The organism is Neobacillus cucumis (genome assembly GCF_016908975.1).
GTDB classification, from domain to species: domain Bacteria; phylum Bacillota; class Bacilli; order Bacillales; family Cytobacillaceae; genus Neobacillus; species Neobacillus cucumis.
This window is the reverse complement of the sequence record NZ_JAFBEX010000002.1, coordinates 1-57,671: the sequence shown is the minus strand read 5'-3', so window position 1 is coordinate 57,671 and position 57,671 is coordinate 1. Positions and strand designations below refer to the sequence as shown.

60 protein-coding genes, 2 tRNA genes, 2 rRNA genes and 3 riboswitches (1 of these 67 running past the window's edge) are annotated in these 57,671 nt (G+C 37.2%); of the genes, 16 read left to right on the top strand and 48 right to left on the bottom strand.

The window, feature by feature from the left end:
• Positions 1-460, bottom strand: partial view of a GNAT family N-acetyltransferase gene (locus JOC76_RS02395; RefSeq protein WP_205175804.1) — the 5' portion only. It extends 98 nt beyond the left edge of the window; the window shows 460 of its 558 coding nt (coding positions 1-460); it begins with the start codon at positions 458-460; its stop codon lies beyond the left edge, outside the window.
• A 154-nt stretch (positions 461-614) separates the two neighbouring features.
• Here JOC76_RS02395 and JOC76_RS02390 point away from each other — a divergent pair, with 154 nt between their 5' ends.
• Both JOC76_RS02390 and JOC76_RS02385 read left to right on the top strand, forming a co-directional pair.
• Positions 615-809, top strand: coding sequence for a hypothetical protein (locus tag JOC76_RS02390; protein ID WP_205175802.1), 195 nt, complete (start codon positions 615-617; stop codon positions 807-809).
• Positions 809-1,012, top strand: coding sequence for a YwbE family protein (locus JOC76_RS02385; RefSeq protein WP_205175801.1), 204 nt, complete (start codon positions 809-811; stop codon positions 1,010-1,012). Before JOC76_RS02390 ends, JOC76_RS02385 begins: the two co-directional genes overlap by 1 nt.
• Before the next feature lie 84 nt (positions 1,013-1,096).
• Here the strand turns inward: JOC76_RS02385 and JOC76_RS02380 are convergent, their stop codons facing one another.
• The 6 genes from JOC76_RS02380 to JOC76_RS02355 all read right to left on the bottom strand — a co-directional run bounded on the left by JOC76_RS02380 (position 1,097) and on the right by JOC76_RS02355 (position 6,066).
• On the bottom strand, positions 1,097-1,417 hold the full coding sequence (locus JOC76_RS02380) for a BC1872 family protein (RefSeq protein ID WP_205175800.1): 321 nt from the start codon (positions 1,415-1,417) through the stop codon (positions 1,097-1,099).
• Positions 1,418-1,616: 199 nt separating this feature from the next.
• Positions 1,617-1,997 (bottom strand): RidA family protein, encoded by a 381-nt coding sequence (locus JOC76_RS02375; protein WP_205175799.1) that lies wholly within the window; start codon positions 1,995-1,997, stop codon positions 1,617-1,619.
• Between the two features lie 29 nt (positions 1,998-2,026).
• Positions 2,027-2,734 (bottom strand): 4-carboxy-4-hydroxy-2-oxoadipate aldolase/oxaloacetate decarboxylase, encoded by a 708-nt coding sequence (locus JOC76_RS02370; RefSeq protein ID WP_205175798.1) that lies wholly within the window; start codon positions 2,732-2,734, stop codon positions 2,027-2,029.
• Positions 2,734-3,465: a PIG-L deacetylase family protein gene (locus tag JOC76_RS02365; RefSeq protein ID WP_205175797.1), complete on the bottom strand. Its 732-nt coding sequence runs from the start codon at positions 3,463-3,465 to the stop codon at positions 2,734-2,736. Before JOC76_RS02365 ends, JOC76_RS02370 begins: the two co-directional genes overlap by 1 nt.
• A gap of 173 nt (positions 3,466-3,638) precedes the next feature.
• On the bottom strand, positions 3,639-4,601 hold the full coding sequence (locus JOC76_RS02360) for a VOC family protein (protein ID WP_205175796.1): 963 nt from the start codon (positions 4,599-4,601) through the stop codon (positions 3,639-3,641).
• Between the two features lie 109 nt (positions 4,602-4,710).
• The gene (locus JOC76_RS02355; protein ID WP_205175795.1) at positions 4,711-6,066 is read right to left on the bottom strand and encodes an MFS transporter; all 1,356 of its coding nucleotides are present in this window, start codon (positions 6,064-6,066) and stop codon (positions 4,711-4,713) included.
• Positions 6,067-6,397: 331 nt separating this feature from the next.
• Here JOC76_RS02355 and JOC76_RS02350 point away from each other — a divergent pair, with 331 nt between their 5' ends.
• Both JOC76_RS02350 and JOC76_RS02345 read left to right on the top strand, forming a co-directional pair.
• Positions 6,398-7,039 (top strand): GntR family transcriptional regulator, encoded by a 642-nt coding sequence (locus JOC76_RS02350; protein ID WP_205175793.1) that lies wholly within the window; start codon positions 6,398-6,400, stop codon positions 7,037-7,039.
• A 145-nt stretch (positions 7,040-7,184) separates the two neighbouring features.
• A complete protein-coding gene (locus JOC76_RS02345) occupies positions 7,185-8,336 on the top strand; it encodes an MFS transporter (RefSeq protein ID WP_205175792.1) in 1,152 nt (383 codons plus the stop codon).
• A gap of 183 nt (positions 8,337-8,519) precedes the next feature.
• Here the strand turns inward: JOC76_RS02345 and JOC76_RS02340 are convergent, their stop codons facing one another.
• From JOC76_RS02340 to metE, 10 genes are all read right to left on the bottom strand, one after another.
• Positions 8,520-8,795 carry a cupin domain-containing protein gene (locus JOC76_RS02340; protein ID WP_205175791.1) on the bottom strand — a complete coding sequence of 92 codons (276 nt, stop codon included), beginning with the start codon at positions 8,793-8,795 and terminating at the stop codon, positions 8,520-8,522.
• Positions 8,796-9,004: 209 nt separating this feature from the next.
• Entirely contained in the window at positions 9,005-9,940 is a 936-nt protein-coding gene (gene hprK / locus JOC76_RS02335; protein WP_239557503.1) for an HPr(Ser) kinase/phosphatase, read from the bottom strand.
• Positions 9,941-10,582: 642 nt separating this feature from the next.
• Entirely contained in the window at positions 10,583-12,748 is a 2,166-nt protein-coding gene (locus JOC76_RS02330) for a transglycosylase domain-containing protein (RefSeq protein ID WP_205175790.1), read from the bottom strand.
• A 66-nt stretch (positions 12,749-12,814) separates the two neighbouring features.
• The gene (locus JOC76_RS02325) at positions 12,815-13,051 is read right to left on the bottom strand and encodes a hypothetical protein (RefSeq protein ID WP_205175789.1); all 237 of its coding nucleotides are present in this window, start codon (positions 13,049-13,051) and stop codon (positions 12,815-12,817) included.
• Between the two features lie 192 nt (positions 13,052-13,243).
• Positions 13,244-13,612, bottom strand: a complete 369-nt coding sequence (gene crcB / locus JOC76_RS02320) for a fluoride efflux transporter CrcB (protein WP_205175788.1) — start codon at positions 13,610-13,612, stop codon at positions 13,244-13,246.
• Positions 13,609-14,022, bottom strand: coding sequence for a fluoride efflux transporter CrcB (gene crcB / locus JOC76_RS02315; protein ID WP_205175787.1), 414 nt, complete (start codon positions 14,020-14,022; stop codon positions 13,609-13,611). The genes crcB (JOC76_RS02320) and crcB (JOC76_RS02315) overlap by 4 nt, the downstream gene beginning before the upstream one ends.
• A 40-nt stretch (positions 14,023-14,062) precedes the next feature.
• Positions 14,063-14,122, bottom strand: a riboswitch (Fluoride riboswitch).
• A 77-nt stretch (positions 14,123-14,199) separates the two neighbouring features.
• Positions 14,200-14,670 carry a flavodoxin domain-containing protein gene (locus JOC76_RS02310; RefSeq protein ID WP_205175786.1) on the bottom strand — a complete coding sequence of 157 codons (471 nt, stop codon included), beginning with the start codon at positions 14,668-14,670 and terminating at the stop codon, positions 14,200-14,202.
• A 1-nt stretch (position 14,671) separates the two neighbouring features.
• Positions 14,672-15,715 carry a ribonucleotide-diphosphate reductase subunit beta gene (locus tag JOC76_RS02305; protein ID WP_205175785.1) on the bottom strand — a complete coding sequence of 348 codons (1,044 nt, stop codon included), beginning with the start codon at positions 15,713-15,715 and terminating at the stop codon, positions 14,672-14,674.
• 21 nt (positions 15,716-15,736) lie between these two features.
• Complete coding sequence (locus JOC76_RS02300; protein WP_205175783.1) at positions 15,737-18,013, bottom strand: ribonucleoside-diphosphate reductase subunit alpha; 2,277 nt, start codon at positions 18,011-18,013, stop codon at positions 15,737-15,739.
• A gap of 167 nt (positions 18,014-18,180) precedes the next feature.
• Positions 18,181-18,357: riboswitch (cobalamin riboswitch) on the bottom strand.
• 313 nt (positions 18,358-18,670) lie between these two features.
• Complete coding sequence (gene metE / locus JOC76_RS02295; protein ID WP_205175782.1) at positions 18,671-20,950, bottom strand: 5-methyltetrahydropteroyltriglutamate--homocysteine S-methyltransferase; 2,280 nt, start codon at positions 20,948-20,950, stop codon at positions 18,671-18,673.
• Between the two features lie 151 nt (positions 20,951-21,101).
• A riboswitch (cobalamin riboswitch) is annotated at positions 21,102-21,289 on the bottom strand.
• Between the two features lie 184 nt (positions 21,290-21,473).
• Here metE and JOC76_RS02290 point away from each other — a divergent pair.
• Entirely contained in the window at positions 21,474-21,692 is a 219-nt protein-coding gene (locus JOC76_RS02290) for a hypothetical protein (protein WP_205175781.1), read from the top strand.
• 40 nt (positions 21,693-21,732) lie between these two features.
• On the opposite strand, the gene JOC76_RS02285 is transcribed toward JOC76_RS02290, so the two are convergent.
• The 3 genes from JOC76_RS02285 to JOC76_RS02275 are packed head-to-tail and all read right to left on the bottom strand — an operon-like array spanning position 21,733 to position 23,921.
• Positions 21,733-22,848: a cysteine desulfurase family protein gene (locus tag JOC76_RS02285; protein ID WP_205175780.1), complete on the bottom strand. Its 1,116-nt coding sequence runs from the start codon at positions 22,846-22,848 to the stop codon at positions 21,733-21,735.
• A 12-nt stretch (positions 22,849-22,860) separates the two neighbouring features.
• Complete coding sequence (locus JOC76_RS02280; protein ID WP_205175779.1) at positions 22,861-23,592, bottom strand: gamma-glutamyl-gamma-aminobutyrate hydrolase family protein; 732 nt, start codon at positions 23,590-23,592, stop codon at positions 22,861-22,863.
• A gap of 23 nt (positions 23,593-23,615) precedes the next feature.
• Positions 23,616-23,921 carry a BC1872 family protein gene (locus JOC76_RS02275; RefSeq protein ID WP_205175778.1) on the bottom strand — a complete coding sequence of 102 codons (306 nt, stop codon included), beginning with the start codon at positions 23,919-23,921 and terminating at the stop codon, positions 23,616-23,618.
• A 307-nt stretch (positions 23,922-24,228) separates the two neighbouring features.
• Between JOC76_RS02275 and JOC76_RS02270 the strand changes: the two genes are divergently transcribed.
• Together JOC76_RS02270 and JOC76_RS02265 are read left to right on the top strand one after the other, a co-directional pair.
• Complete coding sequence (locus tag JOC76_RS02270; RefSeq protein ID WP_205175777.1) at positions 24,229-24,441, top strand: hypothetical protein; 213 nt, start codon at positions 24,229-24,231, stop codon at positions 24,439-24,441.
• A 152-nt stretch (positions 24,442-24,593) separates the two neighbouring features.
• On the top strand, positions 24,594-25,661 hold the full coding sequence (locus JOC76_RS02265; protein ID WP_205175775.1) for a sulfite oxidase: 1,068 nt from the start codon (positions 24,594-24,596) through the stop codon (positions 25,659-25,661).
• 106 nt (positions 25,662-25,767) lie between these two features.
• Here JOC76_RS02265 and JOC76_RS02260 read toward each other — a convergent pair whose 3' ends face one another.
• A complete protein-coding gene (locus JOC76_RS02260) occupies positions 25,768-27,207 on the bottom strand; it encodes an MDR family MFS transporter (RefSeq protein WP_205175774.1) in 1,440 nt (479 codons plus the stop codon).
• A gap of 229 nt (positions 27,208-27,436) precedes the next feature.
• Between JOC76_RS02260 and JOC76_RS02255 the strand changes: the two genes are divergently transcribed.
• Both JOC76_RS02255 and JOC76_RS02250 read left to right on the top strand, forming a co-directional pair.
• The gene (locus JOC76_RS02255; protein WP_205175773.1) at positions 27,437-27,772 is read left to right on the top strand and encodes a hypothetical protein; all 336 of its coding nucleotides are present in this window, start codon (positions 27,437-27,439) and stop codon (positions 27,770-27,772) included.
• A gap of 189 nt (positions 27,773-27,961) precedes the next feature.
• Entirely contained in the window at positions 27,962-28,741 is a 780-nt protein-coding gene (locus JOC76_RS02250) for a Cof-type HAD-IIB family hydrolase (protein ID WP_205175772.1), read from the top strand.
• Between the two features lie 85 nt (positions 28,742-28,826).
• Here JOC76_RS02250 and JOC76_RS02245 read toward each other — a convergent pair whose 3' ends face one another.
• Positions 28,827-29,876 carry an LLM class flavin-dependent oxidoreductase gene (locus JOC76_RS02245; RefSeq protein WP_205175771.1) on the bottom strand — a complete coding sequence of 350 codons (1,050 nt, stop codon included), beginning with the start codon at positions 29,874-29,876 and terminating at the stop codon, positions 28,827-28,829.
• Between the two features lie 150 nt (positions 29,877-30,026).
• Here JOC76_RS02245 and JOC76_RS02240 point away from each other — a divergent pair, with 150 nt between their 5' ends.
• On the top strand, positions 30,027-30,311 hold the full coding sequence (locus JOC76_RS02240; RefSeq protein ID WP_205175770.1) for a hypothetical protein: 285 nt from the start codon (positions 30,027-30,029) through the stop codon (positions 30,309-30,311).
• Positions 30,312-30,361: 50 nt separating this feature from the next.
• Here the strand turns inward: JOC76_RS02240 and JOC76_RS02235 are convergent, their stop codons facing one another.
• Together JOC76_RS02235 and JOC76_RS02230 are read right to left on the bottom strand one after the other, a co-directional pair.
• On the bottom strand, positions 30,362-30,607 hold the full coding sequence (locus tag JOC76_RS02235) for a hypothetical protein (protein WP_239557502.1): 246 nt from the start codon (positions 30,605-30,607) through the stop codon (positions 30,362-30,364).
• Positions 30,608-30,858: 251 nt separating this feature from the next.
• On the bottom strand, positions 30,859-31,740 hold the full coding sequence (locus tag JOC76_RS02230) for a mechanosensitive ion channel family protein (protein WP_205175769.1): 882 nt from the start codon (positions 31,738-31,740) through the stop codon (positions 30,859-30,861).
• Positions 31,741-32,081: 341 nt separating this feature from the next.
• On the opposite strand from JOC76_RS02230, the gene JOC76_RS02225 reads away from it, so the two are divergent.
• Positions 32,082-32,783, top strand: coding sequence for a YjjG family noncanonical pyrimidine nucleotidase (locus JOC76_RS02225; protein ID WP_205175768.1), 702 nt, complete (start codon positions 32,082-32,084; stop codon positions 32,781-32,783).
• A gap of 59 nt (positions 32,784-32,842) precedes the next feature.
• On the opposite strand, the gene JOC76_RS02220 is transcribed toward JOC76_RS02225, so the two are convergent.
• Both JOC76_RS02220 and JOC76_RS02215 read right to left on the bottom strand, forming a co-directional pair.
• Complete coding sequence (locus tag JOC76_RS02220; RefSeq protein ID WP_205175766.1) at positions 32,843-33,373, bottom strand: hypothetical protein; 531 nt, start codon at positions 33,371-33,373, stop codon at positions 32,843-32,845.
• A gap of 250 nt (positions 33,374-33,623) precedes the next feature.
• Complete coding sequence (locus JOC76_RS02215; protein ID WP_205175764.1) at positions 33,624-33,806, bottom strand: DUF2187 family protein; 183 nt, start codon at positions 33,804-33,806, stop codon at positions 33,624-33,626.
• 213 nt (positions 33,807-34,019) lie between these two features.
• Between JOC76_RS02215 and JOC76_RS02210 the strand changes: the two genes are divergently transcribed.
• Positions 34,020-34,694: a YoaK family protein gene (locus JOC76_RS02210; protein WP_239557501.1), complete on the top strand. Its 675-nt coding sequence runs from the start codon at positions 34,020-34,022 to the stop codon at positions 34,692-34,694.
• Between the two features lie 50 nt (positions 34,695-34,744).
• Here the strand turns inward: JOC76_RS02210 and JOC76_RS02205 are convergent, their stop codons facing one another.
• From JOC76_RS02205 to JOC76_RS02190, 4 genes are all read right to left on the bottom strand, one after another.
• Entirely contained in the window at positions 34,745-34,972 is a 228-nt protein-coding gene (locus tag JOC76_RS02205) for a hypothetical protein (RefSeq protein WP_205175762.1), read from the bottom strand.
• 65 nt (positions 34,973-35,037) lie between these two features.
• Positions 35,038-35,922 (bottom strand): NAD(P)-dependent oxidoreductase, encoded by an 885-nt coding sequence (locus tag JOC76_RS02200; RefSeq protein ID WP_205175761.1) that lies wholly within the window; start codon positions 35,920-35,922, stop codon positions 35,038-35,040.
• Between the two features lie 47 nt (positions 35,923-35,969).
• Complete coding sequence (locus JOC76_RS02195; protein ID WP_307784677.1) at positions 35,970-36,542, bottom strand: class I SAM-dependent methyltransferase; 573 nt, start codon at positions 36,540-36,542, stop codon at positions 35,970-35,972.
• Positions 36,543-38,399: 1,857 nt separating this feature from the next.
• Complete coding sequence (locus tag JOC76_RS02190; protein WP_205175759.1) at positions 38,400-38,573, bottom strand: hypothetical protein; 174 nt, start codon at positions 38,571-38,573, stop codon at positions 38,400-38,402.
• A 622-nt stretch (positions 38,574-39,195) separates the two neighbouring features.
• Between JOC76_RS02190 and JOC76_RS02185 the strand changes: the two genes are divergently transcribed.
• Positions 39,196-39,444 (top strand): hypothetical protein, encoded by a 249-nt coding sequence (locus JOC76_RS02185; RefSeq protein WP_239557500.1) that lies wholly within the window; start codon positions 39,196-39,198, stop codon positions 39,442-39,444.
• Positions 39,445-39,666: 222 nt separating this feature from the next.
• Here the strand turns inward: JOC76_RS02185 and JOC76_RS02180 are convergent, their stop codons facing one another.
• The 8 genes from JOC76_RS02180 to JOC76_RS02145 all read right to left on the bottom strand — a co-directional run bounded on the left by JOC76_RS02180 (position 39,667) and on the right by JOC76_RS02145 (position 47,968).
• Positions 39,667-40,851: an aminotransferase class I/II-fold pyridoxal phosphate-dependent enzyme gene (locus tag JOC76_RS02180; protein WP_205175758.1), complete on the bottom strand. Its 1,185-nt coding sequence runs from the start codon at positions 40,849-40,851 to the stop codon at positions 39,667-39,669.
• A gap of 202 nt (positions 40,852-41,053) precedes the next feature.
• Complete coding sequence (locus JOC76_RS02175) at positions 41,054-42,538, bottom strand: aminotransferase-like domain-containing protein (RefSeq protein WP_205175757.1); 1,485 nt, start codon at positions 42,536-42,538, stop codon at positions 41,054-41,056.
• A 792-nt stretch (positions 42,539-43,330) separates the two neighbouring features.
• Complete coding sequence (locus JOC76_RS02170; RefSeq protein WP_205175755.1) at positions 43,331-43,636, bottom strand: DUF4870 domain-containing protein; 306 nt, start codon at positions 43,634-43,636, stop codon at positions 43,331-43,333.
• A gap of 937 nt (positions 43,637-44,573) precedes the next feature.
• Positions 44,574-45,497, bottom strand: a complete 924-nt coding sequence (locus JOC76_RS02165; RefSeq protein ID WP_205175753.1) for an ABC transporter substrate-binding protein — start codon at positions 45,495-45,497, stop codon at positions 44,574-44,576.
• Between the two features lie 289 nt (positions 45,498-45,786).
• Positions 45,787-46,149 (bottom strand): nucleotide-binding protein, encoded by a 363-nt coding sequence (locus JOC76_RS02160; RefSeq protein WP_307784684.1) that lies wholly within the window; start codon positions 46,147-46,149, stop codon positions 45,787-45,789.
• 66 nt (positions 46,150-46,215) lie between these two features.
• Positions 46,216-46,869, bottom strand: coding sequence for an ABC transporter ATP-binding protein (locus JOC76_RS02155; protein WP_205175752.1), 654 nt, complete (start codon positions 46,867-46,869; stop codon positions 46,216-46,218).
• A 145-nt stretch (positions 46,870-47,014) separates the two neighbouring features.
• Positions 47,015-47,551 (bottom strand): SMI1/KNR4 family protein, encoded by a 537-nt coding sequence (locus tag JOC76_RS02150; protein ID WP_205175751.1) that lies wholly within the window; start codon positions 47,549-47,551, stop codon positions 47,015-47,017.
• Positions 47,552-47,692: 141 nt separating this feature from the next.
• On the bottom strand, positions 47,693-47,968 hold the full coding sequence (locus JOC76_RS02145; protein WP_205175750.1) for a DUF3986 family protein: 276 nt from the start codon (positions 47,966-47,968) through the stop codon (positions 47,693-47,695).
• A 229-nt stretch (positions 47,969-48,197) separates the two neighbouring features.
• On the opposite strand from JOC76_RS02145, the gene JOC76_RS02140 reads away from it, so the two are divergent.
• Positions 48,198-48,416, top strand: coding sequence for a hypothetical protein (locus JOC76_RS02140; protein WP_205175749.1), 219 nt, complete (start codon positions 48,198-48,200; stop codon positions 48,414-48,416).
• Between the two features lie 172 nt (positions 48,417-48,588).
• On the opposite strand, the gene JOC76_RS02135 is transcribed toward JOC76_RS02140, so the two are convergent.
• From JOC76_RS02135 to JOC76_RS02115, 6 genes are all read right to left on the bottom strand, one after another.
• On the bottom strand, positions 48,589-53,505 hold the full coding sequence (locus tag JOC76_RS02135; RefSeq protein ID WP_205175748.1) for a DUF4132 domain-containing protein: 4,917 nt from the start codon (positions 53,503-53,505) through the stop codon (positions 48,589-48,591).
• Positions 53,506-53,517: 12 nt separating this feature from the next.
• Complete coding sequence (locus JOC76_RS02130) at positions 53,518-53,937, bottom strand: hypothetical protein (RefSeq protein WP_205175746.1); 420 nt, start codon at positions 53,935-53,937, stop codon at positions 53,518-53,520.
• Between the two features lie 59 nt (positions 53,938-53,996).
• Positions 53,997-54,446: a hypothetical protein gene (locus JOC76_RS29760; protein ID WP_239557499.1), complete on the bottom strand. Its 450-nt coding sequence runs from the start codon at positions 54,444-54,446 to the stop codon at positions 53,997-53,999.
• 134 nt (positions 54,447-54,580) lie between these two features.
• Entirely contained in the window at positions 54,581-54,844 is a 264-nt protein-coding gene (locus tag JOC76_RS29755; RefSeq protein WP_307784683.1) for an SMI1/KNR4 family protein, read from the bottom strand.
• A gap of 606 nt (positions 54,845-55,450) precedes the next feature.
• On the bottom strand, positions 55,451-56,062 hold the full coding sequence (locus tag JOC76_RS02120) for a recombinase family protein (protein ID WP_205175744.1): 612 nt from the start codon (positions 56,060-56,062) through the stop codon (positions 55,451-55,453).
• Positions 56,063-56,364: 302 nt separating this feature from the next.
• Positions 56,365-56,559, bottom strand: a complete 195-nt coding sequence (locus JOC76_RS02115) for a Fur-regulated basic protein FbpA (RefSeq protein WP_205176307.1) — start codon at positions 56,557-56,559, stop codon at positions 56,365-56,367.
• A 136-nt stretch (positions 56,560-56,695) separates the two neighbouring features.
• Here JOC76_RS02115 and JOC76_RS02110 point away from each other — a divergent pair, with 136 nt between their 5' ends.
• Together JOC76_RS02110 and JOC76_RS02105 are read left to right on the top strand one after the other, a co-directional pair.
• The gene (locus JOC76_RS02110; RefSeq protein ID WP_205175742.1) at positions 56,696-56,866 is read left to right on the top strand and encodes a hypothetical protein; all 171 of its coding nucleotides are present in this window, start codon (positions 56,696-56,698) and stop codon (positions 56,864-56,866) included.
• Positions 56,866-57,015 carry a hypothetical protein gene (locus tag JOC76_RS02105; RefSeq protein ID WP_205175740.1) on the top strand — a complete coding sequence of 50 codons (150 nt, stop codon included), beginning with the start codon at positions 56,866-56,868 and terminating at the stop codon, positions 57,013-57,015. The genes JOC76_RS02110 and JOC76_RS02105 overlap by 1 nt, the downstream gene beginning before the upstream one ends.
• A gap of 141 nt (positions 57,016-57,156) precedes the next feature.
• Here the strand turns inward: JOC76_RS02105 and JOC76_RS02100 are convergent.
• The 4 genes from JOC76_RS02100 to JOC76_RS02085 form a co-directional block, all read right to left on the bottom strand.
• A tRNA-Val gene (locus JOC76_RS02100) sits at positions 57,157-57,228 on the bottom strand.
• A gap of 41 nt (positions 57,229-57,269) precedes the next feature.
• A tRNA-Glu gene (locus JOC76_RS02095) sits at positions 57,270-57,344 on the bottom strand.
• Positions 57,345-57,387: 43 nt separating this feature from the next.
• A 5S ribosomal RNA gene (gene rrf / locus JOC76_RS02090) occupies positions 57,388-57,504 on the bottom strand.
• A 72-nt stretch (positions 57,505-57,576) separates the two neighbouring features.
• Positions 57,577-57,671, bottom strand: a 23S ribosomal RNA gene (locus JOC76_RS02085); the annotation flags it as partial.

Below are 57,671 nucleotides of genomic sequence, written 5' to 3'. Positions count from 1 at the left end.
CAAAACCATATTTTTTATAAAGCTTTATGGCTTTGTCATTGGTTTCCAGAACATTCAGGGTAACTTTCTTTATGCCATTGGCATCCGCCCATTGAACCGATTCTCTTAGAAGGTTGCTACCTATTTCATATCCCCAATATTCCTTTAATACACATACACCAAATTCCACTTTATGAGCGCTTCTTTTCAATTTACTTCCCTCACATCTGGAAAAACCAACTATATTTCCTTCAACTTCCGCGACTAGAAATAGATTATTTGTACTTTCTGAGTCAGTGGTAAAAATCTGTTTAAAACCTAATTCATCTATGTATGCTTCCCCTTGTTCCCGCGCCATATTTTCTGTTTCACCATCGATTTGCACTCTCACTTTTGACAAACTTTTCGAATCCTTCTCCACTGCAGACCTTACAATATAACATAAATTTCGAACAAGAAATTCTTTGGTTTGAATGATCATTTTTCATCCCTCCTTTATCGGTTTCTTAAGCTTAACATAATATCCTAGTATATTTTTCACTAAATATTCCTTTCAATATTGGACCTTCTTCCCCATTTAACAAAAATAGATTATACTGTACTAACAATACATTTCCGCAAAAGGAGAATTTCTAATGACTGAGAATAATCAAACCGAAAATGCGAAAAAGAAGGTTAGCTTGCAAGAGCTTATGAAACAGCAACTTGCAAACAAAAAGAATCAATCTTCTTCTGGTAACTCTATGGGAAGTGGCAATCAAGCAACACAAAAATTGAAAAGCCAGCAAACGAAGAAACCTAGCAATACCCGTAGAAAAATGGGTGTCTAATGAACGGACGAAACCGAACAGATTTGCAGCCGGGTATGATGGTTGATATCGTATTAAAGGCAGATCAAAGAACTGGAAAACTTACCAGGGGAATTGTAAAGGATCTTCTCACTAAATCTGCAACCCATCCTCATGGTATTAAGGTTCGCCTGACAGATGGACAGGTAGGGCGTGTGCAAGTGATTCATAAAACGGATAAGTAATGAAAGAGGCTGACCCAAAAGGTTGTTGAATAACGACTCTTTTGGATCAGCCTCCTTAGTTTTTAAAAAATATCATATGTTAAATTAACATAACTTCTGCCATAATCTTGTGCTGTCCATAATGGAATTCCGCTCCACGATTTCATATGCTGCATTTGTAATCGCTTGGGCTAGCGAATCTCCTGTCGCACAAATATCATTAAAGCAAACTTTTGATAATCCTTTCATTTGATAGCTATACCCCAGCTCCTCTAACCGCTCCACAATCAGCATTGCATGGTCGATATTGTGCTCAGGCTGAAACTCGGACTCGTGAATAAATTTCCCCTTTTCGTAATCATACCAACGATCCCATCTATTTAACTTCCAACCAAGGATTCTCCGAGCGATTGCATCAATTTTCATCTTCCTCTCCCCTTTAACTAATTTTTAGTTTTTATCTATATTGTTATATAACAGTATTATTTTGTAATTGTATTATATAACACGCCTACAATATTCACCAGTATTTATTTAAAATTTTATAAATTCATAAGAAGATGTAAAAAAAAAACACAGTATTACCACTTTTGGAATACTGTGTGTCTTTATCTTCGAATATTTGTTACAAAACAGCTGTCATTTCAATTTGAACTCTAAGCCCTTCCCTTAGATTTTTAACACTTGTATGTCTAGCAGGGCGATCATTCTCATTTGGAAACATTTTAAGCCATTCAACATTCACAATTTTTTTATACTCCCGATCTGTTGCAGACACATTTAAATGAGCAATATCGTCTACGGTACCTCCAGCAAGCTCCATGATTTCCCTCATGTAATGGAAAAGATTAGCCACTTCGTCTTCAACTCTTTCAGGCATCTCGCCTGTTTCAGGATCCGATCCAATGATGGCTGAAGTGTAGACCATATTTCCGATTTTTACTGCGGTCGGGATTGGATTTTGGTGGTTAGAGCCTTTCACATGTAAAACTTCACGTTTTGCCATACTGCGATTCACTCCCTTTCTAATTAATTCTAGGCATTTCTTTTATTAAAAACAGCCTCATCTTCATAATAAACAACTTGTTCTTTATCCAAAGTTGGTCTTAAATTGTAAAAGTCTAAGCTGATCTCTCCTCTAGCAATCTTCTCCTTAGTTCCTTCTTCTTTTTTAAGACGTTGTTTAGATGATTCTAATGCAAACTGAAGATCTCTTTTTTTAACCACAACTACTCCATCGTCATCGGCCATGATTAAGTCCCCTGGATCTACAGATGCTCCTCCACAAACCGTTGGTGCGTTTACCCAGCCGCCCTTGGTCTTAGTAGTTCCTTGAGAGAATACTGCCTTTGTCCAAATTGGGAATCCTAGTTCACGAATTTGCGCGACATCACGAATACCTGAATCAATAATGACCCCTTGAACTCCACGTTTGATTAGGGCAGTAACGATTAATTCCCCAATCATACCTGCTACTCCTTCACCAACCGTCGTAATAACCAAAACATCACCTGGTTTACATACTTCAATAGCTGCGTGAATCATTAAGTTATCTCCTGCATGGCAAACAGCAGTAACTGCAGGTCCACAGATAAGTGTATTATCCAAGATTGGCTTTAGATTATAGTTCATAAGTCCAATTTTCCCTTGTGCTTCGTAAACAGTTGAAACATCCAGCTGCTTAAATTCTTCAATTATTTTCTCATCCGGTCTTGTAATGTTTTTAATCACATACTTTTCCATTAGTTGAATTCACCTCCAACATAAGGGAAGAAACGGCTAAATGCTTCCGCAAACTTATATTCATTATTTCCAGAACATCTGCGGGCATGATTTCCGCGCAGCTGTGCCTTTGCTCCATAGTAATCGATTAAATGTTTCTGAGCTTTGAAACAATTCATCGCCGCTTGCTTTTGTTCATAAGTTTCAGTTATATCGATAATGACTTCTGGTTTAAAATCACTAATTTCGGATTGATGCGGTTCAAAACCAAAGAGACTTGCTTGTTTCGCGGTTTTTGTTCCTTCTAGTCTAACTCCATTAGAAGTGGATAAAACGCTTGCATCAAATACAAATTTGGAGACGGTTTCATGATCTGGGTTAAAGGCATCTCTTGGTCCATGTGTAAGGATATGATGTGGCCTTACTTCTCTAATTTTGCGAACCAATCGATCCATTCGGTCCTCATTGATTTGCATATGGTAATCTTGATAATCCCAAATTTCAATGTTTTCTACTCCAAGGCATTTGGCTGCTGCTTCAATTTCACCTTGTCGATGCGTTTTTACATTTTCCAATGTTTGTCCTTCAATGTTCCAAAGATCGTTTGATTCCCCTCTTGCTCCATAACTTAAAATAACAAGGGAAACATTGGCCCCATGCTTTGCATACTTTGCAATGGTACCGCCGCCTCTCCAAACAAAATCCGCTGCGTGTGCACTAACAATTAATAGATTTGTATTTTTGTCGATCATATGACTTCCTCCTATTTACGTTTCTTAATTACTTATTCAATATTGTTTAACAATATTGTTTATATTTGTATTATAGGACCTGTATTGATCGTGTGTCAACAAATTTCCTCAATTCAGAAAAAGGAATAATTTTTTTAAAAAAAGTGAGGTTTCCCTCACCTTAAACCAATTTATTATGCATCTACAACAGGAGTTCCATAAGTATGAAAACTAGCAACTGTCTTATTGCCCCATGCCTGTCCTTTTGCTCGCTCTTCTTCTGTCCATGTAATCGGTTTCCAATCAGGTCTTAAAACATGATATCCACCCGAACAGATTTCAATTCGATTGCCACCTGGCTCGTAAACGTATACAAAATAAGTCTGATTAATTGCGTGTTTACTTGGAGCAAATTCAATGAAAACACCATGTTCCAAAAATAAATCCGCCGCTCTCCATATTCCTTCATTTGTCTCGACTGAAAAAGCCATATGATGAAAACGCCCACTTGAGCCTGTTGCATCTAATGTATAAACCATTTCATAGGATTTATTATTAGGACTATACCAGACACCCGGACGACGTCCATTGTTTAGGAGAATCTGTTCCGTTAACCTCATACCTAGTACGTTTTCTGCGAAATCCCCATCTGCTTCAGGGTTTGAAGACAAGTAATTAATGTGATCTAGGTGTTTTACAGCGACACCATGACCTGTATATCTTTGCGGTTGATTTTTTAGAGCTGGCCTTAAATGTTCAGGTGGTTGATATTCATAAGAGTCATAATATAGTTCCATCAGGTGGCCATCTAAACCACGATATTGATAGGCTTTCCCATGCCCAATATCCCCATCAATCCATCCAATTCCTAAACCCATTGCTTCAATTTCAGCTACTCTTCTTTCTAATGCTTGCGGGCTCACCGTCCGGAATGCGGTGTGACCTACTCCAGACTGCGTAGATTCTGTTAATTTAACGGAATATTGTTCGTAATCGCCCCAACAACGTATATAAATAGAATTCTCTTTTCGTGCTACTTCTTGCATCCCAAGAATATCTGTAAAAAATGTTAGACTTTCTGAAATTTTAGGAGTCAACAACTCCACATGCCCAAGATGGGCAATGTCTCGAATCAGTTCTTTGTCATAATTAATCATCATAGCACCTCTCATATTCATCAATATTGTTTAACAATTATCATAATTCTATTATATTTGAATATTGTAAGTGCTGTCAATTTAAATGAAATTTTTATCTACTTTTCACTTATACAATATTAGTAGAGTTTAGATTTGGGTTTTTAGACGAAATCGTCTCCATCTGTTGATCGTTTTTCCTTACTAAGAATAAAGCAACTGCTGCGAAAACCCCTGGAAGCGCAAAAACCAAGAAACATAACACAATTGGAACATTTAATGATAAAAGGACTCCTCCAAGTGTCGGCCCTAACATACCACCTAACCTTCCTACTCCATTTGCTAATCCTACACCTGTTGAGCGGACATTATTTGGATAATATTGAGAGACAAAAGCATTTAATAAACTTTGATTCCCCATTGTACATACCCCGGCAATCGCGATTAGCAAGTAAAGGAGAACAATATTGCTCTTAATCCCTAGAAGAGCAAGACAGATTGCACCAACTACATATAATCCTGTGATTAATTTTTTCGATCCCTTTCGGTCGGCAATCACGCCAATAATAATCGTTCCAATTAATGCTCCCCCATTTAGAAAAATGGCAAAGCCTAAACTAGAGATTAATGGATACCCTGCGCTTTGCATCAATTTTGGAAGCCATGTATTTAATCCATAAATCATCAATAATCCCATAAAATAAACAATACAGAAAAGAGCCGTGCTTAAGCCCAACTTATTTTTAAACAAACCTACAATGGGAGTGCGCTCAAAAGGAGGCTCTGATACAGTAGTTTGTTCAACGTCCATACGATGTTGATAATTAGGATCAATTTTCGTTAACGTCGCTTTTAGGGTATCGAATTTTCCTTTACGAATAAGAAATTGAGGTGATTCTGGTAAGTATTTAATGATTAAAGGAAGTAATAATAACGGAATCACGGAAAACCATAAAACGGGACGCCAGCCCAATGAAGAAAATACTAAAATCCCTATTAATGGTGCCAGTATGCCCCCCACTTGATTTCCACACAAGGCAATGGTAATGGCTTTGTTTTTACTCGATTTAGGAGTATATTCCGTCAAAAGGGAGATGACTGTTGGCAACGTACCCCCGAATCCAACTCCTGCTAAAAATCGACACCAAGAGAATAACTGTTCATCTGTTGCAAAACCTGAAATGGCAGTAAAAATGCTAAAGAAGGTAACCGAAACGATGATAATACTTTTTCGTCCAAATCGATCGGCTAATAAACTAAGAATAATCGAACCGAACATCATTCCGAAAAGACCATAACTACCAATCACACCGGCTTGAATTGGTGACAGATTCCATTCTTTTGTAAGGAATGGTACAACAGAGCCATAAACCACTAAATCATAGCCTTCAAATGATACAAAAAAGAGACACCACAGCAATACCCCTAAATGAAAGCGGTTAAATTTACTTCCATCTAAAATGTTTTTAATAGAATTACTTGACATTTTTGAATCCCCTTTCAAAAAAAGTAAGTTCGTTTTTAGTTTAAAATTCATAGTATACCTAAAAGACACCACCCCTTAAAAATTATTCATTTCACCCATTAAGTCATTCTCTTTTAATCTATTTTGTTTAACAATATTGATTATAATTTAATGGTTTACTAGTGTCAAACAAATTTTAACAGGATGTGATATTTTGGTTTACTAATGATGACTTAGATTACATACTGTTTGTTGACACCATATGTGTCTCAACTGTATATTACTAATAAATAGAAAAGACATTTTGCCAACAAATATTGTTTAATAATTCTTATAAAGATGGGGTTTTAGGATGAGCAGACCAACTGAAGTCGCATATCAATTTATAAAGCAAAAAATTATGGACGGAATATTCATGCCTTCACAAAAGCTGGTTGAAAGTGACCTCTCCGAATTAATTGGAGTTAGTAGAAATACTATTAAAAAAGCTTTATTGAAATTAGAGCAGGAGAATTTAGTAACCTTAGAAGAGAATAAGGGCGCAACGATCAAGTCCTTTTCGTTGAATGAAATTATTAATTATCTTGAAATACGTGAAGTGCTAGAGGGGTTAATTGCCAAAACAGCAGCTATAAATATCAGCGATTCAGACTTAATTCAATTAGAGGAAACGGTTGAAAGGATGAAAGAACACCTAAACAACAATCGGTTCGATGAATATTCTAAAAGCAATCTTCTTTTCCACAATATTATTTACGAAGCCTCAACAAACGAACAAGCAGTAGAGATGGTCAATAAAATAAAAACTCAATTACAAAGATTGCGGATTAAAACCATTTTGGTTCCAGGCAGAACACAAGAATCATTTAAAGAACATCAAAAAATACTGAATGCCCTTAAATCGAAAGATGGGAAATGGGCAGAAGACGCGGTTAAATTTCATGTATCGAACGTGAGGAAAACGATTGTAGAAAATTACTCTTTTTTAGTTTAACTATTTCGTGCAGGGGCATTGCCCCTCTTTTTTTATGGAAGGATTATTGACAGAAAATTTCGTGTGGAGTAAACTCGATTGTAAGGCTTGATTGTTTAACAATATCGTTTAAAGGATACCAACAAGGAAAATAGGACGTGAGAGTATGATTCTTTATATTGTTGTATTTTTGTCAATTATCTATCAAACCAGTGTACGCGGAAATACTATTTTAGTAACATTATACGCCATGAACCTTCATGCAAATTCAACATATTTGGGCCTAATTGTAGCAGCAAGTTCTTTGTTTCCGATGCTTTTTGCAGCATATGCCGGAAGAGTATCTGATCGAATCGGTCTCCGTTTACCCTTAATAGCTGGCATGTTTGGCACAGGACTTGCCCTCTTCTTACCTTACCTTTTTCAAAATCAATTATTTATTCTACTTATTTCACAATCATTATTTGGACTAAGTCAAATTTTCACGATTGTCGCCTTTCAAAATTTAATTGGCGCACTTAGTACAGAAGAAACCAGGTCAAAGTATTTTGTCACATATACCCTTGGAGTTTCTATCTCAAATTTCCTAGGCCCTTTAATCACTGGGTTCTCAATCGATCATATCCACTATAGCTTGACATACATGGTGTTAGCTTGCATTTCTATCGTTCCAGGACTTTTCTTTATTTCTAACACTCTTCATTTACCAAAAACCATACAAAAAGAAGGTAACCAGAAAAATAGTTTTGTTGAACTTCTTTTAAAACGTTCTTTACGCAAGACCTTTATCACAAGTGGAATCATTTTAACGGGTGTTGGACTGTACGAGTTTTACTTCCCCATTTACGGAAAAACGCTTGATTTATCCGCTTCCACCATTGGAATAATTGTAAGCTGTAACGCTATTGCTTATATCCTTTCACGCTTACTAATGCAGTGGATGCTAAGCAAATTTAAGGAAGAAACCGTTCTTGGGGGCTGTCTTACCATATCGGCTGTTGCGTTCTTTTTAATCCCTTTATTTGACAAAGCATATTTCCTCATGATTATCTCTTTCATTTTGGGGTTAGGGATGGGGTGCTGCCAGCCATTATCCATCAATATGGCTTATAACCGATCGCCTAAAGGGCGTACGGGAGAGGTATTGGGGATTCGTTTGATGGTTAATAAAACCGTTCAGCTTCTTGTTCCTATTTTATTTGGATCTGTCGGCTCACTGCTTGGTTTTTTCCCTGCATTCTGGTCAAATGCCATCTTGTTACTATTTAGCGGATATTCGCTTATTGAAAAGAAGTCAAATCCACCGGGGACCAATTAATTAATAAGAAAAAATGACTAGTTTTCATTTTAACCTTTTAGATGCTTGTCAAAAAAGATTTGCACTAATTCCAGTACTTTCTCATTATAGAAACCAGCAGTTCCATGTTTTTCGCCTTCTAATTTATACATTGTGGCCGTGTGACCATTATTCTTTAGGGCTGTAAATAATAATTCACTTTGGTTATATGTCTGGATAATTCGTTTTTATCAGATCATGTGGAATTAGTATTGTAACCGCCTTACGCGATTCACTTTGATCAAGCCAAAAATAATGGATCGCATTAGAATTTATAAGAACAATATCACCTTTTTCAGGAGAGAATTCTATTCCCTCAACATTAATTTTATCAATTTTTCCTGAAAGAACATATGAAATTTCAATACTATCATGCCAATGTTTTGGAACAAAATCTCTTTCATTGGATGTGTGATAAATAATTTTAATAGGCAAAAGCACTCCAATCTTAATGACCTCCCAACTTGATTTTTTCTGTCACCTTTTTCAGGATTTAATTCAGCAACATTGATTAACAAAATTTATTATTATATAGGAAAACATTGAGATAGACTAGCAGGGATTTGAATGATAATAAAAAAAGATATGGGATGTAATTCAAAGAATCTCAATCCCATATCTTTTCTTTATACACAAGAAATGCTTTTAAGCTAAAAATCAGATTCCAGCCGTCTCATAAACTCTTCTGCAGCACTGTAACCTTCCTGCTTCAGAAGCCAGTTGTTTGCCGCTGCTTCAATCAACCCTGCCACATCACGACCAGGTTGGAGTTGAATCTCAATATGAGGAATAGGTACATCCATATATTCTGTAAATTTAGATTCGTGATCCAACTCATTATGAAGCGAATTTTTTTCCCATTTAGTCAATTCAATATCGAGTGCGATTCTCGTTTCATCCTGAAAAGCTTTTCTCCCGTATAGGCGGACGACATTCAATAAACCTACACTTCTTAGTGCTAGAAATTCTTTCGTTTTCCCATCATGGGTAGCAAGAATCGTTCTTGGACTTAGTTTTTTCAACACCACGATATCATCAGCGACAAGTCTATGACCTCTACCAATCATGGTGTGTGCAATTTCACTTTTACCAATTCCTGATTTTCCTCGAAGTAAAATGCCCATCCCATATACATTGATACATACTCCATGAACGGCAATTTCGGGAGCTAAGGCTTTAATCATATAAGCATCCAGTTTCCAAATAAATTCTGTAGTGCTTTGAGGCTCGGCTGTGCATAACAATGGAATTCCCTCTTCAACACAATATTGGGTTAAATACGTTAGTCCTTCCTGTCCAGCCGTAACAATAAAGCAAGGCGGGTGGTATTTAACGATATTACCAATTCGCAACTGTCGTTCCTCAATGCTCAACTTATGCAAATATGTAATTTCTTTTTTTCCAAGTATTTGAACAAGTTCAGTTGGAAAAAAATCAAAGTGACCCACGAACTCTAAACCCGGACGATGAGAACGTGATTGTGTAATGGTTTGTTGTAATTTATTTTCTCCAGCCAACACTTTCAAAGAAAATTTCCGAACTATATTTTCAACTGTTAATATCTTCACTTCTATGGCACTCTCCATCTGTTATCGCTTTCTTATTCTTGTTATATTTCATCCTTAAAAAGGAATGTACCTATTTTCAAGAAATACTCTTTAATCCTTTCATTTAATCATTAATCAAAAGAAAAGGTCAACCAGTAACTGGTTAACCTTTTAATTAATTTGAATAAATAAAATAATAACATAGACAATAGCCATTAAATTATTAAACAAGTATTCTACTTTCTTACGGAGAATGCGTTTTCAGTAAAGTCAATGTAAATGTTTATGGATTGTAAACTGACGAGCTGGAAAATCATAAGATGAAAAAAAGGTTGGTGATGTACTTTGTTAGCACCTTTAATGGTTATAGCCGTTGGGATCCTTTTTATTTTTTTAGGATGGTTTTTTTGGCACCAGGACATGACCGAAGAAGCCGCACCTATTTGTTGGATTATTGGCTTAATCCTTTTTTCATTGGGATTCGTCAGTATATTTGATCATGAATTTTTGAAGATTCTTTTTCACTACCTGCCTTCAGTTTCCCAAAAGTAATGGGTCCAATTACTTTATATCTCTATAAATCTTTATTATTCGATAACAAAAAGGCTGCCAGCAGACAGCCTTATTATTCTTATTAAATTATCATATTTCTAAAACTTAACCTTTATCCTACCATACCTCTTAGTCCTTCTTATTTTTCCCTTTAGCTTTGCCCTTCTCATTTTGATTTTTCTGCTTCTCAGATGGTACTTTCTTCTCTTTTTTGTTATTTTCAACCTTTTTAGCAGTTGCTTTTTGTTTGGTTGTTTTAGGTTTTACTGGGATTTCGGCAGAACTGCCACCTTTAATATACAATTCATTATTGTATCTATACACGCTGTCAGGCTGCTGAAAGCTAGATGAATCCGTTCCGAACGATTCCATCATGACTTTAAACATATATTGGGCAATTTTTGTTGTATTACCTGCCATATAGTTTCCCTGTCCATTTTGTGCATATCCAGTCCAAACAGCCATTGTGTATTGTGGGGTGTAGCCAGCAAACCAGCTGTCGTTTGTTGCAGTACTTGGATAACCATATTGTGCACGGGTCTTTGCATCAAAATTGGTTGTCCCTGTTTTCCCAGCCACATCTAGACCTGGAACATTTGCTGTTTTTCCTGTCCCTTCATTTACGACTGTCCGTAACATATCTGTTACCATATAAGCAGTGTAATCCTGCATCACACGTTTTGGCTTCTCTGTAAAATTAACGACTTTGCCATTAGGAAAGACAACTTTTGTGACAAAATGCGGTTGATTATAGTTCCCGCCATTTCCAAAAGCACTATAGGCCCCTGCCATCTCTAAAGGACTAACGGTATTACTTCCAATTGCATATGATTCGTATACTTGGTCATTTTTAAATGTAATACCCAGTTGTTCTGCAAAGCTCTTTGCCTTATTAAGCCCCACCTCACGAAGGGTGAGAAGAGCTGGAATGTTATATGAGTTTTGCAAAGCTGTGCGGATGGACAGGATGCCGTGATATTGGTGATCCCAGTTTGAAATAGGCTGACCTGTTGAATAGGACGTTTCCTTGTCATTAATCTTATGCGCAGTCGACCATAATAAATTTTCAATCGCTGGTCCATAATCAAAAATCGGCTTAAAAGAGGAACCAGGTTGTCGATTAAGATCCACAGCAAAGTTATTCCCTAAGAATTGTGCTTTATAATCGTTTCGTCCACTTCCAATTGCCCTTACTTCACCCGTCTTTGTATCTAAAAAGACAAAAGCTCCCTGAAAATTTGAATCTGGATAGGCAATAATTTCATTCGTATTCATCATTTTATCAGCATAATCCTGTGCTTTTGGATCCAATGTCGTATAAATCGATAAGCCAGCGGTGCTGATATCAACATCCTTTAGTTTTCTTTTTACCTCTTTCACAACTGCATCCAAAAATGCTTCATAAGGCATACTTTGTTGAGTACTTTTTTCTACTAGTCCTTCTGTTACTGGAACTTTTTCTGCTTCCTTCATTTGTTTTTTTGTAATATAACCATCTCTAAGCATCGAACTTAAAACAATATTCCGGCGTTTGGTAGCTTCATCTCTGTTTTCTGGCTTAGTTGGATCATAATTACTCGGACTCTGTGGCAGTCCCGCTAACATCGCTGCCTGTGCGAGCGTTAGTTTGTTCAATTCGTCGGCTTCGATTCCATAATAATTCTTCGCTGCAGCCGCCACTCCATATGAGCGGTTTCCAAGGTAGATTTTATTTAAATACATCATTAAAATATCATGTTTAGAATATTTTTGTTCTAACTGATAGGCTAAATCCCATTCCTGAACTTTTCTTGTTAATGTTTTCTCAGGAGTTAGAAATGAATTTTTAATCACCTGCTGAGTTATGGTACTACCGCCCTGCGATCCGAAATTCCCGGTTAAATTAACCAATATAGCCTTGATAGTCCTTTTTATGTCGATCCCATGATGTTCGTAAAAATGGGAATCTTCCGTGGCTATAAACGCATGTTCAAGTACTTTTGGAACCTGATCATAGGTGATTTTTGTTCGCATTTCCTTCCCATATTCATATAGAAAGTTTCCATTTTTATCATAGAATTTCGTCGAAAGTGGATCTACTAGTTTAGAAGCATCCAATGTTGGCACATTCTTTATCATCGAAGCGAAGGTGATTGCTCCTGCTCCAGTTGAAACAAGTCCAAGCACCAAACAGACAATCATGACTTTTTTAAATAAAGAAACCTTTTTTGGATTTCGTTCTCTTATAGGTTGATTCTGTTTAGCTCTCTCGACTCGTTTTCGTTCTTCACGAGATTGATAGGTTTTTTCAGACATCCTTCTTCTCTCCTCTGTCTTTTTGGATACTCATAGCTGATTCAATTAGAGGCAGTTCAACAGTTCCTATATATGGATGAGTTTATATTTAGAGCGTCTATTTTCACTAACTCGTATATATCGGATTAACGAACTATTAATCCAATAATCCCCTTGACTGTCTTTTGCAAGAAAATATTTTCGTTGTTCAATTTTTTCTAGTATTTCTTGTACAACTTCATCCTTTTTCGTATTAGATTCCTTCATAATTCTTTCTCGTTTTATATCATTCTCTAATGTATAGCAAACAACAAATTCCTTCAAGATTATTCTCCCCTATTCCCTTTTCAAAAGTTTAAGTAGTGTTATCTAATTAACCACCTTACTTAAGCTACATATAGAGCTTCGAATGAAATCTTTTTTTTATGAGGGGATTTTACAAAGAAATTTTCTTTTACTTATGGAATGAAGTGTAATATTAAAAAAAATCGATCATCCCAATCGATTTTAATATTTTTATCTTGTCAATAATATCCCAAAGTGAATACCTAAAAATGCAAGTAAAATGCCAAACAAATAACTGGACGCTATATATAAAATCATTACATTCCATTTTCTCTGTATATGAAGCTGAATTGTTTCCAATTTGAAAGTTGAAAAGGTTGTAAAAGCACCCATAAACCCTGTACCTAAAAGCAATCGCAAGGAATTTCCTAAGTTTCCCCCCACTATTATACCAAGCAAAAAAGAACCAAGCAGGTTAATTAAAAGGGTTGCAAATGGAAAAGTAGTGGGATACTTTCCTTTAATTAGAGTACTCAGTCCAAAACGGGAGATGGCTCCAAAAAATCCTCCAATGGCTACCCATGCAATGTTAAAGATCATCTTTGTTCACCTCTGTTTTTCGAACTAGCCTTTATATCTTTTCCACCATTCGTTCCTGCTTGATAACCACCCCAAGAAAATAGAATCCCACAGAAAAGACTAAGCAGAACATAAAGAAGGGCAGTTCCCCATTTATCAATAGTTATCAAATGAACTGTTTCGACACTAAAAGTAGAAAATGTCGTGAATGCGCCGATCAGTCCCGTCCCCAATGCAGTAATCAAATGTGGATGCAAATTAAGCCGAGGTAAAAAGTGTGTAAACCATCCCAATATAAAACATCCAAGCATATTAGTTATAAATGTGGCCAACGGAAAATCATGAAACCACCAGTGGTTAAAAGAAACACCTAATAAGTACCTTAAAATAGCTCCAATAATTCCAGCTATCCCTACTAATAAATAATTCATTTTATTATTCACCCCAAAAATAAATAGACTCCTACCAGTTTTTCTGGTAGGAGGCATCAGCTTGATAGCATTTATGGAGAACTCCATCGCCTGTTCGATTCAATATGTTTATTTTAACAAAAAAATCATGTAACTGCTACTGGTTCTTCCATTCACCCTAAAGTTATTGAAATTCTGTTAGATTTTGTACTTCAAATTTGAATTTTTTCCAATATCGTAATGTCGTTGTAATATGGATTTCACAAACTGTTGAGAACGTTGAAAATCCTGAATTTGTGGTAATAATTCAACCTTTAGGGTTGCGGCTAAATTAGTATGAACGTATAGCATATCGCGAAATAAATCAACCGCACCGCAATATTTCGGATAAAAACTATCACCTGTTCCAAAAACTGCGGTAACCAAATCTTTATTTCCCAAACTTTCAAAAGCATGATAGAGTTTCCACATTTCTCTTGGTATTTCCCCATCTCCCCATGTATAGGTCCCAACCGCCACCGCATCAAAATGGTTTAAAGAAGAAGACCGAAAATCTTCAATTTTATAAATCATCACATCTACTGAATGGCCAAGAAAGTTTCGATAAATCACATCGGCTAACTCTCGCGTATTTCCGGTAACTGACGAATATACAATGGCGATTTTCATTTTACAACTCATCAAACCCATTAGACTGGGAAACTTTTGAATAGGTTCTTGATTTTTGTTCAAAGAAATCGGATTTCGTCTCATTCATCATTTCATCGCCAAACACTTGAATCCAGGGCATCGGATTTATTTTTTCAGCATAAAGGTTTTTCAACCCTAATTGTCTTAACCGCTTGTTCGCTAGGTACTCAACATAATTTTCAAATTCCTCTAAATCAATGCCCTTAATATCCGCTAAAATATAATGAGCCCATTCCTTTTCAAGTTCAACCGCTTTGCTGATAGTCTGATACACATAGTTAATATTTTCATTTGTATGTAATGCAGGATTTTCGGTTAATAGAATCCGGATGAATTGAGCAATAAAGTAAGCATGCTGCATCTCATCGCGTTGAATGTAACTAATCATCGTACTCGTTTTCAACATTTTTTGCTGCCGTGCTAAGTGATAGAAAAACGCAAATCCTGCGTAAAAATAGATGCCTTCTAGATTAATAGAATTGACGGCTAATTGAAATAATGATTGCGGTGTAGGATCGTTTCTAAAATGCTCGTAAGCATCCAAAATTAATTGATTTCTTTTCCTAACAATGGGATCATTTTTCGCTTGATTAAACCGTTCATTTTGTTCAGCAATTGGAACTAGTGAGCTTAGGATATAAGAATAGGACTCGTTATGAACAGCTTCTTGCTGTGAAATAACCGCAAAGATTGCTTTGAAGCTGGGATCTGTCACATAATCCATGACCTGACTCATCGTCGGTGTTTGCAAACTATCAAGAGAAGCTAGCTGTGTGTTTATCCTCAGGAAAACATCTTGTTCTGTTTCAGTGAGAATATCCCATTGTTTAATATCGTCCTGCATATTAATTTCTTGTGCCTTCCAAAAGTTGGCAAGCAGCGTTTGATACAAATCGTACATTTTGGGATAGGCAATATCATTCCAATTTAATAGACCCGAAGACTCGCCATTGATGATGCCGGTTGATTTGTTTGGATATTCCGGGTTTAACAATTTAATTTTGGTTAATGGTGTATGAATCATATTGTTTGTTCCTCCTCTTTTCTAACTATGACATGCTTCACATTCTTCTATCTCTGATTGCGAAGTACTTCTAACATAATAGGTTGTTTTTAATCCTTGCTTCCATGCTTCCATATGCAGATTTAACAAGTCCTTCGCTTTAATATCGTGACGAACGTAGAGATTAAAGCTAATTGATTGGTCTATATGCCGTTGGCGTGCAGCATTTTGGCGAATACTCCAGTTCTGATTCAATTCATGTCTGGTACGGCGATAATAGGTATAGGTATGGTGATCCAAATCTGGTGCCGTTACTTTAAATTTAAAATTCTTCTTTTCTTCGGCATATTCAACTGCATATAAAGGATCGATTCCATCTGTCGAACCGCCAATCTTTGCTGTAGAGGAGTTAGGAGCAATCGCCATCATCCAGCCATTTCTGACTCCAAATTTGGAAACAGCCACTCTTAACTGATTCCATCGTTCACTTGTATAACCTTTTCGCTCAAAATATCTCCCCGTTTGCCATTCTGAATCTACAAACTTACTATAATGTCCCTTCTCTTTTGCTAATTCCATTGAAGAGCGAATCGTATAGTAGGCTATATCTTCATATAATTGATCGGCAATAGAAACAGCCTCATCCGATTCCCAATAAATCCCTTCCAATGCTAAAAGATGATGCCATCCAAACGTTCCCAAGCCAACGGCACGATATTTTTTATTGGTCACTTCCGCCTGACCAACAGAAATGGTATTCAAATCAATGACGTTATCCAGCATTCTGACCTGAATAGGTATAAGCCGTTCTAACACATGCTTTGATTTTGCCAGATTAATAGAGGATAGATTACAAACAACAAATTCCCCAGGTTTACGCACAATCACAATATTTCCGTCTTCGTCTCTGTATTCTTTGACAATGGTGGTTGCCGACATGTTTTGGGCAATCTCCGTACACAAATTACTGCAATAAATGGACGTTCGACCGATTCCTCGTACATGTTTATTAGGATTTTGGCGATTGACTTCATCGCGATAAAACATATATGGCGTACCTGTTTCTAGTTGAGAAATCATGATCCTTGCCATGATATCCATCGCTCGATACGTTTTTCTAGGAAGTAAAGGGTTTCTTACAGCTTCTTCGTATTTTTCGGAGAAAAACTTTTTATCTTCCTCATCATAGAAATCCTCTAAACCAAGTAGTGTCCCGCTATCATCCTTCCACCCCATGATTTGTTTCACTTGATGAGGACAAAAAGTATGCCATTCTCCTACACTTCGACCGTTCTCATCCGCTTCTTCAAGCTTCATCATAAACAAATCAGGAATGGACACTCCAGTAAAAATATCATGGGCCTTACGTCTTTCGTCCCCATTGTTGGTTTTCAAATCTAAAAAGCCATTCATCATATCTTTATGGAAAACATCTAAATATACGGCAATCGCACCTTGTCTCTGACCAAGTTGATCTACGCTAACGGCCGTATCATTGATCAGCCGAATCCACGGCACCACACCGGATGAATTTCCTTTGAATTTTTTGATATCAGAACCTAAGGCTCGTACTTTTCCAAGATAAATGCCAATGCCGCCACCATCTTTACTTAATCGAGCAATATCCCAATTGTTTAAATAAATTCCATCCAATGAATCGTCGACGGTATCAATAAAGCAGGAAGAGAGCTGTCCGAAGCTTTTTCCCGCATTTGAAAGTGTGGGTGTCGCAACAGTCATATACAAGTTGCTTAATGCCCAGTAGGCTTCTTTTATATATTCTAAGCGTTTCGTTTTTGGTTCGTTTTTCATTAAGGTCATAGCAATGATCATAAAACGTTCTTGAGGTAATTCGTAAACATTTCCTGCGTAGTCTCCTGCTAAGTAACGATCGGCTAGTAAAAATAATCCAATGTAATTGAACAAATAGTCCTTATCGGGATCGATTTCTGCCCCCAAGCTGTCTATTTCGTCTTTGGTGTAGTCATTCAATAAATCTTTTGAGTAGATTCCAATATTCGTTAAATATGTAAGTAGTGTATAAAAATCACCGTATCGATCCTCTTGCAGATATCCTCTATTCTTTGCAGCTTTTTGATATAGTTCATTTAAGTAAAGGTTTGCCGCAAGAAAGGTCCAGTTTGGGTCTGCCATGGAGATTTGATTTAAGGCATAAAGGAGTGATTGTTCATAGCGCAAAGATTCCTCTATTTCGGATAAGTTTTGGAAAAGCTGGGTTGTGTCGAGTTTATATTTTTCATTTGCCCTTTGAATGGCTTTTAATACAGTATCCATTTCTGGATGATTTTTAACAGACATGTAAATTACTCCTTTTATGTGACTTAACATTCTTTCGTTTTTATACAGCAAAAAACCCACCTAATCATAGATGGGTTTAATAAAACGTGGATTTATCTAGTAAAACAGCAGCATCACTGTATTAGTCAGAATACCCCTCGTTCTATCTTCCCACCTCCCGAAGAAGATAACACGTTTTAAAAATGGCAGGTCTCCTGACTTATGCTTCATCCTACTCAAATCCCTTCCCATCCTAAGACAGTGGGTCCATTTTTTCGTCAGCATTTACAGTTGCGGGTACAGTTCCGGGTTCTCACCAGATTCCCTATTAAGTCTCTTCAGACACCATTTTTATTGGTTATTATCTATATTTAGTGTTGTTAAATAAAATATAACACTAAATATTGTATATCAACTAATATAGTATACTAAATCTGCTTTGACAAGTATTTTATTTTTTGGCTCGTTAAATTTGACTGTTGATTTCCGCTCCAGGCACTCAGCAAACCCGCGGGCGTGCCGGGGAGCCTCCTCGGCCCCGTACTCCCGCAGGACATTGAAATTCATCCTCGAATCCTGCCCACGCACAAAGAAAATGCGATAGCATTTTCGAGGAGTCGAGCGCCTTCCGCTCCAATCAACAGGGTACAAAAAAACAACAATATCCTTTAACAAAGCCTATTTTTTAACAACTAGTTTTTCTCTTTCCTGCTTTGCAGCCTCGACCATTACCTCTAGTGCTGCTACGGTTTCCTCCAAACCACGGGTTTTCAAGCCGCAGTCAGGATTAATCCAGAATAGCTTTGGATCAAGGACTTGTAGCGCACGCTCTACATTTTTCGTCAGCTCTTCTAACGAGGGAACTCGTGGACTATGAATATCATAAACTCCAAGACCAATTCCTTTATCATAAGTATTCTCTTCAAACGCTGAAAGTAATTCACCATGACTTCTAGATGTTTCAATCGAAATAACATCCGCATCGAGAGCATGAATTGCATCAATAATATCTTCAAAATTGGCATAACACATATGCGTATGAATTTGCGTCTCATTTCTTACAGATGTAGTTGCTAGTTTGAAGGCATAAACTGCTGCGTTCAAATAGTGATCCCAGTTTTCACGTTTTAATGGCAAGCCTTCACGGAGAGCTGGTTCATCGACTTGAATCATGCCGATTCCATTTTCCTCTAGCAATTCAACTTCTTTTCGAAGGGCAAGGGCAATTTGATTTGCGACTACATCGCGTGGAATATCATCTCGGACAAAAGACCAGTTAAGAATCGTAATTGGCCCCGTTAACATTCCTTTTACAGGTTTCGTCGTAAGCGATTGTGCAAAGATTGTTTCCTTGACCGTCATTTGGTCCTGAAAGGAAACATCTCCATAAATTAATGGAGGCTTCACACAACGAGAACCATAGGATTGAACCCAGCCGTATTTTGTAAATTGGAATCCAGCTAATTTTTCACCAAAATATTCCACCATATCCGTCCGCTCAAACTCACCGTGAACAAAGACATCCAGACCAAGCTCTTCTTGAATGTCGATCCATTTTTTTATTTCTGCATTGATATAATCCTCATATTCCGCATCAGATAACTCACCTTTTCGCCATAACTGACGCTGCTTTCGCACCTCAATTGTTTGTGGGAAACTCCCAATCGTTGTTGTAGGTAAAAGAGGTAATTGGAAAGCTGTTTCTTGTAGTGCTTGTCGAATATGAAATGGGACCTCACGTTCAGCCCTTACCGAAGCTAAGTTTTGAATGTCCTTTTGCACTTGTTGATTGTTTCGGAAGGTTGACTCATTCAATAATTGAATCACAATTCTACTAGCATCCACTTCTTCCTGAATAAACTCCTTACCTTGACGAAGACCTTGCGTTAACACAACCACTTCATGTAATTTTTCATCCGCAAAGGCCAGAGCATTTTTTAGAACATCTTCTAGTGCATCTTCATTTTTTACTGTAACAGGAACATGTAATAAGCTGGATGATGGCTGGACAATCAGGCGGTCCCTGGAAACGATCTCCGAAATATCAGTAAGTAATGATAACTTTTCATCAAGATTGGCACGCCAGATGTTTCGTCCATCAAGAACCCCAGCTGCAAGCACCTTATCTTTTGGGAACCCAAACTTTTTCAAAGAAACAAGATTCTCGCCGCGATCATGGACAAAATCCAATCCGATACCTTGAACAGGCAGCGAAACAATCTGCTCGTAATCATCCAAGCTATCAAAATAGGTTTGTAATAAAATATTTACTTTAGGTGCCGCCTCATGCAATCGCTGGTACACATCGGCAAATAGACCAAGCTCTTCTTTGGATAACGAAGTTGCTAAAATGGGTTCATCGATTTGTACCCATTTGACACCCTCTTCCTGGAGTTCACTTAGCATTTGAGCATATAGCGGAACGAATTGTCGAATGACACTATTAGCATTATGATAACCTTTTGATAATTTAACAAATGTTACGGGACCTAGTATAACTGGTTTTCCTTCAATCCCAAGCTTTTGTTTTGCTTCCCTATAAAACTGAAGCGGGCGATTTTCAACAAGAGTCGGAAGTGTTTCACCCAATTCAGGAACGATATAGTGATAGTTGGTGTTAAACCATTTTGTCATTTCTGCTGCAACGGCATTCTTTGTACCTCGTGCAATTTCAAAGTATGTTTCTAGTGATACTTTTCCACCCTTGTAGTCAAATCTTTTTGGTACAAGCCCGAACATTACAGCGGTATCAAGGACATGGTCATATTGGCTAAAGTCGCCGACGGGAATTAGGTCTATTCCTGCATCATTGTGCTTTTGCAAATGCTGCAGCCGGATTTGCTCCATTTGTTTTAAAAAGTCCTCTTTTTCTAGTTTACCTGCCCAAAACTTCTCAAGTACTTTTTTCCACTCACGTTTTTCACCAATTCTTGGATAACCTAAATTTGAACTTAGCATCTTCTAAAACAGCCCCTTTAATTTATTTTGATCCCAACAAAAAAATCTCCCTTTTCTAATTGAAAAGAGAGATTCTACGCATCTAACTAGAGTTGAGATATTCTGGTTTTCTCAACACGCATTCCTCACTCCCCTCTATACACCCGTAGAGTACAAGCGCATACAACAGGCAGGTCTCCTGGCTTAGGTTCATCGCTCCTTATCCCTTCCCATTTCATTTGAAACAGTGGTTACATGATAAGTCGCTCACCATTACAGTGGCGGGACCGCTCCGGAATTTCACCGGTCTTCCCTTTTAAGTTGTGTATATTACACAACACCTGATGCATTTCATATGTAATTTTTACAAACATTTAGAATTTAATAGCCATATTAGCATGTAAACCAAGGGCTGTCAAAATAAAAATGGATAAAACTACAATTTTCGTCCATTTTTATGATTATGATTTAGACAAAAATTAATGGTTTCTTCAATTTTTGGAAATAGTAAAAAGTAGAAATTAATTATCTTGGAGGGACAATTATGGAAGAGAATAAACCAAATTTTCATAAAAAATCAATCAAAAGTTCACATGAAAATGAACCTGCTTTTAATGTGTATCTTGATGAGGTTTTAGTCGCAGAGGTTCGCGGGAATGATCCTACTAAGCTCACGGTTATTCCGATGAGAGAACTCAATGATTACGAAGAAGACAAACTTCATGAATATATAGAATCGATGGTTTCTGATCAAGAATATTAATAGTAAGAAGGACTAACTGATGTTTGTTAGTCCTTAATTGCTATATTATTTTTTCAAACTCGAGTACAACCTGATCGATTTCGTCTTTTGTCGTGTACCTTCCTAAACTAAAACGAATCGCCCCCATTCCAACTTCTTCCGGGACATCCATCTCTCTTAACACCGGCGATAATTCAATGCTGCCTGCATGGCATGCAGACCCTGTAGAGGCAGCTAGATGAGGGATTGCTGACAGTAAATCTTGACCAATTCTTCTTACGAAACTTACATTCAAGGTATTCGGTAACCGCTGTTCAGGATGCCCATTCAATACAACTTGTTCACCAAATACTTCCTTTAATTGACTCCAAAAATAGTTGGTTAAATCCTTCAAATAAGGTTTTCCTTCCTGCTCCTTAGCAAGTAAACAGGCCTGTCCTAATCCTACTGCCAATAAGGTATTTTCGGTGCCAGCACGAAGACCGAACTCATGTCCAGCTCCGTGAATAAGTGGTTCAAGTTCCATTCCCTCTCTAATAAATAGTGCTCCAATCCCTTTTGGTGCATACAATTTATGTCCGGCAATCGTTAGCAGGTCTACCTTTAGTTCATTCACATTTATTGCAACTTTCCCTGCCGATTGTGAGGCATCCGTATGGAATGTAATTCCATGTTTTTCAGCTATTTCGCCAATTTCTTTGATTGGCTGTATAGTCCCTGTTTCATTATTGCTATGCATAATCGAAATCAGGATGGTTTCCTTTGTAATCGCCTTTTCGATTTCTTCAGGAAGAACTCTTCCGTATTGGTCAACACCAAGGTATGTCACCTTAGCACCAATTTGTTCGAGGAACTTACAAGGATTCAAAATGGCTGGATGTTCAATTTTTGTGGTGATAATATGGTTACCTTTATAGCGATTTTTAAAATAATAACCTTTCAACGCCATGTTATTCGCTTCACTGCCGCCACTAGTAAAAATAATTTCTCTTGATGAGCTTCCAATTAAACTGGCCACCTGTTCTCTTGCATTATGTAACAAATCTTTTACCGGTTCCCCCGCCCAATGTAAGGCAGAGGGATTCCCATAAAAATCAGTTAGAAGCGGCTGCATCGCATCTACTACTTCAGGAGCCAAAGGTGTGCTCGCATTATAATCCAGATAAATTTTTTCCAAGCATTATCCTCCTTACCTTATTACTGAAACTTTCGTGCTGCTTTTAATAAATTCTGCGAATATATTATTCATTAGATGGTTTGTACTTGCCATGGATTCAGGGTGCCACTGAACTCCTAAAGTAAAAGTAGTAGGGTGAACATATTCAACCGCTTCAATAATTCCATCAGAGGATTGGGCTACTACTCGTAAATCACTGGCTGTCCTATTTATAGACTGATGATGAAGACTATTAACTCTCACTAAATCAGAACCCATTAATGTATATAATTTACTATCTTTCTGGATGTTTACCCAATGAGTATCACGACTTCTCTCTACGATTTGCGTATGTTGAATCGGCTCACTTACTTGGCTAGGGATATCCTGTATTAAGGTTCCGCCCAAAGCCACATTCAAAATTTGTAACCCTCTGCAAATGGCGAGCAGTGGAATATCGTTTTTGAGCGCATATTTAACAATCGCTATCTCAGCCTTGTCCCGCTCGGGTATGGTTGGTCCTAATTTGGGATGTGGGTCCTGTCCAAAAAAAAGCGGGTCAACGTCTTCCCCACCACTCAAGATAATTCCATCACATAAAGGAAGCGTCTCTAGTGCCATTTCAGCATTAAGATAAGGTAGAATAATTGGGATTCCTCCATTTGCCGCAACAGCTTTATGGTAATCATGGTGTATATAGACACCTTCCATATAGTAATTATGGTTAACATAGGCGCCTGTAATACCAATAATAGGTTTTTTCACTAAAGATTCTCCCCCCTTCTTTCTTATAACCAGCCCTCATCAATTGAGCTATTATCTGCAATGGAATAGGCGGCATTCGTAATCGCTTGTGCTAGGGTTTCACCCGTTTCACAAATATCATCAAAACTAGCTTCGGATGTGCCATTCGTTTTGTAGGTAAACCCTAACCCTTTTAATCTTTCAACAATTAGCATAGCATGATCAAGATTTTCATCTGGTTGAAAATCCGAGACGAGAATGAACCTATCGTTTTTAAAATCATACCATCGGTCCCATCTATTTAACTTCCATTCTAGTATTCTTCGTGCAATAATTTCAATTTTAGTCATAACCTTTGGCTCCTTTGTTTTACGATTTATATTTTACCATTTTCGCAAGAGGCGGTCCTATCAAAATGCCACTCGCTTTCTCAAATTCAAAGATTTTCACAAAATCGTCACAATAGACTATACTTGTATTTACAATTCTTTTTTTTAGGATTCAAACCCTTAAGGATAGGGAAAAATGATTATTGAGGTGAAAGTAATGAAGGTTACCATAACAAAAGACGCCATTCAGGAGCTGAAAACCTTGCTTGGTGATGCACCACTTGTTAGATTGAACCAGATTCGAACGACTGGATGAGGGGCAACATTTATGTATGAACTTGCTCAGGTTGAGCAAGTAGAAAATGAAGAAGTTTTTAAAATTGATGTGATTACCATTCTTATCGACCCATTGGTAATCAATCATCTTGATGGAGATATTGTAATTAACCATAATAAAAATTATGGGTTTATCCTTAAAAACAGTTACGAGATTTTAACCTTTGGCATGAAATTAATTACGAATTCAAAAAATTTATATTGAGTTCTTTCATGATCTCAATAGCAAAAATGCACCAATACCTGGGTGCATTTTTTTAGTTATCTACAAATACCATTTCGCTTATTTTGAATAAGTATCAACCATCTACATATGCATTAAATAACGAAGAATATAGTATGTAGGAGGTCATTTTTTTGAATCATTCCCAGCAGCCGGAAGTAAAACCCAATCTAATTACTAGGACTTTAATACCTGAAAATCAGGAAGCACCTATACATTTTATAAATGGTGATAGGGTGGAAGAGAAGTTATTTTACAGAAGGAATCATTTTACTTATCCTCACTTTACCTCATCCTTTTATTTCCTCCCAGTTAATGGAATGGTCCATACCCCAAAAACATTTTCTTTACAAGAGATATACTCATTACCATCTAAAACGATCAAAGCGGTTTTAGAATGTTCTGGAGATAAGCGCGAGTTTTTTAGACCTAGAGTATTTGGTGAACAATGGGAAAAAGGGGCAATAAGTCAAGGAATTTGGAAAGGTGTTTCTTTAAGGACCTTATTGCAATACACGGGGTTGCTTGACACTGCAAAGGAAATTGTTTTTGAAGGATATGATTATGGAGAAAGACCAGGTTCCAATCAGATCGTAAATTATTCAAGAAGTATACCCATTGAAAAAGCACTAGAACCAGATACCATTATTGCTTATGAATACAACAATCAACCCATTCCCTTCAAGCATGGATTTCCCTTCCGATTAATTGTACCAGGATGGTATGCTATGGCGTCTGTAAAGTGGCTAAAAAAAATGACCGTGATTGACACGGAATTTAAAGGACCTTTTCAAGCCGTTGACTACGTCTACTACCCGAATAAAGAAAATGACAACGGAAAGTATCCTGTCACTACGATCCATGTTAATTCTACCATCCAATATCCATTAAACAGGCAATTATTGGATACTGGTATGTATCAAATTAAAGGAATTGCATGGACTGGAAAAGGGACGATAACAAAAGTAGAAATTAGTTTAGATAGTGGTCAAACCTGGGATCCCTGTCAACTAACTTCTACATTTGAAAAATATTCATGGGTACGTTGGAGTTATCAATGGCAGGCCTTTAAAAAAGGGGAATACACCATTAAAGTTAGAGCAACCGATTCGGAAGGAAGAGTTCAACCTGCAGAACCATTTTGGAACAGAAAGGGTTATGGTTACAATGCCATTGACAGGATACAGGTTAAGGTAGAATAAAAAACGTACTAATTCTAAATGTCTTAATTAGGCAGAGAAATTCTCTGCCTTGATTTAATAATTAGGTTAAAAATAAAATGCCAGGTTATGTACCTGACACTTAGAACTACTCCTGCATTTTTACTTTAATTTTTCTTTGGCGATTCCCGATTTCATCTTCATTTTGCCGTTCATTTTTGATAAAGAAGGAAAGGATTAAACCAATTAGAGACAAAACTGATACCACCATAAAAGCCATATTAGCCCCATACATATCCGGATAACTTATATCTGGATTATTCTTTGCTGATTCAGCTGTTGTGGTCATAACCGTAACTAGTATAGCCGTACCAACGGATGCAGCAATCATTTTCATCGTATTATCCATTGCCGCCCCATGAGGAATGAGATGCTTTGGCAATTGGTTCAAAGCAGCAGTTGCTACAGGCATCATTACCATGGAAAGACCAAACATTCGGATACCATATAAGACAGTAATATAAGTCATCGTTGTCCCAGGTCCTAAATTCGTGTAGGCAAACGAAGAAGCTGAAACGATTGTTAAACCAATCATTACTAACCATCTTGCCCCAATTTTATCAAACACTCTACCTATAATGGGAGCCATCAATCCACTAATTAATGCACCAGGTAACAGTGCGAGACCTGCTTCAAAGGCTGAAAATCCTCGCATATTCTGCATAAATAATGGAATAATCGTTTCGGCCCCAATTAACCCCATAAAGCTTATCATTCCAATCACAATGGCAAATGGAAAAATGGAAAACTTAAACACGCCAAATTCAAGCATTGGGACTTCCATCCGTAATTGCCTCAAAATAAACAAAATCAAGGCTACAATGCCTAATCCAAGCGTAAGAAGCGTAACCGTATATGTCCATCCATAGTTTCCTGCACTTGTAAATCCATATAGGAGTCCACCAAAACCAATCGAAGATAAAATAACCGACAGCACATCCACTTTTGGTTTAGATATTTCGGTAACATTTTTTAAAGCAAAAAAGGCCACAAAAATATCGATGATCGCAATTGGCAAGATAATAAAAAATAATACCCTCCATGAAAAATGTGACGTTACCCAACCTGATAAAGCAGGACCAATTGCTGGTGCGAAGGAAATAACGAGACCTACTAACCCCATTGCAGCCCCGCGTTTATGGACAGGAAAAATCATTAAAAAGACAGTTTGCATAAGGGGAAGCATAATCCCAGCGCCTGTTGATTGAATAACCCTTGCCAATAAAAGAACTTCAAAGTTTGGAGCCATTCCCCCAATAAGTGTCCCTACGGTAAAAATACTCATGGCCGTGATAAAAAGCTGCCTAGTGGTAAATCGTTGTAATAAAAAAGCACTAATCGGAACCATTATTCCGTTCACTAACATAAAAACTGTTGTCAGCCATTGCGCACTATTGGCGGTAACATTCATTTCTCCCATAACAGGAGGAATAGCTGTAATCATCAATGTTTGATTTAAAATGGCAATAAATGTTCCAGCAAGCAAAAGCCCTACAATCGTAGACTGTTTTTCAATTGATTTTGACATCTATCTATCCCCACCCCTACTTAATAAAGTCATACTTATCAAGATTATCAGAAAAGAGATATGAGTTCTAATGTTTTGGCACAATATGTTACAAAAAAATTTTCTAATAAAGTACAGATTACTTGCAAAAATCTTAAATATTCAATATATTTAGAATAATTAATCATCTGTATATTCCCTCCCCATTACTTCAAGAAAACATCCCATTTTTCAATGCAACGGAAAACTTATGAATGGAGTTGATTTTATGTCAGAAGGTGGAACTTTTGACGCAGTTAACACAAATGTTTGTCAAAATTGTGGGAAATTAACGTTACATCATCATGAAAAACATGATGTAAACAAAAAACAAGGTATTATCTTTCCAATCTTAGGCTGGCTCTTCTTTATGATTTCCCTAGTGTTTATTCCTATTTTGTTTGGAGCCGCTGCCTTCTTGATGGGCTTCTTTACGTTCCATGATCGAAGTAAAAGTCATGGATTAATCCTTATGATATTCGCCTCTACAGGACTAATCCTCGGGTCACTGTTTAGCTTTATGGTTTCGGGAACGATGTTTTTATAGTTTTGCAAAAGGTTGATAGATATTCTATCAGCCTTTTTTTATTTTAAGATCTTTTTAGTCATAGGTTTTATTTTCTTACCATATAATTTGTTTACACTTTAGATATAAAGCATTTATTAGTTGATAAAAAGGCATGATATACTGTGATATACATCTATTAAAGAACAGCAACATAGGAGTGTGTATTGGATGAATTATAAGGTTGTCATACTAGATATAGATGGAACAATCGTACCACATGGAAAAACCGTCAGCCATGCCACAAAAAATGCGATACAAATGTTAAAAGATAAAAATCTTGAAGTAGTAATTGCTACGGGAAGAGCTCCATATTTTTCAACGACTGTTATTGAAGAAACAGGAGTAGACTCCATGATCTTCTTTAATGGTTCATATGTTTATCATGAAGGTAAAGAAATTTACCAAAATGCCATTGATAAAAGTATTTTAAAAACGATACATCAGTTATCAGGTGATTATCAGCATCCTCTCACTTTTCTAAGCGGTACTAGCTTTAAAGCAACCGACTTGAGTCATCCCTTTGTAGTAGAAGCCTATAGTCATGACCCTTGGAAGCCTGAACTGGCGCAGCCTCGGTATTGGATGGAACAAGATATTTATCAGTTGTTCCTGCATTGCAATTTAGAAGAGGAGATCCATTATAAGTCAAAGATACCTGAGTTGGATTTTCGAAGATGGAGTTCAGGCGCAAAAACCTGCGATGTAAACTTAACAAAATCCAATAAGGCTGTTGGAATAACAAAATTATTAGAGAGGTTAGGAATTGCTCCTGATGAAGCTGTTGCCTTCGGAGATGGCTTGAATGATATTGAAATGCTTTCATTGGTAGGAATGGGAGTTGCAATGGGGGCAGCATCCGATGAATTAAAACAGGCAGCCAATATGGTAACACTTTCTGCCGAAGAAGATGGGGTTGTCTATGGGTTGAAGCAGCTTGGTTTAATTTAATGCTGTAGTTAAAAAAAGCTTGTAGAAAGAGCCCTCCTTCTCTACAAGCTTTTTTTTATAAAAAATTTTGAATCCTTAGCCACTATTATTGCTCTGCTTCCCATTTTGAAACTTCTTCACGAACCCTAGGTGCGACTTCTTTGCCCAACAATTCAATTGCCCTTATGACATCAGCATGCGGCATGCTTCCAACTGGTACATGCAGCATGAACCTTGTCACACCTACGTTTTTGCGTAGATGAATGATTTTTTGTGCAACTGTTTCAGGATCCCCTACATAAAGTGCCCCTTCAAAGCTCCTTGCCGCATCAAAGCTTGACCGATCATAATAACCCCAGCCTCGTTCACGTCCTAACACATTCATCGCTTGCTGGGTAGAAGGGAAAAATTTATCTGCCGCTTTCTCAGTATCCTCAGCAATAAAACCATGAGAATGCGATGCTACTGTCAATTTAGAAGGATCATGACCAGCTTGTTCTGCAGCTCTCTTATACAGATTCACAAGCGGGGCAAACTGCACCGGGCGGCCGCCAATAATGGCAAGAACAATCGGTAATCCTAACAACCCTGCACGAATAATAGAATCAGGCGTTCCTCCACTTCCAATCCACACCGGCAATGGATTCTGAACTGGTCGCGGGTAAACACCTAAATTATGGATTGCTGGACGATGTTTTCCGCTCCAGGTCACTTTTTCAGACTCTCTTAATTTCAGTAAAAGGTCCAGTTTTTCCTCGAATAGTTCATCATAGTCTTGTAAATTATATCCAAATAATGGGAACGATTCTATAAAAGATCCACGCCCCACCATGATTTCAGCTCTCCCATTTGAAAGACCATCAAGTGTGGCAAAGTCTTCAAATACTCTGACAGGGTCGTCTGAGGAAAGGACAGTCACTGCACTTGTCAGCCTGATCCTTTTGGTCTGCGGCGCTGCTGCCGCAAGGACAAGTGCTGGAGAAGATGCTGCATAGTCTTTACGATGATGCTCCCCAACTCCAAATACATCCAACCCTACCTCATCAGCGAGAATAATTTCTTCGACTACTTCACGCAGCCGTTCGGCATGACTAATCACTTCTCCAGATTGAACATCCGGAGTCGTCTCAACAAATGTACTAATTCCTATTTCCAAGCCTATTCCTCCTATTTCACTATGTATATATACCTAATAGAGACACACCCATTCTATCATAGTTTCTCAATTCTATATCTTATCCTAGCACTCAGAAAAATAAATTTAGCGAGGTTTACACATAATATAGAAAAAAGGTGTGTTTATTATTTGGATTTTCCAACGATTCAGATGAACTTTTGGGATACTGTCTTTGCTATTCCAATTATTATGGTGTTAACACAATTCATAAAGGTTTTTTTTAAAATCCCGAAATGGTTTGTATCAACCATTGCCATAATGTTTGGTTTAGGAATATCGATTTTCATTAGCCATAAACACAGCCTCATTTCCGGTATATTTATGGGCTGGTTTTATGGATATGCAGCAATTGGCACCTATGCCTCCTTGAAAACAAACATTATTGCTTACCGGAATAAAAGAAGTAATAAGTAATAAAAAAGAAAGGAAATCTATCTAGAAACGATGGATTCCCTTTCTGTTTATTACTTGAATTTATTAGGAAACTGCTTAACAATTCCATTTGTTAAAAAATCACCCATGTGGATGAGATGCGTCTCATTTGTATCCGCTGTTTTAATGTCAGCAGTCCAATCCCCTTTTAAGCGATCCTCCACCTTAATAATATTTCCGAGATCTACTTGATTTTCTAATAGCCTTTTTAGTACATCATTTTGATCCTTAAGTCCTGCTAAACTGCTGACGAATATAGCTTCTTGTCCACCAAGCATGTTCAATCCAAAGCTTTTGCATCGGATATTTTAATGCTATAACAGATTGATTAATACAGACTCGCTAGGGTACCGGTCTTCCTTCTGCCTCTACTAAGAATATGTAGTTGAAAAAGCAAGTGGAATAACAAAGAGACAAGCAAGTCATTGTTTTTTCATGGTTGAAGCCCCTTTTCTGCTATATTTATCTGTTATAGTATTGATAATATTTCTTACCTTATACGATAAGCTCCAAGATTTGTAAGATACTTTCACACCCTGTCAGGAATATTCTGATTTAACATTTGCTCGTTATATAAAACCATTCCTGGCATATGAATCTGATTTTCATGGAATATTTTTAATAATTCAAACCGAACCTTCCTTGATACTTCAAAATAATCATCCGGCCAAACAAGCCCTACTAAACAGAGTTCATATCCGACATATTTAATATTAGGATTTAAATCTGTTATCCCAATAAACTGAAATTCCTGTTCAGGTCTGCCATCGTCCAGTTTCAAAAGGCATTGAAAATATTTTTCATTACAAATCTTGCAGACTTGTTCCATCAACTGCTTCATTTTTTCTGGATCCTCCTGATAGCTTACCGTCATTCTTTCAATGACACGCATTTTCCCTTTATTAAAATTTTGAATCGTTCTTACTTCTCCGTGTGGAATGGTCAAAAGTTTACCAGACCATTCACGGACTTGCATGAAACGTATGCCAATTTCCTCGATTGTCCCTGAGTTATTCCCATTAAATGTAATATAATTCCCAACACGAAACTCTCGATCTGACAACCGAACAAGCCCCAGTAATATATCCTTTAATACTTCTTGTGCAGCAAGACCGACAATTACACCAATAATTCCAGCACCTGCTAGCAAGCCTTTAAGATTCATAAATTGCCCGATTAGATAAATAATCACAATTGTCACAGATGTGTATTTTAACCCAGATCGAATAACCCCTTGAATGGTTTGCTCGACTTCATCCTCCAATAAATGAGATTTACGAAAAAACCAGTCAATACTTCGATTAATCACAAAAGAAAGAACCATTAGAATGATAATCAAAAAAATGACTCTTAAGATTAAATATTCCTTTATATATTGTAAAAAGTGTTCCGTGTAAGTTAGAAGATCCATTAATTCACTTCCTTAATAAATGGAATCACTTATTAGCATGACCGATATTTTCCAGAATTATTTTTCAATATTCTTTATTACCCATTCCTCTTAAAAACTCTCTTATGTAATTTAATTGTTATCCCCTGTAATACTATTCCCGCGACTCAATTCATAGAAATAGATATAAAGCCGTTGACTAGATTTCAGAGCGACCACTCTTATCATTAGGCACCCTGTTTTAAAAAAATAAATTTATTTTCCCAGCGCTAGGGGTCTACCAGTCTTATGAATGGCACTTAGCGCTTTTCTGCGTTAAAATAATATTGAAGATGCTTTACTGAAACAAAGGGGAAATTATTTTGAAAAAATATCAAACGTTATTATTCGATGTTGATGATACGTTATTAGATTTTGCTGCTGCTGAAGCATTAGCCTTAGAGCGATTATTTGAGAGCCAAAATTTCTTTCTCACAACGCAAATTGAAGCGAACTATAGAAAAATAAATCAAGGGCTATGGAAATCATTTGAAGAAGGGAAGATCGGTCGGGATGAAGTAGTAAATACCCGTTTTTCCCTTTTATTTAAGGAATACGGGAAAATCGTAGATGGTGTTTTATTAGAAAAAAACTATCGGGGCTATTTAGAAGAAGGACATCAATTAATTAGTGGTGCGCTTGAATTGATCTCGGGATTACGGACTAATTTTGATTTATACATTGTGACAAATGGAGTCTCCAAAACACAGGACAGACGCTTAAGGGATTCTGGTCTCCATCCACTTTTTAAAGAAATTTTTGTATCAGAGGATACAGGTTTTCAAAAACCAATGACGGAATTTTTTGATCATGTCTTTGCGCGTATTCCCAATTTCTCTCCAAAACAAGCTTTAATTATTGGGGACTCCATAAGTTCTGATATTAAAGGCGGTCAACTTGCCGGCATTGATACCTGTTGGTATAACCCTAATGCTAAACCTAACAATACAAGTATTATGCCTACTTATGAAATTCGGTCTCTGAATGAGCTGTACCCAATATTAATGTTAACTCCCAAAGCCTGATAAAAACTCAAATCAAAAACCGTCATGTGTTCTATTACATGACGGTTCTTTATTTATCATCAACCATTGTTTGTAGGATTGTTTTGGTTATCCATTTCCTTATCTGAAATATCTTCTGTTTCATCTGATGTATCTATTTTTTTTGGATTGGTCTTAAATATATCTTTTGAAACAGTATTAAGCTTTTTGACAAAGCGATTAAATCCAAATCCGACAAAAAAAGCTATACTGATCGGTGCATAAGGAGTATCTTGATAATCCGTAAATTGAATTAGTAATATTCCACTTTGGATAATCGTGACAGCTACTACTGCTGTGCCGGTTGCAAATATAGGATAAAAAATATACATGATCCATTTTCGATAATCTTGTAATTCATCTTCCATATAGTGTGTACAAAACATATAAAGATGTCTAAGGGATCCACCAATGGCTCCAGCAAAAAAATAATACAAAAAGATCTTAATATCAGAAATAAATGGCAGGGATTTTTCTAGTGCACCGGTCCCCAACATGCCTACTGCAATAAAGCTGCCAAAAAATAAAAGGGAAAGGTATGTCAAAATGACAGCTTTTAACCATTTCTTCATTCTTGACACCTCCACTTCTATCCTATGTTTCTTAAAATGGAGGTGTCACTGTTTTTTAGCAAGTAAATTATCATTGAAAAAATGAAAACTTTTAATTAAATAAAATAATTTTATTATGTAAACTATATTTTCTCTTCTTGTTCAAAAAAGCGAAAAGCTATGCAAATAAATTATTGGTTTCTCCTAAAAAAAAAGCAGTGTATGATTATTTCACACTGCGTTTCAAAAAATTACTCCTATCCTTTTATGACTATGATGACTTTTGGACTTTGTAATTCTTATGATTAACAATTGTTGTCAATGGCTCATCTTTCTCTTTCGAATACCCGTATTGGACGATAACCGAATTTTCCCTCACTCCAGAAACGGTCCCTTCGTAATTTTTTCCATCACGCTTAAATGTAATCATATCACCGATTTTAGCAGTTGCCATTTTTTTCACCTCTCTCTTATCTTTGCCAAAACAACTTGTTATCATTCGATTTATGGTACTACCCCACATAAATTTATAAATCTTAACTAAAAATAAGAGGAAAAAATAAGAACTTTAACTCTGGAGAAAGCATATGAAAAAACCAAGGATCTTTGAAATATGTTTTTAAAAATACCCAATTTTCGTAGGTATATTGATAAAAGCAGATCTTTCATGCCAAAAATTACAGCAGAATCTGTGAGTCTTGGGATTTTACTAGCTTTAGTTGGTGGATTTTTAGATGCTTATACTTACGTGAGCCGTGATGGGGTATTTGCCACATCTCAAACAGGCAATCTTGTTCTGTTAGGAGTGGAAGTGGCGCATGGCCAATGGGAACAAGGTTTACAACATATTCCCCCTATATTGGCTTTTGTTTTAGGGGTAGCTGTAGCAGAAGGATTAAAGCACCCGCATATTACAAGGACTTTTCCATACCCTGCACGCACTGTCCTTTTGTTAGAGAGCATTGTATTGGTTATTGTCGGAACATGGCCTCCTCAGGTACCAAATACGATTGTGACGATAACGATAGCATTTGTTGCATCTGTTCAAATTTCTTCGTTTCGTACCCTAGTGAAATGGCCATACAATTCGGCAATGGTAACGGGTAATTTACGTACGGCGGCTCAAGCGGCCTATACTGCATTAGTGTTACGTGACCGAAAAGGGTTAATACAATTTATTGATTTTTCACTTATTATCATCTCTTTTTTGCTTGGCGCTTTATTTGGTACACTTTCCACTTTACAATGGGGGGCAAAAGCCATTTGGCTTGCTTCGGGTATTCAAATATGTGCAATGCTTGTCTTAAATTCCAACCCGAAAACATTGCTTAAGAGATCTTAAGATACAAAAGCGTGGTTTCACCTTGAGAATGAAACCACGCCCCATATGAATTAAATTTTCTTTTTTACATCTTCACGAATGGATTCAATTATTTCATCTGATACATTTGCCGGCAAGGATGTCCCATCCTTAAATACCCAACAATTGATGATTTCTAAATCAGCTTTTTTAAACGTAATGCTATAGTTAAGATTTTGATGGATAAACTCTGTGGTTACATATTCCTCGACAGCAAAATCATCATCAATAATCATATTAGTGATTTCATAAGGTTTCACGTTAATGTCTCCTTTTTTTCGGCTACACTATAGCGTTAACATTAATAACCGTTTTATACTAAAGGTTATTCCAGCCCTGCTTCTTCATTAGCTAGTTTTGTCAATGCAGCCCAATCTTGTTTTGCTCGGCCTTTTGCCACAGATGCCAGCAGGCGATTATGTACTAAATTGGCAAGTGGCATAGGCGTATTAGTGCTATTCGCTTCATCAAGAACAAGATTGCAGTCCTTCAGTCCTAACTCTAACTGAAACCCAGCTGGCTCAAACTTTTTCTTAGCAATCATTGAACCATAGCCATTATATACGGTGCAATTAAATAAAGTGGTTGAATATACTTCAGCAACAGCTTCACGATCGATTCCATTCTTTTCAGCCAAATTAAAAGCTTCAGCCATGGCCTCCATCGCTGCCATAATCATAAAATTACCGCCTAATTTGACAACATTGGCATTTCCAGGTTCTTCTCCTAGATCAAAAATACGCTGACCCATAGCCTCCTGTATGGATTTAACTTTTTCCTTTGCCTGACTGTTTCCGGATGATATGATCCATAATTTTTGAGCTGCTGCAGCCTCAGGGCGACCAAAAACGGGTGAGGCAATGTAAAAACTACCCTTCTCTGAATGAAACTGTGCTAATTTCCTTGAAGTTTCAGGTGCCACTGTACTCATGGATAAGTGAATGCCATTTTCCCCTAATTTAGCACCAAGTCCGTCGGGGCCATATACAAGATCCTCTAGTGCTTGATCATTGGATACCATTGTAATGACAATACCATCAGTGGTCACAACATCACAAGGGCGTTCCACCAATTCAGCACCTGCTGAAACGACTTCTGCTGCTTTAATTGCTGTTCGGTTGTATACTTTCACTTTCAAGCCTGCTTTTAGTAAATTCTTCACCATGGGCTGACCCATATTTCCAAGACCGATAAAACCGACTTCATTCATAAAATTATTTCCTCCTCCGTCTTTAGTCCGCTAAACGTCCTAATCAGCTAAGAATTTAGATAAGTACTAGGTTTAATTGTCTCTACCGCTATAAATAACCCTTTATAATAATCATTTAATTCATTTATTTTAAGTGGGTAATTCTTTATTAAAGAAAGAGTATCTCTGTTCAAGCAACAACCGTCACAAATTTTTTTCCACGCAGGTGTTAACCATTCTTGTAGTGCGGAAAGAAATTGGTTATCCATTTTTACATGTTCAAAAAATAGGATTTTTCCATCTGGCTTACAAACACGGACCATCTCATTTAAAGCTTGTTGAGGATTTGGTATCGTGCAAAGTACTAGAGTTGCTACAACTGTATCAAAAGTATTGTCTGCAAAAGGCAGTTTCTCAGCACTTGCTTGTATCATTTCAATTTCTATTGTGGACTTTTTCAACCTCTGTTGAGCTCTTTCGATCATGTATGAACTTGGTTCGATGGCAACTACCTTTTCAACCGAATTATATAAATTAAAATTTATACCCGTACCAGAACCAACCTCTAATACATAACCTTTAGCCTTTGATAGAAGTTCTATACGTATCTTTTTAAACCTCTTTTTTTCTAAAGGCTTCATAAAGTAATCATACCCTTTAGGAAACAACCTACCCAAACTTTTCATCCCCATAAATAGTTTTATTAATTTAAAGTAACATTATTATTGATAAAGGAAAAGAAGAAGGCTATGAATTAGTTTTTCGTTATTTTCATCTAAATAAAAAATAAAAGCAGTAGTCCCACTAATGGAATCCTGCTGCTCCCAGTCCTTTGGTGGTGCTAGAAAGTTCCATGGCTTGTAATAAGCATCCCTAGGCGGTGTTTTTCGTCAATTGGTGAATACTTCAAAATATTTTATGGAATCAACGTTTTCCACTCCTTATAGTTGAAAAAGTAACTTAAGGAGTCTGTACTTCTTTCGTGACTGTTTCATCTTTTTGTGCAGGTCCGCAGCAAAGAATAATATATCAGACGCATGGGTCAGCGTAGGTACATTGATTAGTATTATTGGTAATCAGTTCGGCTTGCCTGAATCCCTTAAAACGCCCTCATAGTCAGCTTACTTATCAGTAAAACAGGTTGGGAGATATTTTAGGATTCATCCCAACGATTTGACTGATGGATTTGACAAAAAAATAATAGAATCATATAAAGTAACCGTTAAGATTGTTTTTTGTTAAGATGTAAAAGATATTAAATTACGAAGTTACGAGAATAAAGTAGTTGTCACATATTGTTTTAATAATAAAATCAAATTTTCTGATAAGCAATATATTTTATTTAGTAATTTGATAAATGTTTTTTTGAGTTTATTTTAGCTGACCGGATAATTAACAATAATTTCAAAAAAAATACGATGCTAGATTTAACTCTTTTATTTTAATAGTTGATTCGATCTACTACCAGTTTTGTTACTTTGAAAACAAGTGTAATTAAATCAAAAAGATTATTGCCTTTTTACCAGTTTCTATCTAACATTTTTTAATTGGAAGAACCCTTTTAAATACACTTTTGCTCGCTCAACCGCCTATCTTTGTCTATATTAACTTCAAGCTGCAGAACATCGTTCTGACGAATATGGGTTTCCTACCTATTTTTTAGACTCTCCGCCAAAAGGTTTATACGACACCTACATTATACTTATTATTGGAAATGGCCCCTATGATCTTTCATATTTAATAATTTCATCTTTATTTACAGAGAAATGCATACACATAGGAGACTTGAAAAATCGATTCTTTAATGTAACCTTTTTAATTTGATAGGATTAAAATAACTTATTAAAGTTGAACACTTCCTTTCAAAATGGATAATATTTATACCTTGGAATTAAGCAGAAATACATCTTTTATCCATTGTAGTCTGGTAATTAGACCAATTTGATGTCATTACAAAGAAATTTTGAACTTCATTTATTTTTTAGTAGACATCTTAATTCTTGAGATAGAATTTTCGATTTTCTATGTTTTCTATACAAAAGAAAATTCCTCTTATCTCCCCCTTTCATAACAACTTAAGTAAAGATTCCGTCATAAACGCGTCATTACTCTTTGTAATTCTTCAAGCTTTACAACAAACTGCTACGTGCACTTTTCTGAAACTTGGAAATCGGCTTTATTAATTTCGTTTTTATTATCAATGGTGCCAGGAGATGATTTAATAATTTTAGACTTTTTTGCTGGAAGTGGATCAACAGCGGCAGCCTTAAGATGTTAAGTGGTGGGTGAAACTTTCTCTTATTAAAATTGCTAACATTAAAAAAAAACGGGCTGTTGGGGTGAGTGGCTGCACTTTTTACTTTTGGGCAATAGGGGGCTTCTCAATTCCTAATAAAAGGAACTGCATCTTTTATAAGCTGTTAAAAAACACAAAACAAAACCATCCACATGGGATGGCTTGTCTGTTATAAGAGATGATGTTCTTTAATGTTTTAATTTCAGCCTGTTTGACTTACTTCTACGGCCTGTTGCCAACTTGGATAGTAATACAAAGCACTCCTCATTAAATCAGGATAAAGTTGTTTTACCTCTTTTTTCTTTAGAGATTGACCTTCTTGCTGTAAATTCTGGATCTGAGTAATGACTTCCTTTGATGTTAATGGCACATTCATTCTTCATTCCTCCAAGTTCACATTATTATCTTTCCCATTGGCTAACAACTGTAAACAAATGGACATATTCATTGCCCTTATGTACAGCTCAATACCCGGCTAAGCCGGATAATCCCGAAACGGGAGTATTGAATATCTTAGCCAAAAGTAATGAACAAAGTATGAATGAATTGTTAAGGTAGTGTTTAACTTGTGTAACTTTTCTGAGACCATATAAATTAAACCGCTCATAGTGAGCGTTTCAGCCTGTCGAGAAATTCGGAAAAATCGAGTTTATCGGCGTTCTGCAGCTAGTCAAATGCTAGTTTTTTTCTTTAGAAATAACTATAAAAAGCCCTGATTGGAAATTTTAAAAATGGCTTTGGTTGGCAGCAACAGAATGTAAGAAAGGGGAAAAGCATCCATTCCAACATTCTGTACGTGTCGCCTCGGCATTAAATGGTCCGATAAACACGGACTGTTCGTCTATCGCCTACATTCCGTAGGTTCCTGTTCCATTTACGGCAGGCTGCCGTACCAAACGAGCCGAAAACCTTTAAAACCTTGGGCTCTTATTTTATTATGAGAGGTCAACAATACCAGCTGATATCAAATGAAATGAACATTCTTGTAATCAAAAAAGATGGGACGAAATCCTCATGTAGCCGATGAAAGAGGGTTTCGCGGTAAAGGACTATATATTGAAATTCGAAGATATCGTGAAGAAGAGAATTATAAATTGATCACCCATATCCCCTGCGAAACGCATTATGACATTATTCGTTTTCTTTTAAAGGATATTGTGGATGTTCCCGGTTTTAGTCAGAAGGAAGTCACTTCAACTATTCGTAAAATAAATAGATTGTGTTTCGGCAATCGAGAATTTATTTAAGTATAAATTGTACATAGGTTTTCATTTCAATTAATTCAACCAAAGTACAGTTGAGTAGAATTTACATAAGGCACAAAAGATAATAACACCAGTTTTCTCCATCCGTGTTCAACTCCTGTCATCTAACTGAGTAATAACCAAGAAAATGGACTGCTGCAACAGTCCATCTTATGCTGTAATCAATTTCGGTAAAGTCAATTTCAGTGAATGGTGATTGTTTCTTCAAACCGACTGCATCACTTGCATAAACCTTCCCATCCGCTCCAGCACCTTCTCCAAATCGACGAGCGAGGTTGCATATGAGCAGCGAATAAAGCCCTCTCCGCCTGATCCGAATACATGTCCCGGAACGACCGCCACCTTCGCTTCCTCCAGCAGCCGAAGAGCAAATTGCTCAGATGACATGCCAGAAGAAGCAATTGAAGGGAAGGCATAGAAAGCCCCCTCAGGCTCGTGACAGGCCAGACCAATTGCATTCATGCCGGCTACAAACAGCTTGCGGCGTTCATTGTAGCTCGCCATCATCTCATCCTTGGCAGCCAAGCCATGACGCAAAGATTCGAGAGCGGCGATTTGAGCAATGGTAGGCGCGCACATGGCCGTGTACTGGTGGATCTTCAGCATGCCGGCTATCAACTCGCGCGGGCCGCAAGTATAGCCTACCCGCCAGCCTGTCATTGCGAACGCTTTGGAAAAGCCGCCGATGACAATCGTACGCTCCTTCATTCCTGGCAAGGAAGCGATACTTACATGCTTTCTCCCATAAGTTAGCTCGGCATAAACTTCATCCGAAATGACAACCAAATTATGTTTGATAATGAGCTCTAAAATCGGTAGCCAATCTTGCTCCGTCATAACTGTTCCGGTTGGATTACACGGATAATTAATCATCAGAGCCTTTGAATGAGGCGTAATCGAAGCTTGCAGCGCTTGCGGGGTCAGCTTGAACTGCTCCTCCACCGTAGTCACCACCTCCACGATTTTTCCGCCATGCAGATGAGTAATCGGTTCATAGGCAATATAGCTTGGAGCCGGAATCAGCACCTCATCACCAGGATTGATCACTGCCCGCAGCGCTAGGTCGACGGCTTCACTGCTCCCTACCGTCACTATGATTTCCTGCTCAGGGTCGTAGGGAAGCGCAAAGCTGCTTGCAAAATAAGCCGAAAGCTCCTCCCGCAGCTCCTTCAAGCCGGCATTTGAGGTATACTTCGTCTGCCCTTCACGCAATGCCTGAATGCAAGCTTCACGTACCCTTTCCGGTGTAACAAAATCTGGCTCTCCGACTCCAAGGGCGATTGTATCTCCTCCTGCTACATTCAAATCAAAATAAGCGCGAATTCCCGATGGACGAATATCCCGTACACGCGAGGATAAAAAACTCCCTGTATCCTCTTCACTAAACATATTACATCATCCCCCATTTCTGTTTCCGTCAGAACACCACAACTGTATATGGAATGCCCAGTACTCCAGCACCCTTTGCTCGATCACAATTGGAGCTTCCGACCGCCGTTATTTTCCGATGGCTGTTGCCTAAGGGTAAAGGAGAACGCTGACGCTTCTCCAGAACAATTCCTTCTCTATAGTTCTTTTTTAATCGTTATACCTAAAGAAAGCTACGGGCCTGTTTGCCGATTATCTGAATACCCCGCACGATATTTTCATCCGTTACTCGTGAAAAACCAAGCCGCAATGTATTCGTCCCTTCGCCTTCATGAATAAAAAACTTATCTCCCGGTGTAAAAATAACACCCCGTTCTGTGCAAGCTTCTAGCAGCTGGCGTGTATTAACGCCTGACGGGAAGGTAAGGAACAAATGCAGGCCCCCATCGCCAGACAGTTGCGCCTCAGGGAGATGTGCTTCACAGCATGCCTTCGTCAACTCATATTTGCGCTTATATTCCAACCGTGCTTTTTTTACATATTTATCGAAATTGCCATTGAGCAAATATTGAAATAATATTGACTGATCGATTGTGGATGTATGAATGGTGCGTGCACGCTTAATGCTTTCCAGATTATCAATCAACGCTCGGTCTCCAAACACCCACCCCACTCGCAAGCCAGGGAACAGTACTTTGGAGAAGCTGCCGATATAGATTACTCCGTTCCCTTTCCCTGTTGTCGCTATTAATGGCGCAACGTGCGCTCCCGAGTAGCGCAACTCCTCATTAAATCCATCCTCGATCACCGGAATCTGATAGCGCGTCATTAATTTCATAACGGCGCTGCGCTTTGCTGGCGACATTACGATGCCTGTAGGATTGTGATATGAAGGAGTCAAATAGGCCAGATCGAAGCTGTTTGTCTGCTTCTGCAATACCGCCTCAAGCTGTTCCACATCAATACCGTCACGCTCCATCGGAATGCCGGTAATCTCAAATCCTTGCAGCTTCAAATTATTGATCGCTGTATGATGAGTCGGATTTTCACAAATAGCCGCTCTGTGGTGCGAAGAAGGGCGCAGTGCCGACAACACAATGTCAAATCCTTCTGTAAACCCGCTTGTAATCAGCATATCCTTGCCGCTTATATCGACGCCCTTATTCTCCATATAACGCATCAGGTATTCAATCAGCGGCTTGTAGCCCTTGGCATAGCCGTAGTTAAGCAGAACCTGCCCTTCGATTGCCATCCGATCCATAAAGGCTCTCTTTACGTCCCCTAGATCAAACAGCTGCTCATCCGGAGCGATGCTTGTGAACGAGATGGTTCCTTTTTTGGCGCGAATACCCTTCTTCATCATATCCATCTCTACAGCTGATAGAGCATACTCGTTCATTCTTGCCTTCCAGTCGATCTGCCAGACGGCGGAGCCGTCAGCTCCTCCGTTATCTGTAGCCAAATGGCCCACCATAGCTGCCACATAGCTGCCTTTGCCAGGAATTGCATACGTAAATCCGTCATCCTCCAGGCCTTCATAGGCTGCAATGACTGTATTGCGGCTCACCTTTAGCAGACCGCTCATTTCTCGTGTGGAGGGTAGCTTCTGATCCGCCTGAAACAACCCTTTTAACATTAACCGTTTGACATATTCTTTCACTTGTATCGCGACCGGACGGTCACCGACAATCTTGAAATCCTGGAACATCTTTCATCGCCCCCATCTTAATATGGCATAGGAGACGAGAGAAAAAAAGAACCACCGCACTGGATTTTTCATCCTTCGGTGGTTCCTTCTTCCTTCGCTTCATAAGCTATCTAGATTAAACCCAATTCTAATTAAGTAAAATTTATATAAGGCCCTAAGGAAGAACAGAACTAATTCGTGATACTGCCCTTCAACCATACTGATTAGTGGATGATATGAACACTTCCATCATCCATGATTTGAATTTCTAACCAGTGTTCTTACCACTTTTCTTTTCATGAAAAATCTTAGTTCATCCATACTTTTTTAATTCTCAACTTGTAAGGAATAATCCCATCTAAAGTACTCACCCATGCATATCCAACAAGTTCACTCACTTTTGTTTATTCCTGTCTAAAAGATATATAACTTTCTGTACAACTATTATAGAAAAACCTTTAGATGGGGAAAAAATAAGAAAAATAAGAAAATGTCACTTTTACGAGGTAATTTACACTTATTTTAAGTGCTATTTTGCACTATAAATAAATACCAAAAGCCCAATTTCTCAACATTAAAATTGAGAAATTGGACTTTTATCATTACTACGGATTAGCGCTCGTTTATGGAAGATCATTATTGAAGCAATGCATCCGGCTGTTGATTTTCCTTCCAACTCATATCTATTCTTTTCAAGTATCTTTGCAGAGCTAACATTCGCATGAACTACCGTGACATAGAGTTTATGAAGATTAAGTGATTTAAATACCAATATTCATCATCATTAAAACGATTAGATTCGTTTAGATTTAATCAAAACCATGATCCAATAATAGGATATCGAAAATGACGCCCATTAATGGCTTTAACAATTCCAACAATCGGAGCTATTATAGCAATGAGTCCAAAAATAATGAGGAATGGAATCCCGATTAATATCCAAGAAAAAAAAGCAGACACTGAGATTAAAATACCGATCACAATATGAAATACCAAAGCCTGTAAGGATAAGCTTTTAATTTCTCGATCTGAAATAATAAAATATGTGATAATGGGAACTAGTATAGGTGCAAACCAAGTACTAGCATGAATCAATATTTTGAATCCCTTATTTTCCATTTAAAATTTACTCCTCTTTGTATCGTAATATTCTAACCAAACCTTTATTCATTAATCATTATAAAGTTTTGGTTAGAATATTACATCAGGCTATGAACTAAATCGTTATACGACTGTGGTCGTAGTCCAACTCAAAATTCCAGTATGCCAACTATTCTTTTTAAATATCTATAAATTTAATAATTCGTGAAATAAATATTATACGAATTATTGATAAATACCAGTTTAATAATTTTTTCCCTCAGGCGAATTCTCAAAAGGTATTTAGTAAGAGGTCTTTCAACCCTGTAATTGGTAAAATATGATATAATATGTAAAAATCTTAGTACAGAGGTGCTACGTGAATTTAAATAACACATAATTTACCGGATAAGCAAGAAGGAAATCCATTAATAAATTAATTCCACCAATTTGCTTGAATTTCCTAAATGTGAGATGAAAAATCCACAAAGTTCCTGCAAAGAATGAACCAAATACATAAGCGAAATCATTAAGGACTGTGGTAGTCTTGTTCCCCTTAACAATCCAAAATTGATATGAATTGATAAAGCTGATTACGGCCATTAGAATTTACCACATCTGCCATCTATTGTACCAGTCTTTGACAAGTAATTTACCACACTTTTCCAACTTCTAACCAACTCGAGGCTTATCTAATTCACTATTTTATAAGGTAAGGGTAGTATCAGGAAATTGGTGATTTATAACGTTATGGAAATCAAATATAAAAAGCCTAATCTCTCGGTGTTGTAAGGGAGAAATTAGGCTATAGTTACTTCACAAAAGCGCCCGATTATAGAATAAAAGGCTTAAATTTATTAAACAGTATGTTCGATCTACGACACAACAACTTTTTCTTAAACTATGCCTATGTTAAAGCTTAATGTTGATTTTTTACTAAAGGAAACCCGCCAAATCCTTGTTGAGGAATAATCACTTACACCCATGATAATTCTGTATCTGAAATAGGTACAACCTTTTTCATGCATCTTTCTGGAATTTCAAACAGTTGTGGATGGAAGAGGGCAGCTAGTAACTCAATTCCGTCTACCAATGTGGTACTTGGCCTTGTAAAGTAATCTGCATCTGCAAGATAGACTGCTTTGTTTTTTACTGCAGTCAATTCGCTCCATCCCGGTTTACTTGTTAGCTGATCGATTTCCTTAATAGATCGTTCCACCTGAAAACCACAAGGTGCGATAACCAATACTTCTGGATCATATTGTTGTACTTTTTCCCAAGGAGTCACTACAGAGTAACCTGCAGGATTGGACAACATATCCACTCCACCCGCCAAAGAGATTTGGTCAGGAATCCAATGCCCACAATTATAAATGGGATCTAACCATTCCATAACCATCACTCTTTTTGGTTCTGCTTGATGTTCACGAAGTTTATCAGTAATTGCACGTACTCTCTTATGTAAGGAAGCTAAGTAATCAAGGCCAATCTTTTCTTCTCCTAGCTCCTTTGCAATGGTTAGTGCATTCTGATATACATCCCGTAGCCTTCGCGGTATTAATGGTACCACTTTTGGTTGCTTTTCAAGGGATCCAATGGCTCTTTGAACAACAGATGTGCTAATTTGACATACGTCACATACATCTTGAGTAAACACAAGATCAGGTGCTATTTCTGATAATAATTCCATATCCACATAATATAAACTTTTTCCCATATTTGATGATTCCGTTACAAAAGTTTCAATTTCTGCACTTGAAATATTACGTCCCTCGAGATGGGTGCGAACAACTTTTGGTTTATCCGATGGACATTCAAACGTGACTCCATTCAGGTATCTTTCTAGTCCCATTTCATAGATCATATTGGTAGCCGCGGGTAAAAATGAACATACCTTCATTTAGATTGCCTCCTCAAGTTAAAGTCATTTTCAATTTTTATCCAATCAAACATTTCTTCAGGAATTGATTTCTTAGCTAATATTTAAACGTGTAGAGTTATAAATATGAAAATTTTTACTATTTTATGTTCATTCCAAATGCTCTGATTTTTCAACTAACCTGCGAGTTGATTTAAGTTCAACCCTTCAGAATCTCATCTGTATTTTAACATAAATATCCAGTTCTTTTAAGAGAATTATTCAATAAAATGGCCCTTTGTTGAAGATCATTAAATAATCAGTATCATCTTCATTGAAGGAGGGTGTTCAATGTTGTTCCTTCAATCCTCCCTTTCCACATCTCTGCCAACTGGCTCAGTTCCGCTGTACTCCCCCGAAATCCTGTGGGATCTTTCCCATCAAAAAGACCCATCATCCCTTCAATGATAGAAAGATCAGATCCATTACTTCCTCGATAAATAATCTCCTTTAAAGTGGATGGACCGATCATCGAGCTGTCCAAATTTCGCGAGGGTCTCCCTGTTACCAGAGTATGAAAACTGGGATCAATAAAATCTGGCCCGGCTTTATATCCTTCAACAGCCAATCCTTTCTGTTTAAATGCCGCCATAAGACCGAGGGTTAGTGTTGTCTTTCCAACCCCGCTGCCAATTCCAGCTACAATGAATCAAGGAATTTTCATAATTGGTATACACCTTCTAAAGTTTATTTAATGCAATTAATCCCCTTCTATCGAGTGAATACTCATACGGAGATGTCCACTATATGGATCGGGATATATTGGGATTGGCATACCAAAAAGGTCCTGTACCGTTTGCTCATTAAATATCTCTTGTGTCGGGCCTTGATGAAGGATTCGTCCCTTGTTTAACATAATCAAATGACTGCAAAATCTTGCCGCAAGTTCTATGTTATGAAGAACTACAATTACAAGGTATTTTTGAGATGACAAATTCTTTAGCTGCTGCAAAATATCCATCTGATAGTACAGATCAAGACTCGCAATAGGTTCATCCAACAATAGGATGTGACTCTCTTGAATAAGACAGCGAGCAATGGCTGCCCGCTGTTGTTCGCCTCCCGATAACTGAACCATTGGGGTATCCCTGTAAGGGAGCAGATTCAGCCGATGTAACCCCTCTTCAATTCTCTCCCGGCATGCTTTCGTCAATGCCCCGGATTGAGTGCGATATACAAAACGACCCATAGCCACAAATTCAGATACAGTATAAGGAATTTGATCGTTCATATGCTGAGGTAAATAAGCAATCTGCCTGGCACGCCAATTCGTCCGTTTCTTATGTAAAAGATGGTCAATTTGTTTATTTAGAATGTTTCGTTTACTTTTGTAAGTTACATAAAATAAGGTCACAAATCTATATCCTTCTTAAATTACCCATTATATACAGTATCAGCAACAAAACATTGATTTGATACACCCTTTACTTGAATAAGAAATTATGGACATTAAAAATCAATGGGTATGAAAAAGGAAGCCGCTTAAATTAGACACTTCCTCAATGCTCATATACGGCAAATTCAGTTATTTTTTGTTTTAACCATTCATAAATACTAGTCCATTGATTTGTAAACTGATTTTTTTTTATATCAATCTCTAAAATATGTTCATTTTCACTTGAAATAACATATATAAACTTTTCATCAGATTGACCAAAGTAAAAAAATTCTTCAGGTAATCCGTTTAAATACTTCTGTTCTAATTTTAAATCAAGAGGTTGGAAAATTTGTTCCTCCCTTGTCATTCCTTTTCTTAAAACATTTCTGCCATAAATTATTATATTATTTTCAAAAATTCGAATCCCGTTATACTCCTTCAAAAATTCCTTATAAGCAGGTGGAAAAGCAGTATTGGTGCTTGATTCGAACTCCAGTATCTCTTCTTCTGATAATGCTCCATAGAGGGCATGGAACCATTTATCAGGCTTTTCAGAGTCTTTAATTACAAATAATTCCGTACCATTTTTTAACTTTTTATATCCGTATTTCTTTACTGAATCTTTTTGAATGCCCTCTTCAATTAATAATCTATACACCATAAACACTCCTAAATACACAAAATAACATTTTAAATATTCTGCCTTTGTTTAATTAATACCTTCTTACGCTTATTGAAGTAAATTGCCAGTTAGCAGAACAACAAAACGTCACGGCGGTCATCTTCATTAACCAACAATTTAAATGATTTTATTAATGGATAACCATTGTTTAAACTGCTGGATTCCAATATCATAATCAATTTCTTTATTGTAAATGGAAAAAATCCGTGTTCCGAATGGTTCTAATGTTAATTCGTTTTCTGTGGTAATATTTTGAATCCCATACCCTTTAAAATCAAAGAATACATCCCATATATCCTCAGATTGTCTTTTAAATGCTATCGACTCATAATCGCAATTACCCTCGTAATACCCTAAATGAAGATGATATTTATCATCATATAAAATATCCACTAAGCACCTCTATTTTTATCATTTGAATTAAACAATTCGGCAGATATAATCATCAATCCTTCTTAAAGGAAACTGCCCAGTCAGTTTAAGTGAAAATATTCACAATCTCTTGATTTAAAATTCTTTTTCCATTCATTCCATCTTAATTTACATATTTTTTGCAGGGAATTGTATGCAACATATAGAATTAATCATGAACATTATGATTGTATAGGAGAAGGGTGATAAAATGGCTGGTAATAAACTTTGGTCTCTGCAAGAAGATGAATTAATCGATAATACCATTATTAATCTTCCTCATCGAACAGACATCGAAATTTCGGCAATTTTGTTTGGGCATCCTTTGTTAAAAAAGAGAACCTCATCTGGGTTACTTCAGCACGTAGAGAAACGACGCAGTAAGCTAAAGAAAACTAAAGACAAAAATAAAACAAAAAAAGTGATATAGAAGATAGGTATTTTTGTATGTTCCTCCGAAAAGGTTTAGTTATGAAATCCCTCCTGGGATATAGTTATTATCCTTCAGCAATCGAAAATAGCAAAAAAATTAGAAGTAACAATTTACTGTTATGAAAAAAGTAGAAAGGCCAACAAATAACGGTTGACCTTTCTACTTTTTTCTAGTTTTGTCTAACACCTGCGATTTGTTCCAAGATAAATGGATCCTTTATTTTTTTATCTTCTGAAAACATTAAAATTTTGGAAATGATTTCGGCTGTTTTTGGGTCTTCGTCCATAAATGGAAGAAAAATTCTGCCTCGTTGCTGGGAATGAACAGGAATAATAAAGATCGCTCCAGTAGCCTGTTTGTACACATTACCACTCCCAAGGTGAACACTATACTCTCCAAAAATGCCGTTAATTAAAGCGAAATTTCCTTCTATCCTTACATTATCCAGTTTCATCAGCCTAATGGATTCAGCAGCAATTGCCTTTCTCATCTCTATGGTTGTAAGACTTGCTTCAGGGTCTACACCGCCTACATGGGCGATACTAACCACTAAATCAATATCCCTCATCGTTTCAGAAAATGTATGCTTTGGAATCTTATGAATCTCAATCGGCCTATCCGTTTGGCGATCAAAAAATTCTACTGTTTCCAGGACAGGGCTTTCTATGTCAGAAGGTGACAACCAATCGGCGACCGCATAGAGTTTCACCACAATATTTTCCTTATGATAAACTTTTTGGAGCCCCTCTTCGTAGCTTACTGTCCACATTTTTGTTTTTAATAATGCTGCCGTTTTCTTTGGCTGAATTTGATGACCAGCATACCTTTTTGTACCTGCTCCTGAAGCCAATTCATCCTGATTCGGCAAATATAATTCTCGAAATACTTGCTTAAACGGCTGTTTCACTTTCCTTACGAATAAATCACGTTGAAAGCCACCCCATTGCCCGCTTTCGTATAGATGAATCGGATGAGCGATCAAAATGTCATCATCCGCTTGAATTAAATAACTTTCTCCTGTTTCTACATTTTTAAGTGACCCTGCTTCATAATAACCTAACCGCTTCCCTGCCATTAAAACTAGGCACTTTAAAAGAGGTGCTAAAACTGGACTTCCCATCATATTGGTAACTTCATTTAAAGTAAAGCTGTTCTCCAAGACCATCGAGTGTTCCAGCTCTTTTTTTGCTCGCTTGTACTGTTCCCTTAAATCAGCCTTAATTGCTTTTAAGGTTACAATGTATTCATGTTTATTATATTTTGATGGTACGGACTTTAAAGGCTTGGCATTTTTAATAGTCAAAATATCTGCCAGGCCATTTTCATCGATCACCAGCTGTACAGTCAAATCATCGATCCCTTTTGGTTCCAAATATGGATGAACCTGTTCTAACTTCTTCGCTTCCATTTCCCATTTAAGTCTCGTTACATCTTGATAGCTGGCATTCCTCGCTAAGTTTTCAAGTGCGATATCGACTGTTTTTGATTCGCTTGCTCGCCGTTGGGCACCAAAATTTTTACTTTCCTTTAAAAATTGCTGCAGAAATTCATAACGTTCCAGCACATCTTGTTTATGTTTGACCGGAATCAGGCTGTAACACAAAAGTTGATCTTTATTTCTTTTTTCTTTTACGGAGTTCTTCGTTTCCTCCTGCTTCAACTTCCCTAAGACGGCATCAGCAAAAAGCTGTGATCGGCGATGGTTGGCTCCGCCTGAAATATATTTGGCACACTGATAGAGAATCTGGAATCTCTCTTCTCCTAATTGTCCAAAGGCCTCCTGAAACCAGCGAATATCAAATGCCCCATCCTGAAAATCTTTAGGACTGATAGGTGAATAACGGGCAACCATGGTTTCCTTCTCCTCGGAAAAGAATTCATTGACATGGGCATGGAAATACCAGGCTGCACTCGAGAGGCCATCCCATTGCAAATACTTCTCCACAATGGCAAGCCACTGTGGGGCATACATTGCTGCTTCCAGCAATCTTTTCTCTGATATATTTTTCCCTTTAATTAACTGGCTCAGCTTTTCCTCATTATCTTCATCATGTGGATAACAGGCCTTCAACAAATGGCTAAGCACCTCTTTTTTCTCGGCGGTGTCACCATACACATATAAATACCCTCTGACAAACGGTTCTTTTTCAAGGGCTGACAGTATTCCGACAAAATACTCCATTCCTTCAAATCGTTCAATTTCCCCCACCATTGCGGTTACCTTTGTTGGAAGGTCTCCTCTTTTCAACTCTATGTCTACTATTCTTTTGACAGCCATGTCTTTAATCGGCTCCATAAAAGGGTATTTTTTAATCGTATCTCTTTTTGGATCCGTCAATTCGGATAAATACTGCCTGACATGTCTCCCACGGTATTGGCCCATTACCATTTGGAAAATCACTTGTTCGTCAATGAGTTTTCGTTGATAAGCCCTTGCTAACTCCTCAATCGAAGGATGGAACATGGTATGCCGTGTCATTACAAATAGCTGGTATTTTACTTTAAAGTATTGCTCAAATTTTTCTTCCTTATAGCTAAACATTCTCCCCCATTCCAGCCACGGGTCTGTTAGAACATCCAGTATTCTATATTCACTTTCCGTTTTTTTCTTTGGAAGAGAATGAATCAAGTAAATTAAGATGCCGTATATTTCCTCAAAAAACCGTTTTGCATCTTGGTCTTCAAAAAAGGCAGTAACAAGTATCTTCACTTGGTCTCTATAATCCAACTCCGCAACAAACTGGTTTATTTCGGCGATTTGTTTGAAAGGAAAAACATCTTCCAAAAAGCTCTTTTTCCAGTTATCCAATTTAGGATAGTCATAAAGCTCCCAAGCATTCATTTTCTGAGCGTAATAACGATAAATACGTTCTGAATTGAGGTAAAACGCGATTTGGACAAGTTCAGATGGTGTCAGGCGCCAGCTGTTTAAATAATCTTTCCACACTTCTGATAGTGGAAATTGCTCGAGTTTTGTTCCTCTCCCCATCTGAAGATCATTTGTATATGGCAATCTTAATTCTTCGCCAATATGCAATGTTTCCTTATGGCCTCCATACCATTCCACTTCATACTCGACATGGCGATGCTCATGAATAATATCCGCCAATCCCCGCAAAAATGGTTTGATTGATTCAGTAGGGAGTGAGAAATAATCCTTGAGGCTGTTTATCGGCTGACTGAGTTCAAAGCTTACTTGGCGTTTTGGGTCAAATAAACCAAAGCCATTTTCAGGTGTGTACGCTTCCTCCTGTAACAGCTTATCGATGAGGATTTGTTCCTTTGTGGAAGCATTTTTCCATTTCTGTAATTGATTTTTAAAGGTATTAATTAGTTTGTCTTTTCCTTGCTGGTCTTTGATTTCCGATAATATTTCAAGCGCACCCATTCTTTGCAGCTCTTTACCGCTCCCAAGTAAACGCTCAAGTGCTGTTTCCAGCTTTTCTAATGAAAGGGCTGATAAAATCCGAATCGCACTTTGCCGTAAAGAGCCCGTTTTTAATTTTAATACTTCCCCAATTTTTTCTACTTCGGAATTGGAAAGCTCAAGTGATTTTATCATTCTTAAGGCCGTTTCGCGAATTGCTATACTCCGATCGGAGAGGCAGGCAAACAGGAACTCCCGCTGTGTTGGATCGGTATAATCTTTAATAAAAAAGTGCAATAATGTTTCTTTTAGATTGGAACTAAAACGGTCCTTCCATTCCATTAATTGGGCAACCCATTCTTTGTCCAAATCGTACGCGGTTAAATACAGCATTTTTATGGCGATATCGTCTGTTGAAAAAGTGGTCGTTATCCCATGGACAGCCTTTGATTCAATCAATAATTCCTTCTTGGGCAAACTTAAAAATATCTTTTTAAACAGCTTAAAATGCCTGGTCCGTTCTGCCTTGTCTTCTAACAGCGGGAGCCTGTCAAAGTGCAGTTTGCTTTCACTATTTGTATGAGATGACCAAAAGTTGCACCCATAGTTGGTGATAAGATAGCATTGAAGTTCATGATTGGTTTCGTCCAAATAGGGATATGACAGCTCAAATCTCAACGCACGATTTTGACTTTGAGTTAGAAAAAATTGTGTAGCAGCCTTTTGATGGGATGCCCCATTTTCCATCAGACGAATAATCGGGGCTCTAACCTGTTCTTCTTCGTAAAAGGCAGCCGCCCACAGACTAATATAAAGGCTGTTGGAATTCTTACTTATATGACCTTCCCTGCGCAGCTGTGAATTTGTTAAACATTCGAGCACATCTTGCATTAACTGGCTGGCCACTCTTTTATTGGCCGCCTCCAAATTCAAGCCGGTCCAGACAGAAAGTGCCCGCAAAACTGAACTGTAGCGAATCAGATCATGCTCTAAGATGATTTTTAACAGATAAATTGCTGCTGCAGCCGTACCCTCATCCATGCTTTCGACAATGCTTTGCCGCAAGCCCTCTTGCAGCCTGGCCGCCAGCAATAAGTCCCCCAGCATTTGATAACAAGCCTGGCTGTGGCTCTTCAACATCCCTTTTATCATGTTTAGCGTAAGCAATGCAGTGTTGTTTTCGCCAAACATGATGTCTTTTAACGCTTGAAATACTATTTCATTGTTACGATCAAGCTCGAAGGCAATATAATCACTGATGACCGTTTGATACTGATACTCCCAGGATTCACCAGGCTCCGTTAAATACTTCATAATGGAGAAATTCTCCATATCCAACTCAAATAGATCGGAAAAGCTTTCGATAATACCATCCATATGGCAAATTAAATTAGTCGTTCTAAATGGCCTTCGTTCATAGCCGACGCTATATGGGTATTCATATTTATGTTGGGTGATATACTGAAACAGGTCCCCATATTCTTGGCCTAAAAGAGCTCGGGCAATCTCAATGAACGGCTCGAAAAAATCTGTGTCACGCCAGCTACTTTGAGCCATGAAATTTTTTTTGAGGGCTCTTATATAGTTTTCTTTTTGCTGATCGGGGCTTTTTATGACCTTTAAGATCATTCTGGTGGTCTGCAATTCCGTTCCGGAAAAAGCTTCGCCGGCTTTTTTATCCAGTTTTTCAAAGTAGGCGTTTTTATTGATATGTTTCATGTTCTATCTCCTTTACCACATGCGTCCTGCTAACATCGTCAACTTAATAAAAGTGAGTTCATCATCATCTTGTAAATTTAGAGCTGCATCTAATTCAGTTTGTTCTTCTTCATTGTGAAAAACTTTAAATAATCCGTCTTCAAACGCTTGTAGGGCAGTTTGTATAGCCTCTTTTTTGTCCACTTTTTTTTCATTATATATAAACGAGAAACCAACCTTCCCCCTTTCAGCTTGAAGGTCAATTTCCTTAATCGTAAGAAAGGTAGCTAGGTTGACTGCTACTTGTTTTTCACTTAATTTCTGGATTTTAATTTTCACAATTTCCTCCAAGAGCTCTCTGAGTGTTGCTGGATTTCTAGATAAATAGATTTCCATTTTCGTTAAAAAATTTTTCCTCTTGGCCAAACTTTTCATTGTCACAAAGATTTTCATTTCCCTACCTCATTCGAATAATAGCATTGTTCAAAGTTATCAAAAACGGAAAAATAGCATTATTCCTCATCACCAAAGCCTATCATCACTCCAACAACCTCTTTTAAAATGTTATATTTTACTTTTACTTCGTACATTCCGTCTCCATATCCAGACATTGAAACCGCACCACCTGGGACAACTCCACCCTGTGCATCTGAAGCAACCATATCACAACATGCAACATAATATTTTAATCCCACTTCATCAATCACTATGTCATTGACATTTTTCACTTCAAATGGGATGGTATCGTCTTTACCAAATGCTTTAAAATCGAAAATTCCAGCTTGTGCTGAGTCCACTCCGATAAGTTTATTACAAACATGCCATTTTCCATTTGGTTTCTTTTCTCCATAATATACGGTTAAACTTTCTACGACTTCTTCAGGTGTATAAGATATGGATGCTGTCCAATTCCCATTTTTTACATTGGAAAGTATAATTTGCATCTCTCCTTCTTGATCCACCTTATAGCATGGGTCAGTAACAGTTAACTTTCCACTTTCTACGGTAAAAGTACCAACTATTTTAGGCTTTTTAGTATTTACATTTGGTACATACCAATCAATAAATTCACTTAAAGATGATGCTTTACACTTGCTTATCCCCGTTTTATCATTCCATACATAGATAGTTCCTGCATAAACCTTTTTCTAATACGGTAGCAATGTTTATCACCTTTGATATTTTCACCAATACAAATCATTTCTTTAGGTATATTTCTTGGTCTGAATTCACAATTTTGTTTTGTAATATCAATTGTTAATGCTGATTGTCCATTAGTTTGAATAGGGAACAAAGTCCAATCACCAAATGTTGCTCCATTCGTTTCTAAAAAAAGTTCTTTGAATTCATCAGGAAAAATAGCACCAAGTACTTTTTCTGTTTTTTTAATTCAAGTAACGACACTCCAGCCACTTTTGAACTTGAATTAATCATATTTATTACTTTCTTCATCTCTTCCTCCATGATACTTCTGATTACTTTGTATTACTACACTCAAATTAACCATAAGTGTTTTTCGATATATATTTTAAAAACCCTCTATTTATTGAATAAAATAATGCATTTCTTCATTCATCCCTATTTTCTAAAACCGCAAGCGACCCTTTCCTTTCCGACTCAAATTTCAACTGGGTGCCTAAATTCAAAAAGGTTGTATTAAATTAAGGAAAAACAACTAAAGCAAGTGAGTGTATAATTGTTTAAGTCTCTGAATGAATATTCATGATATGTTAATATAATAATAGTTTAAATTCTTTTGAGTTTAGATCTCTCTAAACTGGACTTAGCCTAGACCACTAAGTTCAACTTTGACCTTTGATTTTATGGATCAAAGGTATTTTTTTGTTTGGATATTGTTGTAATTCATCACTCATTCTAATTGTTGATTTAAATTGAATATAGTTGTCCATTTCCTGACGGCGAATACACTGGATAGGGAATGGACAAATAAAAAAGCCCTCACATATCAATGTTGAGGGCTCTGTGTTTCTTCGTATTCCTTTACTATCCGGTAAAATGTACTCCTAGGCACATTAACCTTCTTCATAGCCTCAACTGCTGTTATCTCATTTTCTTTCCATTGTTGGTATGCCTGTTCAAACTCTTGAGTAATTTTTGTATTTGGTCTGCCAAGGTGTTTCCCTTGAGCTTTTGCTACCGCAATCCCTTCAGCTTGCCTTGTCTTGATTTCCTCACGTTCTTTTTCGGCGAATGCAGTAAGAGGAGTCAAAATGATTGTTTGTATTGCTCGCTTCATAACATCGTCAAGTTCATTGCTGGTGTTAATCATAGGCTCTTTTATGAAACGCAGCTGCACTCCATTTTCTACAAACCATTTGTATTCCTTCATTGTATTATCCATATTCCGTCCCATCCGAGTAATGGAATCAAATACTACCGTATCCCTTTCTCGGACCATTTGTTTTAATAATTGATACTGAGTACGTTCAAAGTTTTTACCACTGGCCTTATCAATGAATATATCCCGTTCTTCAATTCCTTCCTTCCTCATAGTCTCCATTTGCCTCGCCTCGTTTTGTTCTTTTGATGATACACGGACATAACCGAATATTTTCATATGACCCAAATCTCCCTTTCTATGAAATATTTGTTATTAGTTGTCTTAACAATATATCAATCTATCCCAAAAGATCAATCATTATTTCGGGATATCCCAAAAATGTTTTTATAGCCTTTTAAGACTACAAGAACGCTGTTTTTATAGGGGGTATGCAACCATCCCGAAAGGTGTACCTTTTGAAACAGCTAAAATTTGTAAAGGTCAAAGTGTCATAGCTTATAAGTTAAAACGATAATGACAATGCAAAGAAGCGTCTGAATGATACAGACGCTTTATCGAAGTTATGCCGAGTTCTTTGATCAAAGTGGATTTAGATTCAACTTTTTATTCCTATCACTAGACATTTTTTCAATATATTTATACTCATTTTCAAGATCACTTAAAGTTAATTCGTAAAGATGCTTGTTGTCTCTTTTATAAATCCCTGATTTGATTAGTTTATTTATTAATTTTTGTTTTTTTAACTGAACAGCAGTTCGAAGTATATTTTTCATTTTAAGACACCTCATTTTGAAGATATATGATGAAGCCAGCACCTCCTGTTTGCTAGGAGATACGGGCTTACTTTATCATAGCCTGTTTACAATTTAGTTAAAGAAATATGAACAATTCGGTAATATTCTTTCCAGCTTGGTTGCGAAAGCACAAGGGAAACACATAGGAAGAAAAGGACAGGAAATCAAAAGGGCATTAAAACTGTTTGCAGAACGGGAGAAAAATGGATTAAGTGTAAATGACATTTCTAAACAAACAGGCGTGCAATGTTCAACTATAAACGCAAAAGAGAAGGGAGTGAAATAATGACAGTAGACCATCACGCAATAAACAGTTTAAGAGTTTGGTTTGATATTGCATATGAGGAAATAAAAAAGGAATGGAAGAGCAATGAATACAAAATATTTCTGATTGTCCATCCTTTAAAACAGCCTATACCTATCGAGAAGCTTTAAATGTTTAAATTTAAGGTCCTAAATATGTGGATGAAACACAGGCAATAAATATGATTGAAGAGGAATTGGAGATTGAAAAGCATTAGGAGAATCAGAAGTAAAACAAATGCAAAGTGGTTTCCACAAGTGTTGAGAGAACATTGGAAATTAACTTGGAATCGAACCGCCGACCCTCTGCTTGTAAGGCAGATGCTCTCCCAGCTGAGCTAATCCTCCAGTAAATGATAGTTATTTTCGCTATCGCGAAAAAACTTTGGTGACCCCTACGTGATCCGAACCCGTGTTACCGCCGTGAAAGGGCGGTGTCTTAACCGCTTGACCAAGGGGCCTAAGTGTAATTTCTGCAAAATAATAGCCCCAAAAGGGGCTTTAGCCTGGCAACGTCCTACTCTCACAGGGACGCTTGTCCCAACTACCATCGGCGCTGAGAAGCTTAACTTCCGTGTTCGGTATGGGAACGGGTGTGACCTTCTCGCCATTATTACCAGACTTTTTATTTGAGAGTTCGTTCTCTCAAAACTAGATAATATAGAAGAAATGTTGTAAAACGAGTTCAATCAATTGGTTAAGTCCTCGATCGATTAGTATCAGTCAGCTCCACATGTCACCACGCTTCCACCTCTGACCTATCAACCTGATCATCTTTCAGGGATCTT

Bases quoted from the DNA above. Each gene is read 5' to 3' on its own strand.
- JOC76_RS02350 (WP_205175793.1), top strand. From the start codon at position 6,398: ATGAGCAGACCAACTGAAGTCGCATATCAATTTATAAAGCAAAAAATT.
- JOC76_RS02275 (WP_205175778.1), bottom strand. From the start codon at position 23,921: ATGACTAAAATTGAAATTATTGCACGAAGAATACTAGAATGGAAGTTA.
- JOC76_RS02185 (WP_239557500.1), top strand. From the start codon at position 39,196: ATGGGACGAAATCCTCATGTAGCCGATGAAAGAGGGTTTCGCGGTAAA.
- JOC76_RS02345 (WP_205175792.1), top strand. From the start codon at position 7,185: ATGATTCTTTATATTGTTGTATTTTTGTCAATTATCTATCAAACCAGT.
- JOC76_RS02115 (WP_205176307.1), bottom strand. From the start codon at position 56,559: ATGAAAAATATACTTCGAACTGCTGTTCAGTTAAAAAAACAAAAATTA.
- JOC76_RS02130 (WP_205175746.1), bottom strand. From the start codon at position 53,937: ATGAAAATCTTTGTGACAATGAAAAGTTTGGCCAAGAGGAAAAATTTT.
- JOC76_RS02330 (WP_205175790.1), bottom strand. From the start codon at position 12,748: ATGTCTGAAAAAACCTATCAATCTCGTGAAGAACGAAAACGAGTCGAG.
- JOC76_RS02170 (WP_205175755.1), bottom strand. From the start codon at position 43,636: ATGGAAAATAAGGGATTCAAAATATTGATTCATGCTAGTACTTGGTTT.
- JOC76_RS02165 (WP_205175753.1), bottom strand. From the start codon at position 45,497: ATGAAGGTATGTTCATTTTTACCCGCGGCTACCAATATGATCTATGAA.
- JOC76_RS02135 (WP_205175748.1), bottom strand. From the start codon at position 53,505: ATGAAACATATCAATAAAAACGCCTACTTTGAAAAACTGGATAAAAAA.
- JOC76_RS02365 (WP_205175797.1), bottom strand. From the start codon at position 3,465: ATGATCGACAAAAATACAAATCTATTAATTGTTAGTGCACACGCAGCG.
- JOC76_RS02375 (WP_205175799.1), bottom strand. From the start codon at position 1,997: ATGGCAAAACGTGAAGTTTTACATGTGAAAGGCTCTAACCACCAAAAT.
- JOC76_RS02305 (WP_205175785.1), bottom strand. From the start codon at position 15,715: ATGATTCATACACCATTAACCAAAATTAAATTGTTAAACCCGGAATAT.
- JOC76_RS02200 (WP_205175761.1), bottom strand. From the start codon at position 35,922: ATGAATGAAGTCGGTTTTATCGGTCTTGGAAATATGGGTCAGCCCATG.
- JOC76_RS02175 (WP_205175757.1), bottom strand. From the start codon at position 42,538: ATGTTCCAGGATTTCAAGATTGTCGGTGACCGTCCGGTCGCGATACAA.
- JOC76_RS02190 (WP_205175759.1), bottom strand. From the start codon at position 38,573: ATGAATGTGCCATTAACATCAAAGGAAGTCATTACTCAGATCCAGAAT.
- JOC76_RS02140 (WP_205175749.1), top strand. From the start codon at position 48,198: ATGGCTGGTAATAAACTTTGGTCTCTGCAAGAAGATGAATTAATCGAT.
- JOC76_RS02355 (WP_205175795.1), bottom strand. From the start codon at position 6,066: ATGTCAAGTAATTCTATTAAAAACATTTTAGATGGAAGTAAATTTAAC.
- hprK (WP_239557503.1), bottom strand. From the start codon at position 9,940: ATGGAGAGTGCCATAGAAGTGAAGATATTAACAGTTGAAAATATAGTT.
- JOC76_RS02215 (WP_205175764.1), bottom strand. From the start codon at position 33,806: ATGGCAACTGCTAAAATCGGTGATATGATTACATTTAAGCGTGATGGA.
- JOC76_RS02120 (WP_205175744.1), bottom strand. From the start codon at position 56,062: ATGAAAATATTCGGTTATGTCCGTGTATCATCAAAAGAACAAAACGAG.
- JOC76_RS02290 (WP_205175781.1), top strand. From the start codon at position 21,474: ATGGAAGAGAATAAACCAAATTTTCATAAAAAATCAATCAAAAGTTCA.
- crcB (WP_205175788.1), bottom strand. From the start codon at position 13,612: ATGATCTTTAACATTGCATGGGTAGCCATTGGAGGATTTTTTGGAGCC.
- JOC76_RS02310 (WP_205175786.1), bottom strand. From the start codon at position 14,670: ATGAAAATCGCCATTGTATATTCGTCAGTTACCGGAAATACGCGAGAG.
- JOC76_RS02390 (WP_205175802.1), top strand. From the start codon at position 615: ATGACTGAGAATAATCAAACCGAAAATGCGAAAAAGAAGGTTAGCTTG.
- crcB (WP_205175787.1), bottom strand. From the start codon at position 14,022: ATGAATTATTTATTAGTAGGGATAGCTGGAATTATTGGAGCTATTTTA.
- JOC76_RS02380 (WP_205175800.1), bottom strand. From the start codon at position 1,417: ATGAAAATTGATGCAATCGCTCGGAGAATCCTTGGTTGGAAGTTAAAT.
- JOC76_RS02250 (WP_205175772.1), top strand. From the start codon at position 27,962: ATGAATTATAAGGTTGTCATACTAGATATAGATGGAACAATCGTACCA.
- metE (WP_205175782.1), bottom strand. From the start codon at position 20,950: ATGCTAAGTTCAAATTTAGGTTATCCAAGAATTGGTGAAAAACGTGAG.
- JOC76_RS02300 (WP_205175783.1), bottom strand. From the start codon at position 18,013: ATGTCTGTTAAAAATCATCCAGAAATGGATACTGTATTAAAAGCCATT.
- JOC76_RS02255 (WP_205175773.1), top strand. From the start codon at position 27,437: ATGAATGGAGTTGATTTTATGTCAGAAGGTGGAACTTTTGACGCAGTT.
- JOC76_RS02360 (WP_205175796.1), bottom strand. From the start codon at position 4,601: ATGATTAATTATGACAAAGAACTGATTCGAGACATTGCCCATCTTGGG.
- JOC76_RS02385 (WP_205175801.1), top strand. From the start codon at position 809: ATGAACGGACGAAACCGAACAGATTTGCAGCCGGGTATGATGGTTGAT.
- JOC76_RS02105 (WP_205175740.1), top strand. From the start codon at position 56,866: ATGACAGTAGACCATCACGCAATAAACAGTTTAAGAGTTTGGTTTGAT.
- JOC76_RS02235 (WP_239557502.1), bottom strand. From the start codon at position 30,607: ATGCTTGGTGGACAAGAAGCTATATTCGTCAGCAGTTTAGCAGGACTT.
- JOC76_RS02370 (WP_205175798.1), bottom strand. From the start codon at position 2,734: ATGGAAAAGTATGTGATTAAAAACATTACAAGACCGGATGAGAAAATA.
- JOC76_RS02180 (WP_205175758.1), bottom strand. From the start codon at position 40,851: ATGTTTAGTGAAGAGGATACAGGGAGTTTTTTATCCTCGCGTGTACGG.
- JOC76_RS02260 (WP_205175774.1), bottom strand. From the start codon at position 27,207: ATGTCAAAATCAATTGAAAAACAGTCTACGATTGTAGGGCTTTTGCTT.
- JOC76_RS02195 (WP_307784677.1), bottom strand. From the start codon at position 36,542: ATGAAGCCTTTAGAAAAAAAGAGGTTTAAAAAGATACGTATAGAACTT.
- JOC76_RS02220 (WP_205175766.1), bottom strand. From the start codon at position 33,373: ATGAAGAAATGGTTAAAAGCTGTCATTTTGACATACCTTTCCCTTTTA.
- JOC76_RS02270 (WP_205175777.1), top strand. From the start codon at position 24,229: ATGTATGAACTTGCTCAGGTTGAGCAAGTAGAAAATGAAGAAGTTTTT.
- JOC76_RS02210 (WP_239557501.1), top strand. From the start codon at position 34,020: ATGCCAAAAATTACAGCAGAATCTGTGAGTCTTGGGATTTTACTAGCT.
- JOC76_RS02230 (WP_205175769.1), bottom strand. From the start codon at position 31,740: ATGGATCTTCTAACTTACACGGAACACTTTTTACAATATATAAAGGAA.